Below are 57,671 nucleotides of genomic sequence, written 5' to 3'. Positions count from 1 at the left end.
GTTTCAGAAATGGAGAGCCCGCCTTCACGCACGATGGGCATGTCTGCCACTTCATGCATTCCTACGCCTTTCTTGAACAGGTTGGGAGCAATCTTGTAGTTGCGGTCACTGTCTGCCATGGAGAGTGCTGGGAGCAGCATCAAGAGCGGCAAACAGCGGGCGCACAGGTGTGAAAACTTCATATTTTCTCCTCTAATCAAAGCTCTTTTAGAGATGTTCTAAAACATCGCAATTTTATTACATAAAAATAACTTTTTTGTGTAAAATCATAAAATGAGAGCTCTAATTTCTATTCATTAATGCCCATTTCCAACAAATGTCCGCCTTCAGATCCGCCTACGGGGCCCAATTCCACCTTCCAGTCGGCCAGACGGATAATGTCGGGGTGGTGCTCGATGACGATTACCGTGTCGCCACGGGCAGAAAGTCTGCGTAGCAGGTTCCATAGAATCTGGATATCTTTTAGGTGGAGGCCGGTGGTGGGTTCGTCTAACAGGTACACCATTTCGGTGGCGGGACGTTTGGCCAGTTCCGCTGCCAGTTTTAGGCGTTGTGACTCGCCGCCGCTGAGGGTGGTTACGGGCTGTCCTAACTTGACGTAGGGTAAGCCCACATCACGGAGGCATTCCAGCTTGGGCAAAATCTTGGGTTGGTCCTTGAAGAATTCACAGGCTTCAACCACGCGCATGTCCAGGACGTCGGCGATGTTCTTCCCCTTGAAAGTGACGGTTAGGGTTTCCTGGTTGTAACGCTTGCCACCGCAAACTTCGCAGGGTTCCCAGATGTCTGAAAGGAAGTGCATTTCTACGGAGATGGCGCCTCGCCCTTCGCAGGCTTCGCAGCGGCCTCTGGCCAGGTTATAGCTGAATCGGCCATAGTCAAAGCCCTTGACCTTGGACTGTTCCAGCTTGGCGAACAGTTTGCGGATATCGTCGAATACGCCGGTAAAGCTGGCGGGGGTACTGCGGGGAGTGCCCGAAATGGGGCTCTGGTCTACCAGAAGTACTTCCCCAGTTTGCTTTTTCTTTCCGCGGGCCTGGAATTTTTTCTTGAGGGCGGGGTAAATCTCGTCCATGACCAGGGAACTCTTGCCGGAACCGGAAACTCCGCAGACTACGCTGACGGCGCTCTTGGGGAACTTTACGGAAAGGTTCTTGAGGTTGTTGTGGCAGAGACTGCTAAATGTATAGAATTCCGTGGAGTCGGTAATGCGGATGGGGGCCACTTCGTTGGCCACGGGGGTTTGGTGGGTTAGGAACTTTACGGTTTCACTGCGGGGGAATTGCTGCAGGGCGTAAGGCTTGGCCAGCAAGGTGGGGGAACCTTCGGCTACCACTTCGCCACCGAAGTCGCCTGCGCCAGGACCCATATCGATAATGTGGTCGGCGGCTTCCATCATCTTCTGGTCGTGTTCAACAACCACCAATGTGTTGCCCAGGTCGCGGAGTCGGTACAAGGTGTCTAGCAGTTTTGCGGTGTCACTTTCGTGAAGACCGACGGTGGGTTCGTCCAGAACGTATAGCACACCTTCTAGGCCGCTGCCGATCTGGCTTGCTAGGCGGATACGCTGGGATTCGCCACCGCTCAGGGTGTCGCCGGCGCGGTCCAGGCCGATGTATCCCAGACCCACAGATTTCAGGAAGTCCAGGCGGCCGATGATTTCGCGGAGCAAGGGCTCTGCTACGGTGCGCTTGCCTTCGGCGTTCTTGTCGTTGTCGAAGTTCACGTTGGCGAACCAGTCACGGGCATTGGCGATACTCATGTGATGAACGTCCATGATGTTCTTGCCGTTGATTCGTACGGCAAGATATTCCGGCTTTAGACGTTCTCCATGGCAGCTGGGGCATTCCTTGGGGGAGTCCTTCTTGCCGTCTTTTAGGTAACCAAGGCCAAGGCAGGTTTCGCAGGCACCCCAGTGGGTGTTGAAACTGAAGAACTTGGGATTCAGGGCGCTGTCCATGTACCAGCCGCATTCAGGGCAACCCGGTTTTTCGCTGGCGGAAAGACGTTCTTCCCCTTCGCAGTCCATGTACAGGATGCCGTTCCCGTCGCGGTAAGCCCTTTCAAAGGCTTCGACCAGTCGGGCTCGGTTATCTTCCTTGACGACAACCTGGTCCACAATGGCCAGCACCTGTTTTTCGCGGGTGGGAATCTTGGGCAGCGGCAATTCTACCAGCTGGTCGCCCATGTACACCTTGCGGTATCCCTTTTCTGTCAAAATTTTTGAAAGTTTCAGGATGTCCTTTACCTGGAAGGGGGCGAGGACGGTAACCATCTTGTTCAGGTCGCGGCTGAAGGCCAATTGGATCAAGTCGCCGGCGGCATAGGAATCCACGGGCTTGCCGCAATGGAGGCAGTGGGGCGTTCCTGCCCGGGACCAGAAAATACGGAAGTAATCGTAGATTTCGGTGAGGGTGGCCACGGTGCTGCGAGGGCTCTTGCTGGCGCTTTTCTGGTCGATGGCGATGGCGGGGGCGAGACCTGTAATGGAATCGATGCTTCCGCGGTCGGGGCGGCCCAGGAATCGTCGGGCGTAAGTGCTGAGGGTTTCCACAAAGCGACGCTGGCCTTCGTTGAACAAAGTATGGAATGCCAGGCTGGATTTTCCGGAGCCGCTAACGCCTGTTACCACCGTCAGTTTGTGGCGGGGAATGGTAACGTCAATGTTCTTGAGGTTGTGCTTGCGGGCGCCTCGAACTTCGATGTCAAGGGAAGGGCCGTCAACTCCCGCCTTCTTGGCGGCTGCGTTATAGATGGCGCGGTTTTCGGCAACGGCTCCCATCTGGCTGACAGGAACGTTCTCGCCGTGTTTTTTTGCCAGTACCGGAGCCAGGTAGCGGCCTGTTTCTGACTTCTTGCATTTGGCGATTTGTTCCGGTGTGCCGGTGGCGATAATCTTTCCGCCGTGAATGCCTGCATCGGGGCCCAGGTCGATAATCCAGTCGGCGCACTTGATTACGTCAAGATTGTGTTCGATAATGATGACGCTGTTGCCCAGGCTGCGCAAGCGGTTCAGACATTCCATGAGCTTGCGGATGTCTTCGAAATGGAGACCTGTGGTCGGTTCGTCTAACAGATAAAGGGTCTTGCCGGTACCGGGCCTGCGCAGTTCAGAAGCGATCTTGATACGTTGTGCTTCGCCGCCGCTCAAGGTTGTGGAGGGCTGTCCTAAGGTCAGGTAACCAAGGCCCACTTCGCAAAGCAGATTCAGCGGCTGGGCGATTTTGGAAATGTCCTTGAAAAATTCTGCGGCTTCGCTGATGCTCATGTCTAGAATTTCGGAAACATTCTTGCCCTTATAATAAACTTCGCGGGTGGCGTCATTAAAACGCTTGCCGTTACAGACTTCGCAGGTCACCTGGACAGAAGGCAGAATGTGCATGTCCACTACTTTTACGCCGGCACCTTCGCAGGCATCGCAGCGGCCGCCTTTCACGTTAAAGCTGAATCGGCTCTTGCTGTAACCGCGGATCTTGCTTTCTTCCATGCTGGCGAAAAGGTCGCGGATGTCGTCCCAGATTTTTGTGTAGGTGGCAGGATTGCTGCGGGGGGTGCGGCCAATGGGTGTCTGGTCGATTTCAATGACCTTGTCGATATTTTCGAGGCCTTCCATGTGGTCGAACTTTCCCACAGGTTCTTCGGAGTTGAAGAATACGCGGGCCAGTTCACGACGCAAAATCTGATTAACCAAGGTGCTCTTGCCGGAACCCGAAACGCCGGTTACCACCGTGAGGGCGCCGTCCAGCGGAAATTCCACATCGATGTTTTTCAGATTGTTCTCGGCGGCTCCGCACACCTTCAGTTTCGGGGTGTCCTTGGTAATTTTCTTCCGTTCTGCAGGAATCTCGATTGCCTTACGTCCGCTCAGGTATGCGCCTGTGAGAGAAGCTTTATTCTTTTCTAGTTCATCAACGGTTCCTGCGGCGATGATTCGTCCGCCTTCTACACCGGCGCCGGGGCCCACGTCAATGACGCAATCGGCGTGACGCATGGTGTCTTCGTCGTGTTCCACCACAATCAGGCTGTTGCCCTGGGCTCTCAAATGTTCCAGCATTCCCAGCAGCTTGTCGTTGTCGCGGGGGTGCAAACCGATACTGGGTTCGTCAAGAACGTACAGCACACCTTGAAGCCCGGCGCCCACAGCACTGGCCAGGCGAATTCGCTGTGCCTCGCCGCCGCTCAAGGTAGAGGCCTTGCGAGAAATGTTCAGGTAACCAAGACCCACCGCATTCAAGAAACTCAGACGGCCGCGAATCTCCTTCAGCACTTCCTTGCCGATTCGCAATTCCTTTTCGCTCAACTTCAAATTGTCGAAAAATTCTACAGACTTTTCTACAGACCAGTCGGTCAGTTCCGTAATGTTATGACCGTGAAAATCTACGGCGTTGGCGATGGGGTTAATGCGGGTGCCCTTGCATTCGGGGCAGACTCCAATTTCCATGAACTTGCGGAAGTGGAAAATATGCCACATGTCCCACAGTTCCTGCATGATGCTGATGACGCCTCGTTCGCTGCCGCTAGGAGTGCCGTACAGAATGGCATCCTGCTGTTCCTTTTTCAGCTTGTTCCAAGGCGTGTCAAACGTAAACTTCATTTCGTTGGCGATGGTTCGCAAGTTGCGCCAGCCGAAATCGCTAAAGATGATATTGCCATCGTCCTTCTTCTGGCAGGCTAGGGCTCCCTGCTTCAAGGACAATGTCTTGTCGGGAACTACCAGATTTACGTCGAACTTGCAGCTTTCTCCGAGACCGCGGCAAGCGGGGCATTGCCCCTTGGGATCGTTAAAACTGAAGAATCGCGGTTCCAGTTCCGGGATGGAGATGTTGCACTTGGGGCAAGCTAGCAGCGTACCCTGCAGGCGGTATTCCTCGGCGCCGTTCGCACCAGAAACTTCTGCAGAACCCGTTGCACCGGTAGCACCGAACAAGAAACTCACCAGTTTACCTTCGGTCAACTTTAACGCCCCTTCCAGGGCTTCGCGGAGGCGGCTCATGTTCTTGCGTTCTAGAACTAGGCGGTCAATCACCGCTTCGATGGTATGCTTCTCGTATCGCACCAATTGCGGCACTTCTTCAATTCTATAAATCACCCCGTCTACACGGGCGCGAACAAAGCCCTTCTCCTTAAGCTCTGCCAGCTCCTTGCGGTATTCGCCCTTACGTTCCTGTACAATGGGGGCCATGACTGTCAGCTGTTTTCCTTCGTCCCCGGCATAGAGATTATCAACAATCTGGTCTACCGTTTGCGCCTGGATTACGCGTCCACACTTAGGGCAATGAGGCACGCCAAGGCGTGCAAAAAGTAGGCGGTAATGGTCCAGGATTTCTACCACTGTTCCCACGGTACTACGTGGGTTTCGGTTCACCGTTTTCTGGTCGATGCTGATGGTGGGAGAAATGCCGCGGACACTTTCCACTTCGGGGCGCTTCATCCGTCCAATAAACTGGCGGGCATAAGCTGAAAGGGATTCCACGAAACGACGCTGCCCTTCCTGGAACACCGTATCGAAGGCCAGGCTGGATTTTCCCGAGCCCGAAACGCCGGTGACGACTACGATGGAGTCGCGGGGAATGGATAGACTTACATGTCGGAGGTTATGCTCGTGAGCGTCGCGGATGTCGATGGACTTTGTCATACCTCAAATATAGTGAACATTTGAATAGAAATCAATGACTTGTGGGCTAAATAAGCCATATTGGATAATGGAAATTGAAGACTTGATGGATCATTTTAATTGTTTGAATGTATCATTAGTATTATGGATAATGTAGAGCAGAACAACGAACGTGAAATGCTGGAGCTGGTCTTGCAGGCGACGGCGTCTTCTTACGTGTCGATGCATATCTTGAACATGCTGGACTTTACCTTTGAACCGGTTAAGACCACGCCGAATATTGATGCCATTATTCAAAAATTCGGTAATCAAGATATTCGAAGACTCCTTCCCTTTGTTCTGGGTATTTTGACAGACCCGATTTCTAGGAACGAGGTGTCACTGTTTAGTGATATTGAAACCTTAGATGAAAGGTTGAAGGACGTCAATCAGATTGCTCTTGAGTTTCTTAGCTGTACCATGGGTTGGTGCCGTTGTCGATTTATTGCGGTGACCAGGCAGGCTAACGGACTTCTGGAAAAGGTTCTGTGTGTTGTAGAAAATATCGACCAGACCCGAAGGGAAAGCTACCTGCAGGTAGGAATCATCAACGTTCTGGCTGAAAACTTTACCAATATCTTTACCGTAAATGCCAAAACCCGTGAGGCTCGAACCTTCCGATATTCTGAAAAGGCCGTGGGTGTTCAGCAGACCATACAGAATGCTCCCCTTTACGAAAACATTATGGGGGCTTACATCCAGAACAATGTCTATGAAGCAGATCGAGAAGACATGCTTAAGACATGCGAGTTCAGCAACCTGGTAAGAGTGATGCGTGAGGAGGGAACATTCTCCTATCATTATCGTATGGTGTTGAATGGGGAACCGCACTTCTACCTGTTCAAGGCGGTTCGACTTGGCAACGCCGAAAATTTTGAAGTGATTGTCATCGGTGTCGCTTGTGAAGACGAAGCAAAGAAGCAAGAGGCTTTGCTAGAAGAGTCCTTGAGAGTTGCAGAACAAGCCAACAAATCCAAGAGTACCTTCCTCTTCAACATGAGCCACGATATCCGAACGCCCATGAATGCCATTCTGGGTTTTGCAAACCTCTTGGAAAAACATAGCGACGATCCTGAATTGATCAAATCCTATGCCAATAAGATCAAGGGCGCTGGGTCCTATCTGCTGAACCTCATTAATGAAGTTCTTGAAATGGCGCGAATCGAAAGCGGAGCCACATCCGTGAACGAAAAACCGACAAATCTTTTCGACATTGCGTCGCAGATTAGAGCGGTCTTTGATGAAGAATATCGCAAGAAAAAGATTGTGGTGACAGATGAAATTTATCCCGATCATCCTTACGTTCTTTGCGATATGACCAAGATTCAGGGAATTCTGCTGAATGTGATCAGCAATGCCGTCAAGTATACTCCCGAAGGGGGCCGTATCAGGATTTCTGTCAGGGATTACCCCCATGAACAGGAAGGGATCCGCCTGTTTGAAACTATTGTGGAAGATTCAGGAATTGGAATTTCCGAGGATTTTATTCCTCATATTTTTGATAGTTTCTCTCGCGAAAAGAGCGTTACCGAAAACCGTATTTTGGGCACTGGCCTGGGAATGGGCATTACCAAGAAATTGGTTGACCTGATGAACGGATCCATCAACGTAGAAAGTCAATTAGGTAAGGGTACAAAAATATCGATCAAGGTACCTCTAAAGGTTATTGATAAATTTGAATGCTCGCAGAAAGAAAATGCAGACCTTGATGTATCTCGCCTAAAGGGAATGCGAATTCTTGTGGCTGAAGATAACGAACTGAACCGTGAAATTGCCGGTGAGCTGTTGCATGAAATGGGCTTCGAAGTTGATTTTGTAGAAGACGGAGTCAAGTGCGTTTCTGTTGTTCAGAACCTAGAGCCTTTTAATTACGATTTTATCTTGATGGATGTTCAGATGCCTCATATGGATGGCGTCGAGGCGACCCGACGTATCCGCAATATGACGAATCCTGCCAGGGCGAGCATCCCCATTATCGCTATGACCGCAAATGTCTTTGACGAAGACCGTAAAAAAGCCTATGATGCGGGTATGAACGGCTTTACCTCAAAACCCATTGAGTTGGATAAACTCTACAGAGAAATCGTAAGAGTTCTGGGCAAGTAAAAAATGAGGCTGGATTACCACCAGTCCTCATCATCGTCGTCATCTGAAGTTGTGTTGGCGGCAGTATTTACTGCTGGAATAGAACTTGCTGCAACGGGAGTGTGGGTTTCTGAGCTATCGGCTTCTTCGCTGTTGGTTGCGGTGTTGCCTGATTCCTCGTCGTTTTGCACTTCGTTATTCGTATCTTCGTCGTTGTCTTCTGTACTGGAAGTTTCTTGAGATTTCTCCGCTTCTCTTAGGGCACGGATTCTGGCAGCCTCGATTTTTTTACGGCGTCTTTCCCGGATTTTGGCCTTGACGAATTTCTTTGCCTTGTTGGCTTCTTCTATCTGGACTTCGCTGACGGTAGAGTCGGCCTTGGCTTGATCAACTTGTTCTATGGTGGACCTGGCGTTCTGACCAAAGTCTGGCTTGATGTTTCCTGAAATGGCGTGTACGCAGAAAATGATGAATAGGGTGGCTACCACGTAGAATACTAAGCTGTGTCTGTGGGGAATGTTTTCTGCATTCCTGCTTCTCTTGGTGGTAAAGATGTTCATGAATTCTGTAATCACGTCTAGGAACAGACTTTGGTGTTTGGCGTTGACTTCACGGCATCGCTTGTTCCAAACGAAACCGTCTAGGATGAGGGAGGCGAATACGGCGATGGGAATGACCCAGGTGGCTTTAGAATAATTGATGAATAGGGTGGTGAAGAGAACTGCCAAAGCGATCTTGATGCAGTTTAGGAACGCTACGAAATTTCGGTAGAAATCAGGAATGGAGGAGTCTGATTCTCGACGTAGAGCCCATTCTAATGTTGTGAGAGTGACTGTAAGAAATCCTAGAACCGCAATGACTCCTAAAATGGCGAAGTATAGGATTTCCATGGTGAAGCAGTAACCTACGGCGTTGGCGTCGCAGACGGCTCCAGTATTCTGGAAGATTAGTTTTCCCGTAGCATCGACAGTGTGCAGGAATACATAGGCCAGAACCATGAAGATGCTGAACAGAATGGCAAATAGCTTTAACAAAAGGGTGGAACCCTTTTCTTCTTTAATGAACACTCCGACTACCTCCAAACAGGTTTGTTTCAATGATAGCAAAAATACATATGAAATGTGATTTTTATCACTAGTTTATGCAAAACAAAAGTAATTTGTAAGAAATGGAGCCTAGGGGATGGATGTCAGATATAAGTTGCCAGATGTTAGATACAAGATGTGAGTTGTCATAATCGCGCCGGAGGCGCTAGAGATAGATATGAGTTATTAGATATGAGATATTGGATGTTTGGTATGAAACTGCTAACTATAAACGAATTGATGAATTCAATTAATTCATATTTCGTATTTCATAATTGAAAAAAGCCCGCAGTCGAGAAACTGCAGACTTCTTTAATCTTTCAGCTATGCGCTTTAAGCTAACTACACGTTGAAGCGGAACAGCATGATGTCGCCGTCTTGCACCACGTATTCCTTACCTTCGGTGCGGAGCACGCCTGCTTCCTTGGCGGCGTTCCAGCTGCCGTACTTTTCGAAGTCGGCGAAGGAGAGGGTTTCTGCACGGATGAAGCCGCGTTCGAAGTCGGAGTGGATGACTCCTGCGCACTGGGGAGCCTTGAAGCCAGCTTCAAAAGTCCATGCACGGCATTCCTTTTCGCCTGCGGTAAGGAAGGTACGGAGGCCGAGAATTTCGTAACCCTTACGGACAACGGCGTCCAAACCGGATTCCTGGAGACCCAGATCCTTCAGGAATTCCACCTTGTCGGCGGGATCCATCTGAGAAAGTTCTTCTTCGATCTTGCCGCTGATCATGATGACTTCGTGACCGTTCTTGGAGGCGTAATCCTTGAGGGCGTCCACGTAGGCGTTGCCGGTCAGGATGTCGTCTTCCTTCACGTTGGCACAATAGAACAGGGGCTTTGCTGTGAGGAGTGCCAGATCCTTGATGACCTGGTCCATTTCTTCGCTGTCGCCGATGAGACCGCGGGCGGCCTTACCTTCCTGGAAGGCGTCGCGGAGCTTTTCGCAAGCGGCCAGACGTGCCTTGGCTTCGGCACCGCCCATACGGGCGTTCTTGGCTTCGGTGGCCAGGCGTTTTTCAACGGATTCCAAATCCTTCAGGATCAGTTCGGTTTCGATGATTTCAACATCGCGGACCGGATCCACGGAACCATGGACGTGAACGATGTCGCCGTCGTCGAAGCAACGAATCACTTCCATGATAGCCTGGCATTCACGGATGTGGGTCAGGAACTGGTTGCCAAGGCCTTCACCCTGGGCGGCGCCCTTTACGAGACCTGCGATATCGACGAATTCGGTAACGGCGGGAACGATAGACTTGGGATTATAAACTTTTACCAGGGCGTCCAGACGTGCGTCGGGAACGTTCACCATACCTACGTTGGGATCGATGGTGCAGAAGGGGTAGTTGGCGGCTTCGGCGCCGGCGTTGGTGATTGCGTTAAAGATGGTGCTCTTGCCCACGTTGGGAAGACCTACGATACCACATTTAAAACCCATGATAATCTCCGTTTATAACTGCCGGAATGTTCCGGCTTAATTTTTTGCGATGTAAAGTTAGTAAAAAGGGGATGCCGAGAGGTGGTTAAAAAGCTAAATTTGCGGGCCGAAAAAGGTGATGTATGGCTACTGCTAAAAATATGGATTTGCTCTCGGGCTCGATTTGGGATAAGATCCTGAAGTTTGCCGTGCCCTTGGCTGCCAGTTCCATTTTCCAGCAACTTTTTAATTCTGCCGATGTGGCAGTTGTGGGTAAGTTCGCTGGCGATGCGGCCCTTGCCGCGGTGGGTGCCAATACCTTCGTCATCAACCTCATGGTGAACCTTTTCGTGGGCCTCTCTATCGGGGCCAACGTGGTGGTGGCCAACGCTCTTGGAGAACGCAGCTCCCGATCTGTTTCGCGAGGGGTTCACACCGCGGTGGCTGTTTCCGTGGTTTGCGGTATCCTGCTTGCCTTGATAGGGTTGTTCTTTGCCCGACCGATTCTTACGGCAATTTCTACTCCGTTAGACATCCTCGATGATGCCGTTTTGTATTTCCGGATTTATTTCGTGGGTATGCCCTTCATCATGCTGTACAATTTCTGTGCGGCGTTGCTCCGTAGCAAGGGGGATACCAAACGGCCCTTTTATGTGCTTCTGGTGGCCGGTGCCATTAACCTGCTTTTGAACATTGTGTTCGTGGTGGGGCTCCACATGGATGTGGATGGGGTGGCTATCGCAACGGTCATTTCCAACGTGATTAGTTCTGTTACGTTGTTGTATTTTTTGAAGACGGAAACGGGACCTTTCAGATTCCAATTCTGGAAACTTAGGGTGACTCCCTTTGTGCTCAGCCGCATGATCCGTATCGGGTTGCCGGCGGGTGTGCAGGGAGCGGTATTCTCCTTCAGCAATGTGTGTATCCAGTCGGCGATAAACACCTTGGGTTCTACGGCGGTGGCGGCTTCGGCGGTGGCCATGAATCCGGAGCTGATTGTGTATTTCTGGCTCAATTCCTTCGGCCATGCCTGCGTTACTTTCGTGGGACAGAATTACGGCGCCCGCAACTTGGATCGTATCCGCAAGACGGTTCGCTGGACCTTGTTGCTGTCGGGACTTTCCACTTTTACCCTTGGTGCCTTGGTTAGCATTTTTTATCACCCGATTCTTTCCATTTTTACCAATGACGAAAGTATTGTGGAAACGGGAGCCTTCCGCGTGTATATCGTAATTGGTCTGGAATTCATCAACGTGCTTATTGATGTGTGCTCCGGAGCCTTGCGTGGCATGGGCAAGTCCATGTTGCCTGCGCTAATTTGCGTGTTCGGTATTTGCGGTGTGCGTATTTTTTGGGTGTTCGCCATGTTCCCCAAGTTCGGTACTTTTGCCTCCCTTATGGTGTGCTATCCCTTGAGCTGGATCACTACGGGGACGATTTTAGTGCTTGTATACCTGCGTTTTATAAGGAAAACCAGACTAGAGTGGTCTAAGGATAAATAGGCAGTTTTATATATTTCTCCTTGATGAAGAAATTTATACTCACCGCATTTTCGGCCTTTATGGGCCTGACCGCCTGTGTATACGAGCCCGAACAATTTGACGGAGACTCGGGTAAGAAGTCGTCTACGGCAACTTCCGATATTGGAAATCTGTACCCTATTAACGAGGGAAAGCAAATCTGTAACGCCTCTGTTTCGCAGGATACCGTCAATTATCCAGGTTCCATGTTGTGGCTGAACTTTGGTGGCAAGCTGAACGTGATTGCGCCGGACTCCCAGTATACGACTTCAGGTGTGGTGCAGCACGACCGTCTTACGGTTTCCGATACGTCCAATACGGTTCGCTGGTACTTGATGCGTGATACCGCTGCAGGTGAATGCCAGTTTCAGGACCCCGAATGGAGTACCCATGCTAACTTTATCGTAGCTCTCCGCGCTTACGACAAGAGCGGTAGCAAGTCTTGCGAAAATCTAGATTACGGCATCTTTGCCGCCCGTATGCAAGACAAGAAAAAGTTCTGGTTCTACGAAAAGAATATCGGCGAATTTGCAACGCCCCATGTGTGGGTCTCTCCGGATGCCGTGGTAGATACTACTGCTGATGCATCTACGATAAAGGGATTCTTTGGCACCGACGATGTGCGTCTTGTCTATGTCAATGGCAACAACGAAATCGTATTTGTAGATCTGTCTTCTGGTGATTTGAAGAAGGCAGTTTCTAAGGCCAAGACCTTGAAGAAGCCCGCTGGTGTGGATGGCTGGATGATGGATAGCCCCCTGATTTCTCCGGATGGTCGCTTTGTCGTTTATAACGTAGTGAATTCTTCTATGAATGGTTGGAATTCCTATGTGCAGGAATTGTCTGAAGATTCTAAGCCTATCCAGATTCCTGTGACTGAAGGTATGATGGGTTCTCCCGCCCAACCTCATTGGTTCAAGTACGGAGAACGTGTTTTCGTGACTTGGGCAGAGTTCCCCCAGGGTGCTCAGTTTGTGAACAAGAATGACTTGACCGATGTTTCTGCCCAGGATGGTTCCGCAGGCCGTACAGCCATGCGCGAGGTTTCCTTGAATGCAGGCGCTCCTGCAGACTTGCAGATTTTGTGGGGTAATGACATTTACGAATTGACTTCGGTTCCCATGATTGGCGGTCGTTCTCCTGATGGCTACTTCCTGACTACAGGAACGAACCGTGCCTATGTCTTGCAGCTTCCGTAAGGGTTCCCTATGAAGATGAATTACAGAAACATTTGCGGAATGGCTTTTGCCGTGGTGGCGGGAATTGCCGCCTTTGGTCTTGGTTTTAGTGGACCTGTAGAAGTTGCTACCCCTTGGGAGTCCATTGGCGGTTGCGGTGCTGGCGGTTCTGGCGGCGGCTCCGGTGATGGTATCAAGTGGATTGGCCAGGGAGTATCTGGTGGCTATCTTGAAACGGAAGTTTTTACCAAATATAATGTGGGACAGAACTTCTCCGGCATGACTGTGTCCCCTCACTTTTCCATTAAACCCACCTGGTCAACTAAGTTGGGTGTGACGGTTCCCTGGATGAGCCATCAGGGTGAAGTCCAGTATCGTAGCAACCAGATTCCGACGGACCGTACCACGGGTGGTATGGGTGACGTTTCCTTTGACTTTAGCAAGACGATTGGTAGTGGTGGTGCCGCTTCCCTAAGTGCAAGTCTTACGATTCCTACGGGGCAGTACGACATCAAGCGCGGTACCGATGCTTCTGAGGAAATTCTGCCTAGCAGTTTCCAGAAGGGTTCTGGCCTATACAGTCTGACCCTGGGCTGGGATTATAGCCGTGATACCGACAAGGGCATCTGGCTTTATGGTTTGAGTTATACTCATCCTTTTGCCATGCATCCCTTCTCCGGCGAAAATGAATTTAACGATACCTATTGGAAGGATCTGGATCATAGCGGAAAACGTTTTGATTATCGATTCAAGTTCTACGGTGAAAACGATCTGGGCGCCTATACACCGCCCTCTGTTGGAGGCTCTGTTGCCTATGGTTATCGTGGTCGCCCGGGAATTGTGCAGTCCTTCGGTATGAGTTTCTCTGTGCCTCTGGGCGTTGCCTGGATTTCTTCTGAAAAGGCAGGAACTTATGATCCTCGTCCCGATCCGGATCATCAGGCGTGGTCTGTGGCTTTTGCTTACGGCATTGAATTTTCGAACTCGGATTTCCCGGTGTATATCGGATTCTCCCTGCCGCTCCATGACAAGAGCAATGCTGCCGATCCCAAGGATGAATACGACGAGAGCCCTATGAAAAAGTGGGACGCCCCTGACTGGGATGACTTTGGACAGCAATGGACTATTGCTGTAGGCATTAAAGGAAGTTTCTTCTAAAAGACGCAAGGCAAACTTGCAAAACACCGATTTACAAAAGTCCGCGCAAATGCTCGGGCTTTTTTTGTGTGAAAAAGTAAATTGCCTACCCAGAAATTTCTGAGTATTAAATGCCCCGATATTTTTGAATTACGCAAGGGGGGAGTGCCCCCCTTGCATCATCTTACGCGCGTGGGTGTGTTTTTTTGAAGGCTTCGCGGAGGCGTTCTGCGCTAACGTGGGTGTAAACCTGGGTTGTGCTGATGCTTTCGTGCCCCAGCATTTCCTTGACGCTCATGATTTCGGCTCCGTTTTCCAGAAGGTGGGTGGCGAAACTGTGTCGCAATACGTGCGGGCTGGCCTTGCCTTCCCATCCGATGTCACGGAGCAAATCGTGAATGTCCTTGCGTAAGATTACCACATGGATGGCGCCGCCGTTCTTGGACTGGAATACAAATCCCGTAGGGGTAGGGGACATCCCGTTTTCAATTTCGGCTTGTTTGAACATTCCGATGTATTTGAGCAGAGATTCTGTGATGGGGACGATTCGTTCCTTGCTACCCTTACCGATGACGCGTACCGTATGCTCTGTTTCTGAAATCTGGTTCCAGTGCAAACTTTGACATTCGGAAATTCGCAGGCCGGAACCGTAAATCAGTTCCAATAAAAAACGGGCGCGAACTTGTTTGTAAGTCGGATTTTCAAGTTCAGGAAACTTGGTTTCGTCTAGATCTTTCTGACTCAGAAAATTTACCAGGCGTTTGGGCTTCTTGGGCATGGGCACATTTCCGGCAGGATTGGTCTTGAGGACCATGGAACGTACTAAGTATTTGCCGAAGCTTTTTAGGGCTGCGAGGTGTTCGCAGATGCTGGCGGGGGCTAGCCCCTGCTTCTGTTTCATGTCCCAGACGAACCCCTTGACGTTTATTTCTGTAAAGTCTTCTAGGGTAAGGTTTGCGTTTTTACCATTGGCGTCCAGGAACGTGCGAAATTTTTCTAGGGAATGACCGTAGGTTTCGACGGTCATCTTGGCGAACTTGCGCTGGTTTTCCAGATAATCCAAGAATTTGACGAAGTAATCCGAGAGGTTCATGCCCTTGTTGTCCTAATGATCCCATTAAAGTGAGAAGTTCTTTGTCCGCGACACAAAAATAATCTATCTTGTGTGTCAAGTTATGGCAATGGCAAAAAAATATTCGTTCCGTGGTCTGGTTAGTGCTCTCCTGGTTGTATTGGGGGCGGTTTATTCCTATGCTGCGGATCGTGTCGTTGGGGCCAATGCCTCCCTGGATGTGGAGCCCGGAGCTCGTTCTGCGGCGTTGGGTTCTGCGACTATGGCTGTGGATGGCGACTACCTGGGTCTGCTTTCCAATCCGTACCAACTGGCCGACATGAATTATGCCTGGGGCAGTTTCTCCCATACGGAGTACTACGAAGATACCAAGTATGATTTCGCTTCTGCCACCATGCCCCTAGGGAATGGTCTTGGCCTGGGTGTGGCTTTTGCCCGCTATGGCGCAGATGACATTCCTTACATCAAGGATGGGGAACCGCTGCCTGAAGGTTCGGACTACAATACCCTTTCTATTGCCGACTACGTCTTTTCTGTTTCTGTGGGTAAGCGCCTGACGGATAGGCTTTCTCTTGGTGTAAGTTTCCATGGTCTGTACCGCGAACTGGACCAGACGGGCTACGGCTTCCGTGGTGACGCGGGACTCCGTTACCGGGTTGTAGACAACTTTGTTCTGTCTGGACTTTTAAAAGGATGGACTTCTTCGGCGGCCTCCTGGGAATCCGGAGAATTCGAATACAGTGCGCCTGAACTCTACCTGGCTGCCAGCTATGGCATTGACGTGCCTTACCTGTATGGCAAGCTGAACTTCTATTGGCAGGGGGCAGGACTTCTGCATCATGAAGCTCGCGAAATGGATTTTAACGAAGATAATGACGGCGATGGCCGTATCTGGGATGATCCTCTGGCTTGGCTCTCAGGTGGTCGCGGCGGTCTGGAATTTACCTTTGACTTCGGTCTTTCGTTGCGTGCAGGTCTTAGCAGCTTTACCACCTTCCAGAGTGTAACTGCTGGTGCAGGTCTTACAATTGCCAAGTTCCTTAAGGTGGACTACGCCTTTGAATCCCACCCGGTGCTTTCTCCTGTGCATCGAGTCAGCTTCAGCTTCAGCCCCTACCTGTTCTCTAGGAAGCCTAAGGACGGAACTCCCGAAGCCCAGATTCGCAAGCGCGCGGTCCTGACCGAGGAACCGGATGATTTTGTAGATGGTGCCGATGACGTGGAAGGTGCTGCCAGTGCTGAATCCTTGGCGGCGGAATCTGCGGGAACTGCAGTCGCTTCCGAGTCTCAGGGGGCGGGACTGACTGAAAAATCGTCGGAAGTATCTGGGCAAACTGCCGAGGAATCGTCTGCAGAAAAGCTTACAGAAAAAAGAGCTGGCGTTGAATCAAGGCCTGTTTTTGTAGAAACGGACGACGAAATTCTCGAATAGAGGGGTTCTAGGTATCATTTTTTTAGTGAGTTAGCTCACGGGCGTTTAAATTTTAGGTTATATTTTCTGTCATGCCTCAGTTAAAGAATTATCGCGAAGTTGGAATTTTTGATTTGATCTCGGCCCCCTTGAATCCTATAGGGGCTTTTGACGCCGAACAATTCAAGAAAGACGTTCGTGCTCTCCTGGACCAGAAGAAGGATGAGCGGTTCCTTGCTGTGGATTTGACTGGCCTTGATTTCGTCTACAGCGATGCCTACAACGCCTTTATCCAGTTCCAGCAGGAAATGGCTTCCAATGGCGGTATGTTTGCAGTCCTTACTAGCAACCAGGTTATTGTAGATGGTCTGAAGAAGGCCGGTCTCGACAAGACAATCCGCGTTTTCGCCTTCGAAGCCGACATGATGTCCTTCTCCTTGCATAAGGATGTTCCCGAGGCTGATGCTGAACCGGTGGAAATGCTGGCCAAGCCCGCCCCTGTGGCTTCCCAGAACAATATTTCTCATATCGAGGTGCCCAGGACCGCTCCCCTGGATCGTCACACTGGCCCTCACCGTCGCTTTACCAAGAGCTTCAATGCTATTGTCAAGGACGATAAGGATAAGCCCAAGAAAGGTCTCGATGTTCCTTTCGATGATGAACCGTCTTCCGCAAAGACTGTGGTGATTGTGGTTCTCCTTATGCTGGCTGCCATTGGCGGTACCCTGGCTTTCTTTACCTTCTAGTTGGCTCTAGTTTAAGATGGCCGCTGACTTTCAAGAGTACAAGGGCAAGCAAAAGCCTATAAACTCTACCCACAAGTTTCCTCTGTTGCGACTGCTGCTGATTGCCGTGGCCGCCTTCTTTGTGTACTGGTCTGGCCTGGTGACGAAAATTGCCGACACCCTTTCCCAGATCGGCAACGAGAGTGAACCGGCGGAGCTGAGTTGGGATGAGAAATGTTTGGCCTATGGCGGTACATCCTTCAATTTGGAACGCGGCCTGGGACAGTGCTCCTGGGTGATTGACGATTCTACTGAAGTCAGTCGTCTGCCCAATTCCTTCCTGCGCTATGTGTCGCAGCTCCGCCATTCTTCCAAATCAAAATTGCACTGGATCGCTTCCCGCAAGAATTTTAGTGATGCTTCTCTGGTTGTTCACGACGATAGTACTCAGTCGATTTTTTTGCGTTACATGAAACCCGATTCCAGTTTTGTCTGGATTAACAAGGCCACCGGCTGCCGTTATCCGGGGGTGTGCCCCCGTCAGCCCTTGAAGTGGTCTGCTCTCCCCATTACCGAGGACTTCGACTTCGAAGGTCAGGAATCTCTGCTGGGAATGGACGTGTTCCGTGGTATTGGCGAGGCTCCTGTTCACCCGGTGCTTTCGGGTAAGGTCTTGGGAACGGGCAAGGATTCCCTGGGCTATTTCGTGGATATCGACCATGGCTACAATGTGATGAGTAGGACGTCTGGTCTAGGATCCCTAAACGATGAGGTCAAGGTCGGGAGCGAGGTATTCTTTGAAACCCGGTTGGGCAGTCTTCCTCCCCAGGATAGTGCAACCTTCTTTTTGACGGTTCGTCAGAACGGTCTGTTTGTTCGTTGGACGGACTTTTATGAGGCAACCCATCCCGTCCAGGATGAACATATTCGTGCTTTCGTGAAGAGTTTGGGTTTTTAGTTTATGAAGTGGTTGCGTTCGACAAAAATGTTGTTTGTAACCCTGTGTGCCATTTGGGTGCTGGGGTTCTATGTGGGTTGTGAAAAGGATACGGATGGCCCCCTGTCTGCAACCTACAGTGACGATGTCTTTGCGGGCAAGGGCTATTTCCTTTCGGCGTCCCTGGATTCCGGTAAGGCGATTCATCTGGTGGGGGATACCCTTTATTTGCAACTTGGAAAAATGTGGACTTTTTCTAATTGTGCATTAAAGTCTATCAATCTTGGTTTTTCTCGTACTGATTCTGTGGGCTGGATTAAGCCTGATATCGACATCCTGGTTACAGACAAGGATTGTTCCGCCCCCTACTACAGACCCGATACGCTCATTAAGCAGATTGTTCGCGATGAGGATGTTCGCGGGGTCGGTATGCTCAAGGTGCAGAACGATGCTGACTCCGTTTTGGATTCCATTCTGGTTCGTCGCGGATCGCTTTCCAAGGATACGTTCTTTATTTACATGGATTCCAGTTTTGCCGACGCCCACAATTATCCGCTACGTACCAAGGGCAAGGATAAGCTGGGGCAGCCGACCATCATTCGTGTACTGGATTCCCTGACGCCTCGCGAATTTTATTGGCGTGCCATGAAATCGACTTGTACCTACCGCATCGACATGTGCAAGAACGTGGTGCCTGATACAATCTATCCCACCAGCTGGAATTTGTCTGATACTAACTTGGTGCCGGTGCATTACGCCTGTGCCGATACGGATTCCGTGTACTGCACCAAGAACAAGTGGGAAAACGATTCCACGGATCTTGGGGAACTTCAGGTACGCCCTGATACCATATGGCATTACAGCACTTACTATATGGAAAAGATCCCCAAGTGCGGAACCTTCGCCGCCTTTGCCACGGCCTACTATGGAGTGGGTCAGCGAGTCCGTTTTATTAGACAGTTGTTTAGCCCTGGGGAAGACGAAACGTTTTGCGGACCTTCTACCGGGAGTCAGTGGATGCTGTATAATTTGTCTGGAAACAAGATTGTGGTGGATTCCCTGGGTCGACTGGATAGTCTGATTAAGGTCTGGAAGAATGCCGATGTTGCTCCTGATACCCTGATCGTGGATTCCGCCGCTTCAAAAAAGTAGGCTTTAGATGATCGAATATTCTTTTGCGGCAGAGATTGCCGAATCTGACAAGGAAGTTGTTCTTAATTCGAGAATTTATACGGACTGGCTTGCGGCTTCCGAAAAGAAGTTCAAGGTGACCAAGGTCCATTTTGCTTCTGTGGATTTTCTGAGAAAGGGCCGTCAACCTTTATTTATAAAGCTGGAGGCTGCTGCTTTCTTGCCGGATGGACGTCCGGTTCACGGGATCGTACTGGTGCGCGGTAATGCAGTGGGCGTTCTGATTGTGCTCCGCTGCGAAGGTAAGCCTTACCTGCTGTTGGTTCGTCAGCCCCGTTTTGCAATTTCGGAACAGGATTCTCTTGAAATTCCTGCAGGCATTCTGGACTGGACTGGGGATTACCGCAAGGTGGCCCTGTCTGAACTGGAAGAAGAAGCCCAGATCAAGGCAGACGATTCTGAACTGATTGACTTGATGGACTTCTGGTATAAGGGCAAGAGCGAAGGCTTTGCGGCCAGTTGCGGACTTCTGGACGAACGTATCCGCCTGTATGCCATTGAACGCGAGGTCACTCCCGAACAGCTGAAGGCCATGGACGGAAAGGACCAGCAGTATACCGAAGAAATCGAATGGATCCGTACTGAAGTTCTGCCTTACGAAGAGGCTGCCCATCAATTTATCGACGGTAAGAACTTTATCGCCATGTTCCTGTACGAACGTTGGCTGAAATCTCAGGGCCGAGAGGTTTAGCGTATAGCGTAAAGCGGAAAGGTTAAAGAAATTTCCTTTAACCTTTAACCTTTAACCTTTAACCTTTAACCTTTAAACTATGTTATTGATCGTGAGGCCGACGAAGAAGATAATCAGGTATCCGTACCACAGGCCGGTGAGGACGTAGTTCATGCCGCGCTTGTAGGCCTTGGGTTCATTCTTATTCTTTTCCTTGATGACAATGATGTTCTTGCGGAGATAGAATGCGCAGGCTGCCAGGCCAATCAGGGATGCGAGAATAAGGAGTACGTACGTCATAGTGGCCCTAAAATAGCTTTTTTTACTGGATCATTCACAATTAGCGGTGTTTTACCCGCTTTTTTTATCTTGGGTGGTTGAAACACCTCTTTAAAATTTCTCTATTTGTGCTGGTTTTAGACTATCCGTGGAAAACGCCTCGCCTCGAACTGAGTTTCTGTGCAAGGAGTCTTCCGTAAGCGGATGGCAATTTTTATATAAGAGGTCTATTTGGCAGCCCCGAACTTAAAGTTGGATGCACTGATCGCCGAAGCTTGCGCTGCAGCTGGCGTTACATTGGTGGAACAGGATTTGTTCCGCGCCGGAAAGAGAAAGACTCTCCGCCTTTACATTGACAAGCCCGAAGGCGTATCTATCGATGACTGCACTGCTGTCAGCCACCACCTCTCTGACGCTTTTGACTTGGATCCCGAGATTATTGAAGGTGCTTTCACCCTGGAAGTGTCTTCTCCCGGGTTGGACCGCCCCCTGAAGTCGGTCGCCGATTTTACCCGCAACAAGGGTCGCAATATCCGCGTAACACGCAGCACAGGTAAGCCTGTCGTTGGCACTCTGGTTGATGCGGATGAAGAAAATTTGACGCTAACCGTAAAAGGCAATCCCGAGAATGTGGTCATTCCTCGGTCCGAAGTGCTGGTAGCGAAAGTAGATGTACAAATATAATAGGAAGGTCATGTTATGAAGAACGAACCGAAAGTTAATTTGCTCGAAGTGCTGAAGGGCGTTGTCGAAGCCAAGGATATGGAAGATTCCGTTGTCCTGAATGCTCTCAAGGAAGCCCTGGTCACTGCAGCTCGCAAGTACCTGCATATCGAGAAGAAAATCGATGTGGACTTCGATATGGAAACCAACGAAGTTCATGTGTTCCTTCGCGTGGCCGTTGTTGACGACTATCCGGATTACGATCCTGAAATGACCGCTGACGAAGTGGAAGAACTGGACAAGGGTTACATGCTGGTTGAAGAAGCTCGTGAATTCAACGAAGACGCTCAGCCCGGTGACTCCCTGGAAATGGAAATTCCTATTTCCACCTTCGGCCGTCAGGCTATCCAGACTGCTAAGCAGCTCCTGAACCAGCAGATCCGCGACGTCGAACGTCAGAAGATTATGGACACCTATCGTAGCCGTATCGGCTCCATGGTCAGCGGCGAAGTTCTCCGTCTCGAACAGAGCAACATCATCGTCAAGCTGGGCAAGCAGACCGAAGCTATGATCCCGTTCCGCGAACAGATCAAGCGTGAACGCTGGACCCAGGGCGCTTCCATCAAGGCTGTTATCGCTCGCGTCGAAGAATCCTCCAAGACTGGCGCACAGGTGATCCTGTCCCGCGCTAACGGTGACTTCCTCAAGGAACTGTTCCGTCAGGAAGTTCCCGAAATTTACGAAGGCACTGTCGAAATGAAGGGTGTCGCCCGCGAACCGGGTTTCCGTGCTAAGATTGCCGTTTACTCCCGCGACGAAAAGATCGACCCCGTTGGCGCTTGCGTCGGCATGAAGGGTGCTCGCGTTCAGACTATCGTCCGCGAACTGGGCAACGAACGTATCGACATCGTTCAGTGGAATCCGGATCTGGATGTGTTCATCCAGCGCGCTCTCGCTCCGGCAAACGTCATTAAGTTGATTCACGTTCCTGAAACTCGTCGCACTGTCGTTATCATCAGCGACGAAAACCTGGCTCTGGCAATCGGTAAGAACGGCCAGAACGTCAAGCTGGCTGCAGAACTCGTTCAGCGTAACCTGGATGTGTTTGGCGAAAAGGAATGGTCCGAAAAGGACGATGAGACCAAGGCTAAGATCACTTCTCCCTCTGTGGCCGATATGCACCAGGCTGCAGGCCGTAAGGGTCGCTAATCGAAGTTAGCGTAGATCGCTGAAGGTCAAAGGGGCCTGCACAAGGGGTGTAGGCTTGAAAGAATTGAAAAAAGGAATATGGAAAGCTAATTCATGGCAATTGAAGATCAAATTAAACCTACAGATTGGGCTGAATCCCACGGCGTCAAGGTTGACGTTGTTATGAAACTGCTTCGCGACGCGGGCGTAACTGTCCGTACTCACATGTCCAAGGTTGCCGCCGCAGACTATGAGAAGATCGAAGCCGCTGCCGAAGCTGAAAAGCAGAAGGCCGAAGCTCGTAACAAGAATTTGAAGAAGAATACGGCTGACCATGCTCCTAGCGCAAGCGCTGCCAAGAAGCCCGCTGCCCCCGCCGCTGGTGGTCGTACTCTGAAGGCAACTCTCATTAAGGGTGCCAAGGTCACCATCAAGAAGGGCGCTGCTACTCCTGCCGCTGCGGTTTCTAAGCCCGCTGCTGCCCCTGTTGCCGAAGCTCCCAAGGCTGAGGTTAAACCTGTGGCTCCTGCCGCACCTGCTGCAGTTAAGCCTGCTGCCCCTGCCGCTCCCGCAGCTCCCAAGGTCGAAGCCAAGCTGGTCGAAGCTCCCAAGGCCGAAGTTAAGCCTGCTGCTCCTGCCGCTTCCGCTGCTCCTAAGGTTGAAGCCAAGCCGGTCGAAGCTCCCAAGGCTGAAGTTAAGCCTGTGGCTCCTGCCGCTGTTAAGCCTGCTGCACCGGCTGCCGCTCCCAAGGCTGAGGCTCCCGCTGCCAAGCCGGCTCCTGTCGCTCCCGCAGCTGCCAAGCCTGCTGCAGAAGCTCCCGCCATGGTTACTCCGGGTATGGAACTGAAGCAGCCTCCTATGAAGGCTCAGGTCTTTAAACCCGATGCAGCAATTCTTGCTCGTATCGAAAAGTCTCGCCAGATGGCTCAGCAGAACCGCGGCGGACATCGTGGCCCCGGCGGTCCCCGTGGAAACGGCAATGCCCAGGGTTACACTGGAACTTTTGGCCGCCTGAACAACAATGGCGGTCAGGACAACCGCAATGGCGGTAACCGTCGTCCGGGCCAGGGTGGCCCCGGTGGTGATCGCAATAACAACAATGGCGGTCGTTCCTTTACTGGCCGCACCAGCGGCTTTACCGGCTCCTCTATGCAGGATGCCTTCAATGCAAGCAACAACCAGGCCTTTGGTGGCCAGGGTGGCTTTGGCGGTCAGAACCAGAATGGCAAGGGTGGAAAGCCCGGTCAGCAGAATGGTCGCCATGGTCAGAACGACAAGAACCGTCGTGGAAACAACGGTAAGGATCGCGACCAGCAGAAGGAACAGCAGCAGGAAGCCGTACGTCAGAACGTTTCTCGCGTGATGGCTGACCTTTCCAAGAAGCCTGTCAAGAAGGTTTACCGTAAGGAAAAGGCCGAAGGCGAAGTTTCTGAAGAAAAGAAGATTCTTAAGACTTCTGACTTCATCACTGTTGGCGAACTTGCCGGCCTGATGGAACAGATGCCTGCTCGCGTTATCGCAAAGTGCATGGAAATGGGCATGATGGTGACCATCAACGCTCGCCTTGACTTTGAAACCATCCAGCTCCTGGCCGACGAATTCGGTTTCGAAGCCCAGCTGATGGAAGAATACGAAGAAGAAGCACTGGGTGTTGAAGAAGAATCCACCGAAAATCTGCAGCCCCGCCATCCGGTGGTGACTGTGATGGGTCACGTTGACCACGGTAAGACTTCTCTCCTCGACTGGATCCGTAAGACTCACGTGGTCTCCGGCGAATCCGGCGGCATTACCCAGCATATCGGTGCTTACGAAGTTACCACCAGCCAGGGCAAGGTTACCTTCCTTGATACCCCGGGTCACGAAGCCTTCAGTGCTATGCGTGCTCGCGGTTCTCAGGTGACCGACGTTATCGTGCTGGTTGTGGCTGCTGACTCTATGGTCATGCCCCAGACTGTTGAATCTATCGAACTTGCAAAGCGCGAAAAGGTTCCCATGGTCGTGGCCATTACCAAGATCGACCTTCCCACTGCTAACCCCGACAAGATTCGTGCCCAGCTGGCCGAACGCGGCGTAGAAGTGGAACAGTGGGGTGGTACTACTAGCTGTATCGAAGTCTCTGCCCGTACCGGTCAGGGTATGGATCAGCTCCTCGAAACTCTGGCTCTTGAAGCCGAAGTTCTTGAACTTAAGGCTAACCCGGATGCTCACGCTCGCGGTGCTGTGGTTGAATCCAAGCTTGACGTGGGTAAGGGTTCCATGGCTACGATCCTCGTGCAGAACGGTACTCTCCATGTGGGTGACCCGTTTGTCTGCGGTATCTACGCTGGTCGTGTCCGTGCTATGTTCAACGAACGTGGCGAACAGCTCAAGGAAGTTCCGCCTTCTGCACCTTGCCAGGTGCTTGGCTTTGACGGTACCCCTCAGGCTGGTGATGACCTTATCGTTGTGGAAGACGAAAAGGCCGCACGAGAAATTGCTTCCAAGCGTCGTATGGCCGCCCGTGAACGCGACCTCCGCGCCCGTAAGACTGTTTCTCTTGAAAATACGTTTAACGAAAAGAAGGATGGTAAGCTCTCTGAACTCAACCTCATCGTCAAGGCTGACGTGGGTGGTTCTGCCGAAGCTCTTGCCGCATCCCTCGAAAAGCTTACCAATAAGGAAGTCCGCGTGAACATCATCCGTAAGGGTGTTGGTACTATCACGGAATCCGATATCTTGCTTGCTACTACCGCTCAGGCTATCATCGTTTCCTTCCACTTGATGCCGTCTCTCGCTGTCCGCGAAATGGCCCAGAAGGAAGGCATCGAAATCCGCAACTACCGCGTGATTTACGACTGTATCGAAGATATTACCAACGCTGTGGAAGGCTTGCTTAAGCCCACCATGCGCGAAGAACTCAGCGGCGAAGCCGAAATTCGCCAGGTCTTCAAGGTTCCCAAGGTCGGTCTCATCGCCGGCTGTATGGTTACCGATGGTTCCGTGGACCGCGAAAGCCATGTCCGCGTATACCGCAATGGTGTAGAACTGGGTACTACCGTGGTTCAGTCCCTCAAGCGTCTTAAGGACGATGTCAAGTCCGTTGCTCGTGGCTTCGAATGCGGTATCGGTCTTAAGGGTTACGACGATATTCGTGAAGGCGATAGCTTGATCTTCTTCAAGGAAGTCTCCGTTGCACGTACCTTGAAGGATGTGGCCCGCGAAGAAGCCGAAGAAAAAGCCAAGAAGCAGGCTGAATCTTCCGAAGCGTAAGCGATTACCATAAGGAATATAAATGAGTCGTAGAACCGACAGATTAGGCGAACAGTTCCGTGAGGAAATCTCCAAGCTCTTGCAGAAGGGCTTGAAGGATCCTCGCGTCAGTACGCTTTCTAGCATTACCCGTGTAACGATCACCGATGACCTGAGCTATGCAAAGATCATGGTATCTGTCATGGGTTCCGATAAGGAAAAGCGCGATTCCTTGATCGGCCTCAACAATTCCGCTGGCTTTATCCGCGGCGTTTTGGGCAAGGCCCTCAAGATTCGCAAGATTCCCGAATTGAACTTTGTGCTAGACGAGAACCTGGAACACGCCATGCATATCGAAAGCATTCTTGCCGACTTGAAGCAGAAAGGGGAACTCTAATTGTCCAATTCTGGCTTCGTCTTATTAGACAAGATTGCTGGTGAAACTTCTTTTAAGGCCCTTTTCCCTCTGAAAAGGGTCTTTTCTACGAAGCGTGTTGGTCATGCCGGTACGTTAGACCTACGTGCCTCCGGCCTGATTATTGCCGCTACGGGTCGCGTCACCCGTCTGCTGCCTTTTGTAGAGGCCAAGGACAAGTGTTACAGCTTTAGACTCCATCTGGGCTACCAGACCGATACCCTGGAATGGGACGGCGAAGTGGTTATGAGCGATGAGTGCCGAGCCGTGAGTAGTGAGTCAAATGCGGAAAGTTTAAAGGTTAAAGAGATTTCCGTTGCGGATCTTGAGGCGGTATTGCCCCGGTTTACCGGCGATATCGAACAGATTCCGCCTAAGTATTGTGCGGTAAAAATTAACGGTGTCCGCGCCAGCGACCTGATGGAACGTGGCCGAGATATCGAACTGAAGCCCCGCAAGATTAACATCAGCTCCCTGAAGGTGCTGGGTGCTGTTGCCAACGATGCCACTGAAGGATGCTCTGGCAAGGCTTTTGCCACTTTCGACTTGATTTGTGAATGCTCCAAGGGTACTTATATCCGTGCCCTGGGCCGTGATATTGCCCGTGCCCTTGGAACTTTTGGCTGCGTTTCCCATATCCGACGTCATCGTATTGGCGAGGTTACCTTGGATAAGGCTGTCCGTGGCGATGATCTGACCCGCGAACACTTGCTGCCTGTGGACCAGGTGCTTGATTTCCCCGTGGTCCGTCTTGACGACGCGCAGCTGGCGGTCATCCGTCAGGGAAATTATCTGCCCTGGAAAACTCCCATTGAAGGTGTGGATGCCGAAGGCAACGTCTTTGTAGCCAACATGCAAGGCGAAGTCCTCAGTTTCTGTCACTATGAACCTGGCCGCATCAGGCCCAAGATCTACCTAGCCGAAGATGAATAAGAAACGTGCTGTTACCATGGGGAATTTTGATGGTTGCCATCTTGGCCACCAGGCTTTGTTCCGTTCCCTTAAGGCTGTGGCTGAAGCTAACGGTTTACTTCCTACGGTTATCAGTTTTGAACCTCATTCCAACTACGTACTTCGCGGCCCGGGAAATCCGCTCCTGCTGACTACGACTGCTGAAAAACGTGATTTTATCAAGAGCCTGGGATTGGATTTTGTGGTGATCCCTTTTACCCGCGACCTGATGCACTTGCCCTTTGATGAGTTTATTCGTACAGAGCTGATTGAAAAACTGGACGTGTGCTCCATGTTCTTCGGTCATGACCACTGCTTTGGCGCTGGTGGCAAGGGCAATTACGAATCCATTACGGCCGCCTTCCCGGAACTTTCTACCCAGATGCTTTCCATCGTGCTCCACAAGGGGGAACGCGTCAGTTCTTCTGCCGTGCGAACCGCTCTGGAAATGGGGGATGTTGATCGTGCCCAGACCTACCTGGGACGTCCCTATCGACTTTCCGGTCATATTGTTAGCGGTAAACGCCTGGGACATACCATTGGGTTCCCTACGGCAAACCTGCAGGTGGAACAGTACAAGTTCCTGCCTAAGCGCGGGGTCTATGTGGCGACGGCCCGACTTCCTGAAGAGGACGGCTCTGAACGTGTTTTCCGTGCTGTGGTGAATATTGGTATTCAGCCTTCTACGGGGAATCAGCCTCTGGCCATCGAGGCCTATTTATTGGATTTCAGCGAAGATATTTACGGCAAACCCATGTATCTGGATCTGATGGGCTATCTTCGTCCTGAGCAGAAATTTGCCAGTTTAGACGATCTTGTACGTCAAATTGGTATGGATGCCGATACGGCCCGCAATTACAACGGCAACCACTGGGCTGAATAGTCTCTCGTTGTAATGTTATCGTAAGATTTAAGTATGTTTCAAAGCCATTATAAAACAACTTTTTTGTGCTTAGTCACATTGTGTTTATAGGTGGTTGATAAAAGTTGCTAAACGCAGAAATATAACGTATCTTTGTTAAAGAGGTGTGTGAAGATGCGTAAATTAAACTTTACTTGGATTGCCGTTCTGGTGGCTACCGTCATGGCAGCTGCACAGGATGCCGGTCTTTATTTGAATTTCTCAGACGATGGCGCTGGAAATGGCGTCGTTTCTCAGTCTGTAGAGATGTGCGATCTCTGTACGACCTCTCGTCAGATTACCAATGGTAGTGTTTCCCATGAATTGAATGATATTCTTTCCACTCTGTGGAGTGGTAAGACCGCAGGAAGTGGTACGCTGACCTTCAAGTCCGATATCGATTTCCAGGAAATTGGCGAAAACGGTGAATGTGTTACTCAGCATGAACCCATCAAGATTCGCAATAAGGTCTCGATTGAGGGCAACGGCTACACCTTCAAGAATGTTTGCTACAAGAAGACCATAGACTATACCGATAGGACTACTCTTATGAGTGGCCACGTTGGTGTTTTTGATACCCTTTTCAATGCTACTGTTTCTAATATCAGGATCGAAAACGTCGATATTGAAATCAGCGCAAATGATACTGACAACATTCCTAGCGACGCCTTGAAATATTACTATGGCGTTGGAGCCTTGGTTGGTCATGTTGATAGCTCCGATATTTCTGGCATCACTCTGAAGAACGTCCGCGTTTCTAGCCTTGTTGTTGGTGGTGTTGCGGGTATTGCCCAGAGGGTAAACTTTGATGGCATTACAAGCGAAGATATGCTGGACATTTCCAACACCATCCTGATGGAAAGGAACACTGGTGCCGTCAAGGGTACGAATAGGTCAGGTCGTTATTATGCCTGTGTTGGCGGTCTTGTGGGTTATGGTCTGAACCTGTCTGCCAAGGATGTGGATATCTCTGCAGAACTGAATAGTTCCAAGGGGGCTTTTGTTGCCATGGGCGGCCTTGTGGGCCAGATGTTCATGGACAGCCGGAGGAGCAGCAAGGTTCTAAATTTCCATAATGTGAATGTCGGGGCCGGATCTTCTATTAAGGGCGGCGCTGCCATGGGTGGCCTCTTTGGTGGTTTCTTCCCCAGTGAAACTAGTTATGGCCTGGAATCCTCTTTTGATAAGGTTTCCTTTGACGGTTCAATTTCGAACTCTAGCGCTATTTCTGACTCTGTATATATTGGCGGTCTGATTGCCCGCTCCTATCAGATTATTCGCCCCCTGAAGATTTCTGAAAGTTTCGTAAAACTTTCTGTTGATGATACCCGTTCCTCTAAGGCTATCTACTATAACGCTGGTGGTCTTGTTGGTGGTATGGGTGGTAATGAAAAGGCTGTTGATACTACCGGCTATCTGTCTATCTATAATACCAAGGTCGATGGAAAAATCAAAGTTGTAGACAAGAACGCAAATAGCAGTTCTAATAAGGGCTATGTGGCTATGGGTGGCGTGGCTGGTGTGGGTTACCTTGCAGCAACAGAAAAAGCTTTTGCGAATAACACCGTCAGAGTTTCTATGGATGCAGCCCTGAATCTTTCTGAAGCAGATTCCCTGGATATGGGGGGCTTCTTTGGGTATGTGGGCATGCGTGATGAATCTAATGCGGGACTGCGGTTAAAGTCTTCTGCTTATTATGGTTTTATCAAGGTTACCGGTGTAAATAACGGAAATTATGTTGGTGGAGCCGTAGGTGAGTTCCGTAAGGGTGAAAGTGGTAATCATATTGTTTTTGATCGTATAAAGCTTTCTGCAGAAAACGCAACGTCTCTGATTTCTATTAATGCGGATGATGATGCCTCTATGAAGCGCACTGGTTATGTGGGGGGCGTTTGCGGCTACTGCAGAAGTCCGTCTATGGATAGGGTTGCCGTTCATGGCGATATTGATGTACTTGGAAACGTTGATAATGTGGATGCCCTTTATGTGGGTGGTTTTTTGGCTTACATTTCTACTGGTGCTCCTGACCGTGATTTTTACATTACGAATTCCTATCTCAAGGGAACAATCCATGTGTCGACGCCTGCTACCACAGATCATCCGTTCTATGTTGGCTATATGGGCGGCATGCTGTCCTTGAATAATTCTACTGCAGCACATACTATCATGTCTAACTATCATTTGGGTAGTGATGCTTACGATGCCTTTGGATCTTTCGTTAGCGTCACTATGAAAAGTTGGCTCGCCTCTGTTAAGTCCTGCTCTGGTGTAGAAAAAGATTTTTGCTGGGATATTCAGTATAACGTTCGCAATGGTTCTAACAACCTGGACGAAAACGAAAACGGAACTCTTGCCGCTAGTGACATGAAGTCTTCCTTGCTCACCACATTGAATATGCCTTACCGTTTAGGTAAAGTGGATGAAAAGATCTGGACTATTGATGAAACCGGTGTAACCAACGAAGGTTATCCCTATTGGATTGGTGAACCCGAAGGTGACGTTCCCGTTGTACTTGAACCGGGAAGTTCCAGTTCTAAGGATCTTGAAAGCTCCAGCTCCGAAGAAGTTGTTGAATCTTCCAGCAGCGCTGAACCTGAGTCTTCCAGCGAAGCCGAACCAGAATCTTCTAGCGAAGTTGAACAGTCTTCCTCTTCCGAAGAACCTGAATCTTCTAGTTCCAAGGAACCGGAAAGTTCCAGCTCTGTAGAAATCGTTGAATCTTCTAGCAGTGTGGCCGAACCTGAGTCCTCTAGTGCAGTAGAACCCGAGTCTTCTAGTAGTGAAGTGGAAGAATCTTCTTCTTCTGTTATCGAGGTGGTTGAAGTGTCTTCTTCTAGCGAACCGCTGGTTTGGCGTGCTGGTGCCTGGAACATGGTTTCTCTGAAGGCTCTGAAGAAACATCAGATTATCCCCACGAAGGGCGATTACCTGTACTGGTGGGATGAAAGCGCTACCATTGGCGACTTCTGGCAATATCAGGCCTACGGATTCAAGGGTGATGAAAATGATGTTACTGGCTATTGGTATCAGAGCACCAAGGATATCGTAATCAATGGCAATGACCCGATTCCTGAAGGTGCAGAAATTGTTTGGGAAGTGGATAGCATCAATAGCGGTTGGAACATGGTTGCTAATCCCTATGGTCAGGCAATCGATCTTTCTTGCGATGAATTGAAGGATGTTGCTATCTGGCGTAGAAATGCTGAAGGCACAGACTATGATCCCGAGGTTAAGGTACTTGGCCCCTATGAAGGAGCTTGGATTAAGGTAAATTCTCCGAGAACGATTCGCTTTAGTGCAAAGCCGGTCGCTGCTAAAAAAGCACTGCAGAAGGCAAACTTTGCTGAAGCAGAAGGTTGGAGTCTGAAGGCAGTCCTGTCTGACGATTATGGTAGAGTTGATTCCTGGAATGTTATGGGTGTTGCCTCTCGTGAACAGAAGATGGAAGAACCTCCTGCCGGTATGGGTGGCTATGTTCGCCTGTCTATCGTTGAGGATAATGTCTTGCTGGCAAAGAGCCTCAAGTCTGAATCCGATGAAATGAGCTGGACTGTTCGACTGAGTGCATCCAATAACCATGAAGGAACTCTTCAGCTTGAAGGTGTCGAAAAGGTAAGAGCGCTGGGCAAGAAGGTCTTTGTATCTGTAGATGGTCGCACTACCGAAATGACGGAAGGTAAATCTATCAAGGTGGCTCTCAAGACCAGCTCCAAGACGGCTACGGTAACCGTAACTTCTGGCAATAAGCCTGTGGTTGCATCCAATGCCATTCGCAATATCCGCGGAATCCGTTCTGCTGAGGGTCTGAATGTGAACTTTGATGTGAACTCTGATCTGATGGGTCAGACGGCTCGAGTAGATGTGGTTAGCGTTTCTGGTAAGGTTGTGGCTACGGCTAAGTTTAACGCAAATGCCGGTGCCAACAGCGTAAACCTGAATGTCAAGGACCGTGGACTTTACATCGTCAGCGTCCGCGTGGGCAGCCAGAGTTCTGTGAAGAACATTGCCGTTAGGTAATTCAGTTTAATTAAAAATTAGACGTTATAAATCAGCGATTATACATCACTAGAATCGTCGGCGAACTTAGCAATTTGTTCGCCGATTTCGTCTGCAAGTCGGGGGTCTTCGTTATAGACCGCCACGATTTTTTTGCAACCCAATTCCAACAGTTTGCGGACCATGGCGTTGTCGCGCCTGGCTCGTAAATCGCGGATGGCCAGGTCTATCAGCTTGACGTCGGCCTGTACCGGGTAGCCCTTCATGAACTGGTAGAACTGCTTGATTTGCACTTCGTATTGTTCATCGGATTCCAGGGCTAGAAGGAACGGAATCACTCGGGTGTTTAGAAGTTTGCCCATGTCACCGACGAAGGTATTCAGGGTAACGCCCCTAGGGAACAGTTCCTCGGTGTCTTTCTGCAAATCGTCGGTATCCACAAATTCGCCAGTCTCGATCTGGGCCAGAGCTTCGTTCAGGAAATCCATTTCCTTGCGGCGGGCCTGTTCGCGGTAGACTGCCTGGTAATAGATGGGCAATGTGGTAAGGCAGTAATGAGCCTGACCTACTCCCATGAATTCGCCGATGTAGTAAATGTCGGCGTCCTCTTCCAGAATTTCGGATTCGCTAGTGAAATTTCCAATCCTTGCGGGAATGGGAATGACTTCCATGTTGGAAAGTTCGTGAAGGCGTTCGCGCATCTTATCTACGTCAACGTTTTCGGGAATCTCGATTCCTTCGGATTCCATACGTTCCAACATATTGTCAAACTTTTCGTCCATGGCGTCGGACAGGGCGCGGCGCTGGCTCTTGGTGGGCAGAGACTGTCTAAAGTCTCCTTCCAGAGTCAGGATGCCGTTCTTGATCATGTCATCAAAAGGCGAACCGCTAGTCTCGTTGTCGGGATTGGGTAAAATGCGGGCGTATGCGATCATGCGACCGCACAAGTTCTCATCATTGCCTTTTTTCTGTTCGATACCTAACATACAAGGCAAATATACAAAATGTCTTGTCTTGTAATGTCTAGGATGCATTTTGTCGCGTCATTCATAACTTGTTTTTCCAAGTCTTCCTGAACGTGTTCGCCATATCATCTTGAACGTACCCAACGTCATCCTGAACTTGTTTCAGGATCTCACTGCACACGGATAACTTGCAGTTTCTTATAACCGGGCGCTACAATGCGTACCAGATAATTGCCAGCCGGCATACCAGACACGAATTTAGAAAGTTCATGAATGTCGGAAACGTTCATATTGCGAATAAACTTTCCTTGAATGTTGTACAGCTGGACGTTAAACGTTCCGTTAACCAGATTCATCTGGTGGTTTGCTATGCCGAGGGTTGTATCCGCAGGTGTTTCGCCTCCGTTAGGATCCTCTGGATCTTCTTCCGTGATGGTTTCTACCTTCAGAGGCGTCAGCACAATCTGATCCAGGTTCGGGCCGTCATTGTTTCCTACTACAGCAAACTGGATGTAGCTTGCTCCGCGGGACAGTTCAATTTCGATTTCCTTGGATGGGTAGGTTTTCCAGTCTGCGGTCTTTTCGAAAGTGACCTGCTGGGCCTCGGCAGGATCTGCTGCCTTGATAATTAAATCACGGTCTGCGGAACTTCCGTTGGCGTAATACATCTCCATCTTGTAGGTTCCGGCAGCTTCCACATAAACAGGAACGTTCACGTAGGAATTGCCTGCGCCGAAGTTGACATAGCCTGTACCAGCAAAGCCTGCATTGGTGCTTTCGTTGACGCCATTTTCGATAACGCCACTTTCGGCCTGGAATGTGTCTACGCCCTTTGCTGCAAAAGTGGCGCCGAGTTCAATATCGCCGGTGGCGGTAATCTCGAGGGGGTTGCTGGCAGAAGTGGCGGAAGCTCCGGTCCAGCCTTCAAAAGTCCAACCTTCGATGGGCTTGGCGGTGAATGTTGCCTTTTTGCCTTCTGCAACCTTGTTACCGCTGAGGGAACTTTCGATGGTTCCACCGATGCTGTTATTCAGGGAGACCTTGTAGTAAGTGGCATTGCTTTCTACAACGGAAACTTCGTTGGAGGTGGCGCCGAGACCGCCCATGGAGTTGGCTGCACGAACGGTAACTTTTGATCCTACAGAAACTCCCTCAAGATCAAAACTGTTGGAGGCGACGCTAGTCTTGAATTGTCCGTTTACGAATATGGCCCAGCAGCGAGCGTTTTCGTTGTCGTCCCAGACAATTTCATTTCCTTCCTGGGAAATTTTTGGGGCAGCCATTTGAACGGTCAACTTGTTGGGTTCCCAATTATCGGAACCGCCCATGACGTTTTTCAAGCTGTAATTTGCGGCATCACTGGCAGACCAAACTGTTTTCAGGGACTTGGCAGAGGAGGCATCCTTGCCGCCGTTGAAGTAAGTCTTGCGGCGGCTCACGTCAATGGCTCCGCCGTTGCCGTTCTTGCTGTTGTATTCACCGAAAACGGTGGGGGCAGAATTCATGTCGGCACCCCAACCTTCTGCTGTAGGCTGGGCGTACATGGTGGTGTTCAGGAAGGCCACCTTGGCGTGGTTCCAGGAACGTCCCAGATAGAAGGTGCCGTTATAGCTGCCATTGGAAACGTTAATCTTTGCGTTGTTGAAAACGTAGCCCCATTCGGTAGAGGTCTGTGCGGCTGTAATGTACCCGCCATTGCGAGTCATTACAAGATTCGTTCCTTCGAAAAAGACGTCTCCATTACCGCAAATGAAGTCTACGGTACCCTGGATTTCACCATCTTCCCAGTAGGTTCGGCCCTTGTTGGTATAATAGGTGTCCTGCCCACTGACCAGCTTGACGTTCTTGAAAATATTCTTGTCGCCGGAATTCTGCTGGATAGTCACCTGGCGGCATGCAGAGGATCCGCAATAGGTGCTCTTGTTCTGGATGGTCAGATCCTGCAGGTACATGCCCTTGTTTCCGGAGAGGTACAAGGTGGCTGTGTGGCCGATGCTTTCGGTATCGGTCTTGTTGGCAATAATTGCCTTGTCGCGGGTCTGGCCAATCAGCGAAACGAATGAGGAGGAGAATGTGGTTTTTCCGTGACGGTCTGCCGTCACTTTGGTCAAGTCGTATTCACCATCAGGGAAGAATATGACAAAGCGTTTTGATTCGCTGGGGGAGGCGGCGCTGGCTGCGGCCATGGCGGCCTTGAAGTCTCCATCAACGCCCACAACGAAATCAAACTTTCTTTTTTCCACTGCCATGGCTGTAGAGGCAAGCCCCAGACACAACGGCGCGATAATAAAGGTGGAATTTCTTTTCATCTTTTATCCCTGTGTGAACTTGCAACTTTACTTGTTTACTCGTACCATGGAGTTCATCAGGACCTTTCCCTTTTGGGAAACTTTTACCAGGTAGGCTCCAGCCTTCATTCCCTGCATGTTCAGGTCGCGAGTTTCGCTAGTGTAGTTCTTGATAAGGTTGCCCTTAACATCGAGAATCTGGATGTTGTAAGAAGCAGATTTAACGTTCAGCAATAATGTGTTATTGATGGCCATTTCTTCCTCCTCATCGTTATCATCATCTTCGTCAGGTTCTTCTTCAGAAATTTGTACCATGCCGGGCTTTAGATCGTCGCTCATCCAGCCGATCACATCGATATTGGCCATGCCATCCTTGCCAAGGCTGGTGAACTTGATTTCACTGTAGCCCACGGGCAATTCCACTTCGATAGGAAAGGTCTTGTAGGTGGTCCATGCGCTGGTACTTTCCATGGATCCGCTTTCTACCAGAATATTGTCGCCGATGGAAAGTTGATAGTCTCTTGCAGCGGAGCCGCCGTTGGCGTAGCGGATGTATAGGGTGTATGTGCCTGCCTTGGTGGCGGTAACGCCGTAGGTCACGTAGCTTCCGATGGCGTTTGTAACGTTGGCGTATCCTTCTCCTACGAAACCTGCATTGGTTGTTTCCTTAACGCCATCGATGTCGATGAAGTTAACACCGTCAACAACAGTCTTGCAGGAATCGTCACCGCACATGGCTACGGGAGGGGGAGGCGGAACATAGGTGCCGTTCATCTTTTCGATGGCTTCCAGGTATGCCTTCTCGGTGCTGATTAATGCGGTGCCGTATTCGCCGGCCCATTGGTAACCCTTGCGGCGTTCTTCGCTAATTGCCATAAAGTTCTGGGTCTTGGTGCTGGCACCACCGCGGTCGCAGAAGAAGTAGTTGTCATTATTCACTTCGTAGAAACGATACCAAAGGACGTTGCCGGCTCGTTCTTCAAAAACGCCCTGCTTCTTGTTGAAGTAAAGTCCTGTGACCTTGGTTTTCTTGTACCAGTTAATGGCGCTGGTAATAGACTTCTGGATGGCTTCTGTCTGGTCGGGCCAGTTCATCAGGAACCATACAACGCCTGCAGATTCGCTGCCGGACTTGCTTTCCAGTTCGTAAGCGCGGGCGGGGCGAGGGGCGTAATTGGCGGTGTCATGCTGGGCGCACCAGACGGTGGGCGTGCCATTATTTATGATCTGGGCTTTCAGCAAGTAGTCGATGGCTTTTTCCAGAGCGCCTTGCATCTTGCTGCGGGTGGCGTCATCGATAATATCGGAATCGAAAGGAGCAACGCCGTTGGCGATGTCCATCATGGTCACCATGGCGCGAATCATGGCGTTGTCATTCAGGGTAATATGGTCGCTATAGTCGTTGCGCTTGGGCCAAACCTGAGGCAGACCACCGCTCTTGCGCTGCATAGTCAGCAGGAAGTTGACGGCTTTGTTAAAGCTGGACTTGAATGTGTTCTTGTAATTGCTGTTGGTGGTTTCCTTGTAACGTACAGCCAACAAGCGCATTTCCTGGACTGTAGCGTCGTTATCGATGGTGCCCACGTCGCCGCCGGTTGCAGAACGCCAACCGGATTTTTCACCGCCGGTGTAGGCACTCTTGTACTTGTCGGCCATAGCTTTGTAGAAACCGCCGTTGTCGATTTGCCAGGTGGTCATGTTATAGGCGTACTGGTCAATATCCATGCCCTTGGCGGCGGTGGTCAATTCAGAATAGCCACGGTAGCTATTCATCTTGCTCACGGCAGTTGACGGCGGCTCGTACGTGGCGCCAAATGCGCTGGTAACGCCTGCTGCAATGCCTGCAAATCCGATAAACTTCAAAACCCAATTCTTCATGCACACATCCTTTTTCTTTGTGGCAGCACCATCCTGCCGTCATGCTTAACCATTCCGCGTGGGCTGTATAACCCCAACCTACAATCTATACGTTTTTTGTAATGGTTAGCTTTTACACTCCGCGAAACCATTGTCTACAGACTACACTTCCACGAAAATAAAACTATACCGATTTTTCGGCTTTTTTCATTGAAAAAACAGATTTCTCTTGTCAATTTATCAATGGAACGTGCTAACTGTTTTTGGTTCATTTTTGGCATGAAATTTGCGTTATCAAATATGATTCTTCAGACTTTATAAAGAACCTTAAATTTTCTAGATTTTTCGTCGAAAAATTTAATGAGGGAAACCATGAATCCTAAGATCTATTACACCATTACCGACGAGTCTCCGTTTTTGGCAACTCAGTCCCTCCTGCCCATCGTAAGCGCTTTCGCAAAGACAGCCAATATCGATGTGGAAACCAAGAATATTTCTCTGGCTGGCCGTATTTTGGCTGCTTTCGGCAAGGTCGAAGACGACCTGGCTTTCCTGGGTAAGCTCTCCCTGGATGCAAGCGCCAATATCATCAAGCTCCCCAACATTTCCGCTTCCGTTCCTCAGTTGAAGGCCGCTATCGCCGAACTGAAGGCTAACGGCTACGACCTGCCGGATTATCCGGATGCTCCTGCTACCGAAGAAGAAAAGGAAATCCGCGCCAAGTACGACAAGGTGAAGGGCTCCGCAGTGAACCCGGTGCTCCGTCAGGGTAACTCTGACCGTCGCGCTCCCAAGGCTGTTAAGAACTACGCCAAGAAGAACCCCCACAAGATGGGTGCCTGGACTGCCGACAGCAAGACTCATGTTTCTTACATGACCGCTGACGATTTCTACGGTAACGAAAAGTCTGTCACCATCGCTGACGCCGACACCTTCAAGATTGAATTTGTGGCTGCTGATGGTTCTGTTACTGAACTCCGCGCTGCAAAGCCCACTCTGGCTGGCGAAATCCTGGATGCTACCGTGCTCCGCATGGCTGCTCTCGAAAAGTTCGTTGCCGACCAGATGGCTGATGCCAAGGCTAAGGGTGTGCTCTTTTCCGTGCATCTGAAGGCTACCATGATGAAGGTTTCCGACCCCGTCATGTTTGGCGCTTTCGTTCGCGTGTTCTTCAAGGACGTTTTCACCAAGTATGCCGACCTGTTCAAGGAACTGGGCATCGACGCCAACAACGGTCTGGGCGACCTCTACAAGCGTCTGGAAGGCAATGCCAAGGAAGCTGAAGTCAAGGCTGCAATCGATGCTGCTCTGGCCAACGGCCCGGCTCTCGCCATGGTGGATTCCGACAAGGGTATTACCAACCTCCACGTTCCCAGCGACGTGATCATCGACGCTTCTATGCCGGCCATGATCCGTAACTCCGGTATGATGTGGAACAAGGAAGGCAAGCTCCAGGAAGTGAAGGCTTGCATTCCGGACCGCTGCTATGCAGGTATCTACGAAGCTACCGTTGATTTCCACAAGAAGAACGGCGCATTCGATCCCACTACTATGGGCTCTACCTCCAACGTGGGCCTCATGGCTCAGGGTGCCGAAGAATACGGCTCTCACGATAAGACCTTCATTGCCAAGGGCAAGGGCGTTATCCGTGCTGTGAACAGCAAGGGTGAAGTTCTCCTTTCTCAGGACGTTGAAGCCGGCGACATCTTCCGTATGTGCCAGGCCAAGGACGCTCCCATCAAGGACTGGGTCAAGCTGGCTGTGAACCGCGCCCGCGTTTCCAACACTCCCGCTATTTTCTGGCTGGACCCCCAGCGTGCCCACGACCGCGAAATCCAGAAGAAGGTGGAAGTCTACCTGAAGGATTACGACCTCTCCGGTCTCGACATCAAGATTATGGACCCCAAGTCCGCAGTTACCGAATCCCTGACCCGCGCCAAGGCCGGTCTCGATACCATCAGCGTTACCGGTAACGTCATGCGAGACTACCTCACTGACCTGTTCCCGATTTTGGAACTTGGTACCTCCGCTAAGATGTACTCCATCGTGCCGCTCATGGCTGGTGGTGGCCTCTTCGAAACTGGTGCAGGTGGCTCCGCTCCTAAGCAGGTCCAGCAGTTCCTTGCTGAAAACTACCTGCGTTGGGACTCCCTGGGTGAATACTTCGCCCTGGTTCCTTCCTTCGAACAGATTGCCTCTACTACCGGCAATAAGAAGGCTAAGGTCCTGGCTGACACTCTGGATGAAGCTAACGGTCGCATTCTCGAAAACAACCGCACTCCGGCCCGTAAGCTGGGCGACCTGGATAACCGCGGTTCTCACTTCTACCTGGCTATGTACTGGGCCGAAGCCCTTGCCGCACAGACTGCCGATGCAGAACTGGCTGCAAAGTTCGCTCCCGTAGCCGCAGCCCTTACCGCTGGCGAAAAGGACATCGTTGCCGCTTACGCTGCAGAACAAGGTAAGCCCGCTGACATCGGCGGTTACTACCTGCCCAAGGCTGAACTCCTCAAGAAGTGGATGCGCCCTGTGGAACAGTTCAACAAGGTCATCGACGCTATCTAATTAGCGGACGGCGCGGCGAATCATTTCGCCGTCATCCTGAGAGGCGAAGCCGCGAAGGATCCAATGACGAAAAAAGAACCGGAATAGAATTCCGGTTCTTTTTTTACAAGGAGAGAGAGAATCTGCGTTTAAGTCCAACTTGAGCAATAGCCTTTGCCTTTCCAACTGTTATTACCGCATTCGCTGGCTCGACGCCATTGACTGCAACCGGCCTTGCCGGTGTTTTGACCGGCACAAAGGACATCCACGTATCCGAAGTATGCCTTGGCTTCTGCTTCAGAATTGGTATAGCAGATTTCCTTGGCAGCCGGTTCTTCAGAACTGTTGTAGGCCTCGGTGCTGATTTCTTCGCTGCTCTGGCTGATTACGTTTCCGTTGATGGTGACGTTCGTGCCGGACTTATTGACCTTGCAGTTGTTCTTGTTCTTGCAAGTCAGCAGTCCCTGGTCTGCGGCTTCCTGGATAAGGTCCTGTCTGGCGTTGTAGCATTCGTTCCACTTGTGGCCGGCTTTACTCCAGCCGCCATGGTTTGAACTGACGTTGCCGTTCAGCTTGCACCAGCTCGGCGGACACTTGTTTCCTCCGGTGGTATACATTACACCGCAAGAACCGTCATCTTCTTCAGTCCAGTTTTCATCGGCATCGTAGAAGGTATTGGCTGTCTGAGTGTTAGACGAACTTGACGGAGTATTCTCATTTCCGTTATTTCCACTATTGCCGTTGTTTCCGGTGTTTGTGGAGCTAGAGGAATTGCTGCCGGTATTGTTTGCCGGTGAGGACGGATTCGAGGAGGCGTCTGCTACGACCATATCGCTGGGCGGAGTGTCCATAGAAATGGTGCTCTGGAAAAAGGCCCAGTCGCCCGAAAGGGGGGGGCGCATTCGGCTGAAGTCTCCTTAGATTCGATATACGGCTTGAATTCAATTTCAGTGTCGCTGATTGCAATAGCCTTCAGTTTCCACTGGTTGCCTGCCTTGCATCCGCTCAGGCTTACAAAGTTTTCGGCCTGCCAGCTTACCTTGCCTGCACTCAGATCCTTAGAAATGTTGTCAGTTTTGATCGAGGAAATGACTTCGCCTCTGGTGTAGACGAAGGTGTCGGTCTTACCTCTTTTGCCCGGGGCTTCGTAACCGATCTTTTTCCAGGTGCCAAAGGACTTGTGTTCATACAGGTAGGCGGCCTGAAGCTTGGTGTAGGTTGCGGCGGCGGGAGTCAATTCGGTAGCCTTGGATTTGGAAATGGAGCTGGAAAGCTTAGGAACCGCCACGGCAGTAAGTAAGCCGGAGATGGAGATGGCTACCATCAATTCTGCGAGTGTGAAACCATGCTTTCTCATAAGAACCCCCAAAGCCTTATCAAAAGTCTTGTTGTAAGTTTTTTGTCATAATTCGAATGTAATATTGTATTCTTACAATTGTTCTTTTTTTTTACAATTTGACTTCCACTTTGGATTAGACTAAGTGATTATGGGCATGCCCAGTAAGAAAGTCTGATTTTAATGGGAATTTAGAGCTATATTGTAAGGTATGAACAATCCTACCGCACATAGAAATGTTTCTGGAGCCAAAGGTTTTACCCTTGTAGAAGTATTGGTGGTTGTGGCCATCATGGGCATTCTTTCTGCTATGGGTGTGGCGGGCCTTCAGGGTGCCGTAGAAAATAACCGCGTCAAGGATGCCGCTCTAAACACAGCTGCCTTCCTAGAACGTGTGGCCAGTGATGCTAACAGAAGATCCGAGACGCTGTGCCTTAAGAAATCCGGCGATCGAAGGATTGAAGTGTACATCGGTGATGATTGTTCTAAGCCTACTGGTGATCCTGTTGACCATATGGATCTGGATCCGCCTTTGACGTTTGTTACTGACAAGACCTTTGATTTTACCAACGCGTTTGAGTGTGCGAGTTGCGAAGAAAATTGGCTGGCTGGTGCTGGTGTTTTTACACCTAGGCTTGGCCTTTCTGCGGCTCCCATTGCAGGATTTGTTGCCGCTCAGTATGGATCCACTTCGCACTATGCCATTGCATTAAAGTCTCCCACAAAGAATAAGATTATGGCCATAGATGCAGATGATGATGGTGGATTTGATTATAATGAACTCTAGGGTTCAAATCTAACGGTCTAGAGTGCCATCGTCCAGGCTATGGCGAATAAACCGTAATAGACGGCCAGACCGACAATATCGACGAATGTAACCGGCGTTCCCCAGCGGAGCGCCTTTTTCGTTGGAATCAGTCCGCAGAATAGGCCTGCGATGAATCCGTAGCCGTGTCCTAGAATGTCTGCATTTTCTCCTAGACCGAGAAATACGGCCAGGGAAGTGGCTCCACAGAGGGGTGCAAAACGGCGCAGGAGTCCGTGAGATTCCCTAGGCATCAGGCGGAACTCCATGACGGCGAGACAGCCGATGGCGGCGAAAACGAAGGTGGAAAATCCCAGGGCGCTGAAGTTTGTCTTGACGGTCATGGAAACGCAGATGTTGGCGACGGCACTGGAGATTGCCAAAAAGGGAGCTAGGCGCAACAGGGGGATGCGGTAGGTAATCATGTTCATGACAATGTATCCGCACAGGATGTTGGAGGCCAGGTGTCGCGCGTCGCCGTGGAGGGTGAGTGCGGTAAGGCTTCTCCACCATTGTCCTTTTAGAACTTTGCTTGCGTCGGATACGCCGGGTAAATGCAAGTTGACTACGTCGGCAAAATCAAGTAGGGTGGCGATGAGTACCGGAATAAAAATCCAGAGAGGCTGTAGGCTGAAACTCAGTGGCTGTGGCAGATTCTCTTCCTTGGGCGGATTTTCCTTTTGGTACAGGGCGATCTGGTCGCGGGCGAATTCTTCAAATTCCGGCAATACGAAAATCTGGAAGGGGCCTTCCTCGCTGCGATCTAGACGATGCTCTACGCCCTGGGAAAGAAGGACTAGGCTGTAATCGCGAATTTGTCTGAAAGTGCCTTCGGCAATGCAACTGGATTCGGGGAAGGACTGCTCGGAGAGGGACTGCTCTTCGTTGGCGATTTGTTGTTCGTTGGAGTCCAGGGTGTTGTTGGCTGGGGGGTGTGCCGTGCTGGTTATGGACGTGATTTTTATATGGGGGTGAATTTCCGAGGAGTCCCGCAAGTATCTGGGGCGTAGTGGCGACATGAACCTTGACATTGAATCTCCTTGGAAAACCTCTGACATAATATACAAAGGTTTAGGTTTGATGCCTGAAGATTACGAATTGTTGCGGAAAGACTAGATGTTCTTTTTATGGATTGCCGCAGATGTTAACGCATACTTGTAACAAGAAGTAAGACATTCTGCACGGAGGTAAGCAAAGTCTTCGAAGGGGACCGTAATGTCTGTGGCGGGGCGGGCGGCCACCTGGCTTGCCAGGTGGAGCTCTTCCTTCGGAGCGAGCTTGCCGTTTAACAAACGGCGCCGCCCGTATATGCGGACATAGCGGAAGGCTTCACCTGTCTCGGGCGTGCTGCGGGCATGGAACGTCACAGCGGATTCGCCCCGGTCTGTCACGCGCTCCCACCAGAGGGCGGGTCCGTCAGTAATGTAACAGTTGTCGCCGCAGAAAGCTGCGTTCACGTCGTCAAGAGTCAAGGGCTGTTCCTTGTGGCATCCGTCTGCCTGGGGGATATTTTCTTCGGCGCTCGTCGGATTCTCGCAAGGCTTTTGCGCTAGGCGAACCACGGTTCTGACGTACCCGAATACGTGATGCCTGTTGTTCTTTAGTTCAATTAGCGGTAACCTGACTGCGGTCGTATCATTCATATCGCCGTGGGCATCGTTTCCGCCGATGGGCAACAGGTAGTTTTCCTTGCCCAGTTCCTGGATCCACCATTCTCGCCCCAGCTTGAATCCTTCGTCACGGATGCCGTTCCAGAATTGGATGCCGCGGATGGGGTGGGTGCTGCCGGTCTGCAAATCCACCGAGTGCCAGAAACCGCGCCGGAAGATGAACTTCTCCAGGCCGCTCATTTCCTGATAGGGGTGTGCCGCAAAGCAGTGGCTGCCTGTCATTTTCAGCAGGTCGGGAATCTTCAGGGTGGGGCGGTTCTGGAGCCAGTTTCGTCCGCAGTCCCCAAGGCCCGGCAAATAGCAGTCGGAGCCAAGGACGGTCATGTGGACATTCTCTCCCTTGGAATTGCCTGCGGAAACTTCTTCGCCGGCGATCATCAGGGGCTTGTCCTCGGCCCTGTTGCACAGGTCCACTTCCTTCTGCAAGGCTTCGAAGCGTGGCATGGGGGAGGGAGCTGCCTGGGTGTAGTCTTCGGTGAGGAAGGCGAAATCGTAGGCGTGGTCCGTTAGACTTACGAAATCCAGACCCACGGCCTTTGCTGCTTGCTGGAATACGGCGGGGGTTGCGCCATGTTCTACGTGGTCGGCGGAGTAGTGGGTGTGGCAATGCATTTCGCCGGCGATGTAGCCCTCGGGCTTGGGCAAGTCCTGTGCCAGCACCTGGATTTTTAGGGGGGCGGGCTTTAGCAGGGGGTGGTTCCAGCGGGAGAATTTTTTGACCTTGCCGTTTTGCTTACTGCGGACGGTGACCTTGCAATGGATGCTGTAGGTCCCAGGTGCAAGGTCTCCCAAGTCTACGGGGTAGAATCCGAACTGCTGGTTGGCCTCGATTTGAAGGTTCTGCTGTCGCGGGGCGGATTCGTCTTGGGCGGTGGCAGGCTGGCAGTCTATTTCAATGTTTTCGATAACGACGGGGAACCGGTGGGCGTCCCTGACCACGATCCACAAGGTGGGCCTGGAATCCGGTACAAACTGGAAGGGGGCGTCTACAAGAATCTCTGGCCAGGGCCTGTAAAGCAGGGACCAGGGGAGTTTAAACTTGAAGTGGGTTTCTGCGTATTGCAGGGGCTCGCCGGGAATCAGACTCATTTTGCCTCGGGGGCGGGCTCTTCGGCGGGTGTGGCTTCAGCGGGCTCTTCGGCGGGTGTGGCTTCAGCGCGCTCTATTTCTTTTTCTTTATCGTTTGCGGTCTCGTTTTCGACGTCCGTCCCTATCTTTGTGGATGCCTTGTTTTCGGTTTCCTCGACGGGTTCCGGTTCGTTCCACAAACCAAAGCTTACTCGTACCTGCATCATCAAGCCGCCGATGTTCCATTTAGCCTTTTCCTGGGGGCCGTCAGGTACGATGTCGGCGAAAGTCTTGTTGGATTCTACGGAGATACTGCTGAAGCCGATGTCTCCGTACACGTTAAAATTTTTCCAGCTGGCAATCAGGTAGCCGACTCCCACGCCGAATCCTGCACCGGTAACGGGTGTCTTGGCGTCTAGCTTGCCCCAGGTGGTGTAGATTTCCGTGCCGGGAAGTACCCAGTACCAACGGACCGAAATGCTGAAGAGGCTTTCGCCGGAAAGTGTCATCAGGTTTTTGGGGATGCCCAGACGGTATTCCAGGAACAGGGGCATGCCCTGGATGGTGTAGCTGTAGTTGTGGGTTCTGCCCTTGCGGTCGGTCAGCACCACGGATTCGTTATCGTAGATGAATCCGACACCTGCGCTAATGAACTGGTCCCTAAAAATCTGGAACTGCAGACCTGCGCTAACAGGGAAACAGAAGTTCACCTTCTGAAAATCCTGCTTGGCCACGTTCAGGGAATCGGTTTCGGTCTGGGCGTCTTCGCGGAAACTATAGTAGATGGTGTCGATGGCGTCCTGAAAGTATTTGCGCTGGTCAAAACTGAGGAACGATACGGAGGGCTGCAGGAACAGGGATAGCCTGGAACGGTCATGTTCCACCTTGTCTTCGTCTGCGAAGGCTGAGATTGCCATCAGCAAGATGGCCAGGGCTATATTCCGGTAGAACTTCATTATCAGTTCTGCATATCCTTTTCTTCTTTTTCGATTCGCTTACTTTCGGAATCCTTCTTCATGCGCTTGGCGAAGGCGACTTCGGCCTTGTCGATTTTACCTTCGATCTTTTCGATGTCCTTGCGGAAGTCCTTGTCGTCTTCCTTCAGTTCGTTGCGGGCGATGTTCAGGTAAAGTCTTGCGGTTTCAAACTGGTCCAGTTCGATATAGGACTTGGTCAGGAAAATCAAGGCTTCTTCGCGACGCTTGGCGGTGGGGTAGGTTTCCAGGAATTCCTTGAAGTAGATGACGGCGGCCTGGTACTTGTCCATGCGCCAGTAAAGACGGCCCTTCTGGAATTCCTTTTCTGCCAGACGGTCAATAAGCAGCTGGTAGTAATAGTTCACGGAATCGCGGAGGGGTGATTCCGGATAGTTGGAAAGGTAACGTTCGAAGTCCCTCATGGCCACGTTGGTGTTGGCTTCGTCGCGGTCCACACGGAATTCCATGTTGAAGGAGGAAATGGCCTTGCGGAATTCAGCGGTCTCGATGAAGGGGGAGCCGGGGAAGTTCAGGATAAAGCTACCATATTCTCCACGGGCTTCAATCCAGTCTTCCTGATTGAAGTAGCTTTCTGCCAACAGGAATTGGGCCTGTTCCATGAATCCGGTACCGGCGCAGGTAGAGAGGATCTCTTCCAGCTTTTCTGTGGTACGGCCATACTTGCCTGCCTTGAACAATTCTTCTGCCTTGTCGTAGCGAACCTTACACCATTCTGTGTGTTTCATCTTGGGACCGCTGGAGGAACATCCGGCGATCAGTGCTGCGGTAGAAAAAATGCAGAGGAACAGGGGAATCTTTTTGAACAGCATCATTTTTTTTCTTTGGTTAATTCTAACTTTACCGCCGTAAATTAGCAAAAATTGGCAGTCCAGAAAAATGATTTTAGTCCGCTATGTCTTGAAAGAGCTGATCGCCCCCTTCCTGGCGTCTCTTTTTGGCATTACGTTTCTATTTGTAGTGGATTTTTTGGTCAAAATTCTAGACAGTGTCTTGTCCAAGGGGCTTCCCACTTCTACGGTGGTTGAAATCTTTGTACTGAACCTGGCCTGGATGCTTTCCCTTTCTATTCCCATGGCCGTTCTTGTGGCGAGCCTTATGGCCTTTGGCCGACTGTCCGGAGACCAGGAAATTACGGCCTGCAAGGCCGCCGGTATTTCTCCCCTTTCCCTGATGAGGCCGGTGCTGATTGTTTCGCTCCTGGTGTCGGTGCTGATGGTGGTGTTCAACAACTGGGTCTTGCCCGAGGCCAACCACCGTTCCGTGGAACTGATGAGTGCTGTGTCCCGCAAGAAGCCCCATGCCTTTATTGATGCGGGTCGACTGATTACCCAGTTCCCGGGGGTCCAGCTTTGGGTAAACCATATCGATCCCACTACGGGTACCCTGTATGGCATTCAAATTTTTGAAATGGAAAAGAAGGGGGCGCCTCGTATTGTCTATGCCGACAGTGCCTCCATGGAATACGCTGACAATGGAGCAACTCTTATGCTCCGCCTGCGCAGTGGCGAAAACCATATGACAGACCCGGATAATCCGGAAAACTATTTCCGCATCCGATTCTTCAGTCAGGATCTGGCCATGAAGAATGTGGATGACCGTCTGGAACGCCGCAACCGCAGTTATCGCAGCGACCGCGAAATGCCCATTGAGATGATGCAGGATGTGGTGGATGACGCGCGAAAGAAGTACGTGGAGTTCCGTAAGGACGCCCTGGAAAAACGTCTGAGTACGTTGGTGGCTCTCCAAAAGAATGTGGTCGGTGACTCCGTTGTCCCTGACATCAAGGAAAGTAATATCGAGATTGATTCCGTCCAACGCCGCCGGTCCCTGCAGCGCCTGCGAGTACAGGAGGTGTCTTCCCTCCGCACCACGGAACGTGCTTTTGGCCGTGTAGAGGCGGAATTGAAACGAGAGGCTCAATATACGGTCGAAATCCAGAAGAAAATCAGTACCGGCGTGGCCTGCTTTATCTTTATTCTGATTGGGGCGCCTTTGGGAATCATGGCTCGCAAGGGTGGTATTGGTACAGGTATCCTTTACAGTCTATCGTTCTTTGTGATTTACTGGATTTGCCTTATTGGTGGCGAAAATCTGGCTGACCGTCTGGTCGTCAGTCCTTATCTGGCCATGTGGGCTTCCAATATCATTATCGGAATTTTTGGTATCTTCATTACGATCGCCATGGTCCGTGACCGCTTCTCGGGAGACTCCAAGTTCTTCAGGGGTGTTCGTGCGGTCAAGGGCTTCTTTGGTAGGGGCTTCAAGAAAGTCTTCGGGAGGTTCGGGTGAAGTTTACAAGGTACATGCTATGGAACTTCTTCAAGATGTTCCTTATTGTGCTTCTTGGTGCAGTCCTCATGTTCGTGGTTATCGACTTTGTGGGAAACATCAAGACCTGGTCTACCCGCGAGACCAAGGATGCAGTGGACTATTACGTCTGCTACTTGCCGTACATGGTGTATTTGATTACTCCCGTGGCCTGTTTTATTTCAATCCTGGCTTCCGTAGGCAATATGGCCCGCCACCTGGAAATGAGCGCCATGCAGAGCTCTGGACAGAGCCCGCTCAAGACATTGTTCCCCATTTTTGTTTTTGGAATTCTTGTGTCGGTGGGTTCTTATGAAATGAGTGAATATTGGCTTCCTGACGCTAACCATAAACGTCTGGAAATTATGGAAACTAACGCCCAGAAAAAGAAGAATCCCCGCATCAAGGAAAAACAGGAATTTACCTTTATCGACAGTGAGAAGGCTAGCTGGTTCTTTAGACATTATTCTGGCAAGAGCAAACTGGGACGAGACGTGCTCCTTTTACTGCGCGACGAGGGTCGCCTCCAGGAACGCTTTGATGCCAAGGTGGTCCGTTGGCTGGAGGATGAAGGATGCTGGCAGTTTGAACGGGGACATCGACGCGTCTTCCAGAAAGATGGCTCTGTGAAAGTCTACAAGTTCGTTCGCGAAAAGGCCTGTGACCAAGTTTCTACCCGTCCAGAAGACCTCATTAATGAACGTCAGGTTTCCGATGAAATGGATTCCAAAATGGTCAAGAAGAGGATCGAGGTATTGAAGCGCTCCGGTGAAGATACCCGTACCATGGAAACCGCACTGCACTTTAAGCGGTCTGCTCACTGGATGAACCTGATTGTGCTCCTGATTGGTGCCGCACTTTGCCATCGTTATAGCCGTTCTGGGGGGCTTTCCCAGAAATTTGGCATTGGTCTGTTGATTGTATTTAGCTATTATATTCTTGAACGAATAGGATTGAAAATGGGAGAAAATGGTGCGTTGTCGCCTTTCTGGGCGGCATGGATCAGCCACTTCGTCTATGGTGGCGTGGCGACAGTAATGTTGTACCGTTCCTTCCGATTATAGGGTGTCTATGTCTGTTGCCGAAATACTTTTTATCGTGGCAGGTCTTCTGCTTGGCTTGGCGTTCCATGGTGGAATGCTCCTGTTCCTGATTCCCTTTGCCATTGTGGCCTTTGTACTGGCCTGGTTGAATCGTCCTCGTCTGGCAGGTGGTCCTAACAGCCAGAATCCGACTAGCAATATTCCCATTATCTCTATCGGGCCCCGATCTACCAACACTAATCCTGTTGTGTCCCCCGATTTGATTTCCGAGTTCCGCAATGATCATGACAGGGCTAACGAACCTGAGGCCGCCTTCAAGGTGAGCCAGGTATGGGCCCGTGCCAATGCTGATATTAACCGTGCCATGACCGACATGCTTTGTGCGTTGAAGGTCATCGTTCCCGGAGTGAATACCGCCATTGTGTTTACCCAGCAGAATAACCCCAGGGAATGGGGTGTTCGCAATTATGTAAACGACAAGGAAATGTCCGTGAATCCCAGCACACGCCTTTCGGAAAGTGGAAGCCTGCTGAGTCAGATGTTCAGATCCGGTGTGAGCCGCATCCTCGAAGGCGATTTGCCTAGTAGCAAGGTTCTGTCGTTCTACCTGGACAATCCTCCGGTGAAGTCTGTGGTGGCTGTCCCTATGCTGGACCATAGCGGCAACCGCGTCGGTATCCTGGTTCTGGATTCCACTGCGCCTAACGCATTTACCGATAAGACGGCCCAGGCCCTGGTTTATATTGCCAAGGCGATTTCCATGCTTGATTACAAGGGCTTCTACTCTGCCCAGAAGCATATCGCCCTGCAGCAGTACGCTGGTCTTTACAACTACCAGCGCAAGTTCTTCCAGACCATGACTGTGAAGGACATCTATAAGCAGATTATCAACTACGTGAAGGCTAACGTGGCCTACGACCGTCTGACGATTCTTGCCATGAATAAGGTGAATGAAAGTGCTGGACGTGTGGTGTACTGCGATGGTATCGAATCCAGTCAGTTCTCCGAGAAGCGTTTTACCCTTTCTGACAAGGGTATCTTCGTGCTGGCCATGATGCGCAACCGTCCGGTGGAACGCAGCTTTACTCCGGGTTACAACGAATATGTGCCCCGCCTTAGCGATAACGAAAAGCGTAACTTGAATTTGCGTCAGCTGTTCGTGATGCCAGTGGCTACCGAAACAGATGCGGCTACTGCAGATATGGCCATCTGCCTTGAAAGCAGCAGCTCCAGACCGTATAGCGAACACGAAAAGGAACTGCTCAAGGCCTTCGCTGGCGTCGCAGGCTTCGCCTACGATCGCGCTCGAAAGTTCGAGCATGGCCGTGACCTGGCCATGCGCGACGGCCTCACCGGTCTTATCAACCACCGCACGCTCCACGAAAGTCTGCGCTCCGAAAAGGTTCGCGCCGACCGCAAGAAGTACAACATCGGCGTTCTCATGATGGACATCGACCACTTCAAGCGCGTCAACGACACTTACGGACATCCCATCGGTGACGTGGTTATCAAGAGCATCGCCGACACCGTCAGCTCCGAAATGCGAAAGGATATCGACGTGGTGGCCCGTTACGGTGGTGAAGAATTCGTGGTGGGCATGGTGGAAACCACGGCTGAAGGTATGATGGAAAAGGCTGAACGCATCCGCAAGGCTGTCGAAAAGCTGGCCATCGACGTCCATCAGACAAAGCCCCTCAAGGTTTCCGTCAGCATTGGCGCCTTCCTGGTCACTCCGGACTTCCACGACATGAAGAAGGCCGTGAACAACGCCGACCAGGCTCTGTATCGCGCCAAGGAAGGCGGCCGTAACCGCGTTGTCCGTTACGAACTTGACGAAGAATCCATGGCTCCCAAAGCATAAAGCCCTTCAGGAGGGAAGATGTTTACTTTAGTTGACTGGCTGGTCCTGGCCGCCTATTTGCTGTTTTCCCTCTTCATCGGCCTGTGGGTTTCCCGCGGCAACAAGAACTTGAAGGAGTACATGCTTGGCGGTGGATCCATGCCCTGGATTGCCGTTGGTATTAGTCTTATCGCCACCTCCGTCAGCGCCACCACATTCCTGGGGGCTCCTGCCGATGTGTATGGCGACAACATGACTTTCCTCATGTTCCAGATCGGCGCCTTCATCAGTATCTTCGTGGTGGGGAAGGTCTTCATTCCCCGATTCCAGAATTCCGGCATTAGTAGCGCCTACGAATTGTTTGAAGTTCGTTTCAGCAGGCCGGTCCGTCGTCTGGCGGCCATCTTCTACTGCATGCACTTGTTGCTCCGCACAGGAATTCTGCTGTACGCTCCGTCCCTGGTGCTCGCTCAAATTTTGCACATTGACCTGAAGGTGGCGATTATCGTTTCTGCGGCAGTGGCCATTTTCTACACCTGGTTCGGCGGTATCAAGGCTGTCATCTGGACCGACGTGATGCAGTTCATCGTCTTCTTTGGCGGTGGCGCCTTGGTGCTTCTCATCATTTCCAATTCTGTAGGTGGCCTTGGCGAAATGGCCCGCATGGCAGGGGAGGCCGGCAAGACAAAGTGGTTCGACGGTAGCCTGGATATCTCCAATGCCCGCACCCTGATTTCCGCAGGCTTTGCTTACGCCGTTCTTGAAATCGCCATCCGCGGTTGCGACCAGCAGTTTGTACAACGCTACCTCAGTTGCAAGGACGTGAAGGCGGCTAACCGTTCCAGCGTGCTGTCCATGGTGCTGGGTGTTGTGGTTTCTATCCTATTCTACTGGGTTGGTGCCGCCCTTTATGTTTACTACCAGACGGCCCACGCGGCTCCTCTTCCTACAGGTCTCGGACAGAATGACGTCTTTCCTTACTTTATCGTAAATGGTCTGCCCCAGGGTGTAACCGGCCTGATTGTTGCCGCTATCTGTGCAGCCGCCATGAGCTCTCTTTCAGGCGCCATCAATTCTCTCAGCAATACTTCTGAAAGAGATTTCTTTGGCTGGAAGGAAAATGAAGGCCTGGGCGGTCTCAAGCGCGCAAAGCTTTGGACGGTGCTGTGGGGTGTTCTGGGCGTGTTCGGCGCACTCTTTGCCGCTACCCAGCAGGGGAGCCTTTTGAAGAACGCCGTGTTCTTTACGGGCCTCTTTACAGGACCGCTGCTGGGCATGTTCCTGCTGGCCTTTTTCGCCAATAAACTGTTCGGTGGCGACGATAGTCCCAAGAAACTTCGTGGCTGGTGCGTCATCATTGCCGTCCTCTGCGGTATGGGTAGCCTGATTCTTGTTCAGGGAATCCCCGCTTTCGGTGTGCCTGCAGTTCTTGGCGGAATCTTTAGCTGGCCCTGGATGCCCTTGATCAGCATGACCACTACCATTGTGGTAGCCGTAGGGGTAAATTTCCTGGCTAATATGTTGAATCGCAGGTAAAAAAAGCAAACTTTAAAAAAAAGTTGAAAAAATGGCCCATATCCCTTTACAAGTGAAAAATAAATAGCTATATATGGGCCATCCTCGCGGGAATAGCTCAGTTGGTAGAGCACGACCTTGCCAAGGTCGGGGTCGAGGGTCCGAGTCCCTTTTCCCGCTCTAAAACAAGAGAACCACTCATTGAGTGGTTCTTTTTGTTTTATCGTAAGAATGGAGTCGGGCGCGAGACCCCTCGGAGACTGCGGACGAACAATCCCTTTTCCCGCCTACGGTGTCCGCGGCTGCGTTTCGTCATACGAAAAGAGGATTCCGTTGCCGGAATCCTCTTTCTATTCTTTAAAGTATGACTTTTTACTTCAGAAGGATCTTCTTGTTCATATTTACGGATTTGCCCGAAATACGAACCATGTAGATTCCTGCCTTGAGGCCTGCCAAGTTGATGGATGCTTCGACCTTGCCGCTCTTTACGACCTGGCCCTGGACGTTTGCAATTTCGTAAGAGGCGCTCTTGATTCCGCTAAAGGAAAGGATTCTGCCAGAAAGGCTTGCGTTTGCTGCAGAGACTGCCTTCTGAGAAATGGCGTCTGGGTCTGCGTGATGGTCACAGAAGTTTGCAGACTTTTCTTTCTGGGAAACAGCCTTTTCTCCCTTACAAGTTCCCTTGGGACCGACCTCGAAAATGCGCAATGCGCCCTGGACGTCGGAAGCCTGTCCGTCAATTTGGAATTTGACCGCGGTTGCCTTTGCAAAAGCTTCAGCACAACTGGAAACCTTCTGTGCTGCAGGTGTCCACGTGGGTTGGCTGAATTTGCTGAAGTCCAGATCGACCAAAGTCGGGGTGGCTGTTTTGGTTAGCTTGGCTGAACAGGAGGCGTTGCCTGTGCCGTCTGCGTCAATCGTCAATGTGACGTCATTATCTGATGTGTATGTGGCGCAGAGACCCTCGGCGGAGGTTATGTCGAGGGGGGCCTGTGCTGCACCTACAAGGTTGAAGCCCATTCCGACGAAATTGTATGGGTATTCTTCATTTTGACCTGTGGTAGTTGGGTCCACAAGTACATACTTTACAAAGATGTAACCCAAACTGTCGATCATTGGCTGGATGAAAGAGCCGTAATTGCCAGTAGAATCGTAGAGGTACTTAATGTAGGAACCGCCTTTATCGTTGGCACGGTCGTCGTAATCATACCAGTAAGAGGAATTCTCGTAATTGGGTTCCAGGCTTTCTTTTGTGGTGTTGGCGATTTGACTTGTTCCGTTGAACCAGATATCGTTGTTGACGGTTTCTGCCATGGAAACGGCGGATAATGCTGCGACTGCAGCGACAATGATTTTTTTATTCATTTTTGTATCTCCTTAACCATCCCTAAGGTTATACCCTGAGTATACTTTATTTTTGAGAAAAAGCAAGACTTTTGTAAAGAAAAAGTTTAATTTTAGTTTGTAGAAAACTTACGAAAATGCTACTTTAGTCTAACTACTTATGATATAAAGAGTTAGCGATTGATGCGTTAAAAATATGCTGTGTTTACAGATTGTTGATAGGCTTGCCGTTGAGGAAAACTCAGAAAATTTTTTGAAAATTTTAAGAAATAACATCCACAAGGGAGTTATGTTTTATTATCTTGTAGGCCACATCTTGTGGTTGGGTGTGGTGCTTGAACACAAGATGTAGTGAAATCGCGAAATAAAAAGTTTATTGTAAGAAATTGGCGTTTTGCTTGAGTATTCAGGAAAAAAGGCGGTTTTGGTAGACTGATTTCGGTGATTGACACGATAGGATTGAAGAGAATATTACGATTTTTGCGGGGCTAGATTCGATATTTTGTGTCGGCTGGCCGAAGGGATGACGATGATTGTTTCTGTTAAGAAGCGCGACGGCAGAGAAATGCCGTTTAATATCGAAAAGATTGCTGACGCCATTGTTAAGGCATTCCGTGCCTCCGGCGAACTTGATGATCAGATCAAGGCCGCGCAGAGCCAGATGAGCCTCCTCGGCAACGATGATATTCTTAACAGCACCGCTCTCAAGGTTTCCGCCGAAGCAGTTTCCCTTTTGGAAGCCAGCGGCAAGAGTTCCCCCGATATTGAAGAAATCCAGGATGCTGTAGAAAAGGCCCTTACTGAAGGCGGCTATGCCGATACCGTTAAGAGCTACATCCTATACCGTGCAGAACGTACCCGTGTTCGTGAAGTGAACACTCGCCTTATGCACACCCTCCGCGACATTACTTTCAGTTCTGCAAAGGAATCCGATCTCAAGCGCGAAAACGCAAATATCGATGGCGATACCGCCATGGGCACCATGCTCAAGTACGGTTCCGAATCTGCTAAGCATTTCTACACCATGATGATGCTGAAGCCGGAACACAGCCGTGCTCACTCCGAAGGCGATATCCATATCCACGATCTGGACTTCTACGCCCTCACCATGACTTGCTGCCAGATCGACCTGCTGAAGCTTTTCAAGAATGGCTTTAATACCGGTCATGGCCACCTCCGTGAACCCAAGGATATCCGTAGCTACGCCGCATTGGCCGCTATTGCCATTCAGTCTAACCAGAACGACCAGCATGGCGGTCAGGCTGTTCCTAACTTTGATTACGCCATGGCCGATGGCGTCCGCATTACTTATCGCAAGGCCTACCTGAACAACATGGTCAAGGCCCTTATGCTTCTGGCGGGCAAGAGCGAAGAAGAAGTTCGCCCCGTAGTCAAGAAGCTTCACGAAGAAATGGCTGAAATGGGAATGGTTGCAACTTTGGTTCCCAACGAACGCTTCGTTGAAACCGAAACACACGAACTTTCCAAGACCTACGGCGTTGAAACTACCATGCATGCCCAGAAGTTTGCCGAAAAGCAGGCTTACGAAGAAACGGACAAGGCTACCTTCCAGGCTATGGAAGCTTTCGTGCATAATTTGAACTCTATGCACAGCCGTGCCGGTGCCCAGACTCCGTTCTCCAGCATCAACTACGGTATGTGTACCGCTCCCGAAGCCCAGATGGTCATGCGCAACCTGCTCCTTACCACTGAAGAAGGTCTGGGTGGTGGCGAAACCGCAATCTTCCCCATTCAGATTTTCCGTGTCAAGGAAGGCGTCAGCATGAATCCAGGTGATCCCAACTATGACCTGTTCAAGTTGGCCTGCCGTGTTTCCGCAAAGAGACTTTTCCCCAACTTCAGCTTCCAGGATGCTCCGTACAATCTGCAGTACTACAAGCCGGGCCATCCCGAAACTGAAATTGCTTACATGGGGTGCCGTACCCGCGTTATCGGTAACTCTGCACGCCCCGATCACGAAATTACCTTCGGTCGTGGCAACCTGAGCTTTACTTCCATCAACCTTCCTCGCATCGCAATCAAGATGAAGAGCCTGGATCTGTTCTACAAGGAACTGGACCGTATGCTGGCTCTGGTCCGCGATCAGCTCCTGGAACGTATGGAAGTCCAGTGCCGCAAGCGCGTCAAGAACTTCCCCTTCCTCATGGGTCAGGGCATCTGGATTGGTTCCGATAAGCTTGGCTGGAACGACGAAGTTCGCGAAGTTCTTAAGGATGGCACGCTTTCTATCGGTTTTATCGGCCTTGCCGAAACTCTGGTGGCTCTCACCGGAAAGCACCACGGCGAATCTGAGGCTTCTCAGCGCCTGGGTCTCGAAATTGTACAGCACATGCGTGAATTCTGCGATAGCGAATCCAAGCGTCTGGGCGTGAACATCACCCTGTTCGCTACTCCCGCAGAAGGCCTCTCTGGCCGCTTCCTCCGTATGGACAAGAAGAAGTTTGGCGTTATTCCGGGCGTTACCGACCGCGATTACTATACCAACTCCTTCCATGTGCCGGTATACTACAAGATTAGCGCATTCAAGAAGATTGAACTTGAAGCTCCGTACCACGCCCTCACCAATGCGGGCCATATCAGCTACATCGAAATGGATGGCGATCCGACCCAGAATCTGGATGCTTTCGAAAAGATCGTTCGCTTTATGGCAAAGTCCGGCATTGGCTACGGCTCTATTAACCACCCGGTTGACCGTGACCCCGTTTGCGGTTACGTCGGCGTCATCAATGACTGCTGCCCCCGTTGCGGTCGCGCAGATGGTCACGCCATCGATCCTCAGAAGATCGAGGAACTTCGCAAGAAGTTCCCGGGCATGCCCGCATTCCTGGGAATTCGCTAGGGCGGTTTTTGGCACGGAATTGGCTATAATGGCCAAAGAGGTTTGAAGGGAACAAGATAAGAGGAAAACGAACTAGGCTTGAATTAGTCAAGGAGAAAAAAATGAGCGAAAAAGAAAAATCCATGTATGGCGAAGGCGTAAGCTTCGAACGTATCCGTCGCATTACTGGTTACCTGGTGGGTACCGTAGATCGTTTTAACAACGCAAAGCGCGCTGAAGTCGCTGACCGTGTCAAGCACGGCTGCTGCGGCGACGCCTAATTGAATAGCCTGCGGCATTTCTTGCGTTTTGTAAGGGAACCCGTGGGCTTTTTTTGTATCTTTGAGATAGGGAGCCGTAAATTGTAAAGGCTCCCTGTTGAATATTCGTCGGATGTAAAGGTGCAAAGATGGACTATCAGGAAGAAGATCGTGAAGATTTGGGCTTGCCCGTGCCCGAAGGTTTTGAGGGCAAGAATCTCCGAATTGCTGGCATCGAGGCGGAATCCTTTGTAGACGGTCCCGGCATTCGTTTTTCCATCTTTACCCAGGGCTGTAAGCACCATTGTCTGGAATGCCACAATCCCCAGACCCATGATTTCAATGGCGGCCATTTGATTTCCCTGGCGGAAATCCTTTCCATGATCGAAGAGAACCCTCTGCTGGATGGTGTTACCTTTAGCGGTGGCGATCCTATGGAACAGGCGGCCACTCTGGTTCCCCTGGCCCGCGAAATCAAGGAACGTGGGCTGAATCTGGTCGTCTTCACCGGCTATACTTATGAGTACATCGTCGCGCACCAGGAACAGCGTCCGGATTGCATGGAACTGCTGACCTTTGCGGATATCCTGGTGGATGGGCCCTTCGTTTTGGCCCAACGCAGCCTTAGTCTCAAGTTCCGTGGTTCCAGGAATCAGCGCCTTATCGATGTCCAGAGCAGCTTGACTCAGGGCCGTGCCGTCCTTCATCAGATTCAGCTGGACGAAATGCAGGAACACCCGGATTTATTTGAATAGAAAACCCAGGATTAAATCCTGGGCTTTTTTATTAAGGCTGTGAGTTTAGTTTTCTTTAGTTGAGCTAATCTTGTATGCAGCGGACGGGGCATCTGCTCAGGCGTCAATTTGCTGGGTGCGCTGTTCCAAATTGTTCGACATGGTCATGGATCCTAGACGGATTTCTCCTGTCACTTCCATGTAATTCGCTTCGGATTCCGGGAGTTCCACTGCATAGAACTTGCCGCAACTATCATCGAGAATGTCGTTGATAGAAAGCATTTGGCATCGGTCGTTCATGATGCCGATACGGTTAGCCTGCTCAATTAACTTGTTGAGTGCTTCGTTTTCTTCTCCAAGGCTTTCCTTTAGTTCAGAAAGGTCGGCTCTTAAGTTTTCAATTTCGGAAGCGTCCTTCACAAATATGGAAACTGTAGGATCGGCAAAAATCGAAATTGCAAAAAAGGCAAAAAGAACCACTCAATGAGTGGTTCTTTTGTTTTCGAGCGGGAAAAGGGACTCGGACCCTCGACCCCGACCTTGGCAAGGTCGTG

42 protein-coding genes and 1 tRNA gene (1 of these 43 running past the window's edge) are annotated in these 57,671 nt (G+C 50.7%); 26 read left to right on the top strand and 17 right to left on the bottom strand.

The genetic code is table 11. From position 1 onward, the window contains the following. Positions 1-182: the 5' portion of an SUMF1/EgtB/PvdO family nonheme iron enzyme gene (locus B7992_RS08955; protein WP_073233599.1), read on the bottom strand. The gene continues 2,146 nt to the left of window position 1, outside the view; only the first 182 of its 2,328 coding nucleotides appear in the window; its start codon is at positions 180-182; its stop codon lies off the left edge, out of view. Positions 183-289: 107 nt separating this feature from the next. Beyond that, a complete protein-coding gene (gene uvrA / locus B7992_RS08950) occupies positions 290-5,635 on the bottom strand; it encodes an excinuclease ABC subunit UvrA (protein WP_088666089.1) in 5,346 nt (1,781 codons plus the stop codon). A gap of 123 nt (positions 5,636-5,758) precedes the next feature. Between uvrA and B7992_RS08945 the strand changes: the two genes are divergently transcribed. After that, complete coding sequence (locus tag B7992_RS08945; RefSeq protein ID WP_139258144.1) at positions 5,759-7,759, top strand: response regulator; 2,001 nt, start codon at positions 5,759-5,761, stop codon at positions 7,757-7,759. A 14-nt stretch (positions 7,760-7,773) separates the two neighbouring features. Here B7992_RS08945 and B7992_RS08940 read toward each other — a convergent pair whose 3' ends face one another. Further along, on the bottom strand, positions 7,774-8,805 hold the full coding sequence (locus tag B7992_RS08940; RefSeq protein WP_088666088.1) for a hypothetical protein: 1,032 nt from the start codon (positions 8,803-8,805) through the stop codon (positions 7,774-7,776). Positions 8,806-9,165: 360 nt separating this feature from the next. Then, positions 9,166-10,263 (bottom strand): redox-regulated ATPase YchF, encoded by a 1,098-nt coding sequence (gene ychF, locus B7992_RS08935; RefSeq protein ID WP_073155757.1) that lies wholly within the window; start codon positions 10,261-10,263, stop codon positions 9,166-9,168. Between the two features lie 122 nt (positions 10,264-10,385). On the opposite strand from ychF, the gene B7992_RS08930 reads away from it, so the two are divergent. From B7992_RS08930 to B7992_RS08920, 3 genes are read left to right on the top strand one after another with little or no spacing between them, the layout of a single operon-like run. After that, positions 10,386-11,744, top strand: a complete 1,359-nt coding sequence (locus tag B7992_RS08930) for an MATE family efflux transporter (RefSeq protein ID WP_088666087.1) — start codon at positions 10,386-10,388, stop codon at positions 11,742-11,744. A gap of 23 nt (positions 11,745-11,767) precedes the next feature. Next, entirely contained in the window at positions 11,768-12,961 is a 1,194-nt protein-coding gene (locus tag B7992_RS08925; protein WP_073155763.1) for a hypothetical protein, read from the top strand. A 9-nt stretch (positions 12,962-12,970) separates the two neighbouring features. Next, positions 12,971-14,098, top strand: coding sequence for a hypothetical protein (locus B7992_RS08920; protein ID WP_073155766.1), 1,128 nt, complete (start codon positions 12,971-12,973; stop codon positions 14,096-14,098). Between the two features lie 163 nt (positions 14,099-14,261). Here B7992_RS08920 and B7992_RS08915 read toward each other — a convergent pair whose 3' ends face one another. Beyond that, positions 14,262-15,170, bottom strand: a complete 909-nt coding sequence (locus B7992_RS08915; protein WP_073155769.1) for a tyrosine-type recombinase/integrase — start codon at positions 15,168-15,170, stop codon at positions 14,262-14,264. An 82-nt stretch (positions 15,171-15,252) separates the two neighbouring features. Between B7992_RS08915 and B7992_RS08910 the strand changes: the two genes are divergently transcribed. The 5 genes from B7992_RS08910 (at position 15,253) to B7992_RS08890 (ending at position 20,104) form a co-directional block, all read left to right on the top strand. Further along, positions 15,253-16,581 carry a hypothetical protein gene (locus B7992_RS08910; protein WP_088666086.1) on the top strand — a complete coding sequence of 443 codons (1,329 nt, stop codon included), beginning with the start codon at positions 15,253-15,255 and terminating at the stop codon, positions 16,579-16,581. 71 nt (positions 16,582-16,652) lie between these two features. Then, positions 16,653-17,306, top strand: coding sequence for an STAS domain-containing protein (locus tag B7992_RS08905; protein ID WP_073155774.1), 654 nt, complete (start codon positions 16,653-16,655; stop codon positions 17,304-17,306). 16 nt (positions 17,307-17,322) lie between these two features. Further along, complete coding sequence (locus B7992_RS08900) at positions 17,323-18,243, top strand: M23 family metallopeptidase (RefSeq protein WP_073155777.1); 921 nt, start codon at positions 17,323-17,325, stop codon at positions 18,241-18,243. 3 nt (positions 18,244-18,246) lie between these two features. Then, complete coding sequence (locus B7992_RS08895; RefSeq protein ID WP_141100421.1) at positions 18,247-19,374, top strand: hypothetical protein; 1,128 nt, start codon at positions 18,247-18,249, stop codon at positions 19,372-19,374. A gap of 7 nt (positions 19,375-19,381) precedes the next feature. Continuing rightward, positions 19,382-20,104, top strand: a complete 723-nt coding sequence (locus B7992_RS08890) for an NUDIX domain-containing protein (protein WP_088666084.1) — start codon at positions 19,382-19,384, stop codon at positions 20,102-20,104. Positions 20,105-20,176: 72 nt separating this feature from the next. Here B7992_RS08890 and B7992_RS08885 read toward each other — a convergent pair whose 3' ends face one another. Then, entirely contained in the window at positions 20,177-20,383 is a 207-nt protein-coding gene (locus B7992_RS08885; protein ID WP_073155785.1) for a hypothetical protein, read from the bottom strand. 210 nt (positions 20,384-20,593) lie between these two features. On the opposite strand from B7992_RS08885, the gene rimP reads away from it, so the two are divergent. The 7 genes from rimP (at position 20,594) to B7992_RS08850 (ending at position 31,725) form a co-directional block, all read left to right on the top strand. Beyond that, the gene (gene rimP, locus B7992_RS08880; RefSeq protein ID WP_073155788.1) at positions 20,594-21,046 is read left to right on the top strand and encodes a ribosome maturation factor RimP; all 453 of its coding nucleotides are present in this window, start codon (positions 20,594-20,596) and stop codon (positions 21,044-21,046) included. 15 nt (positions 21,047-21,061) lie between these two features. Further along, complete coding sequence (nusA, locus tag B7992_RS08875) at positions 21,062-22,234, top strand: transcription termination factor NusA (RefSeq protein WP_088658797.1); 1,173 nt, start codon at positions 21,062-21,064, stop codon at positions 22,232-22,234. Positions 22,235-22,327: 93 nt separating this feature from the next. Further along, positions 22,328-25,462, top strand: a complete 3,135-nt coding sequence (gene infB, locus B7992_RS08870) for a translation initiation factor IF-2 (protein WP_088666083.1) — start codon at positions 22,328-22,330, stop codon at positions 25,460-25,462. Between the two features lie 22 nt (positions 25,463-25,484). Beyond that, the gene (rbfA, locus tag B7992_RS08865; protein WP_073155795.1) at positions 25,485-25,838 is read left to right on the top strand and encodes a 30S ribosome-binding factor RbfA; all 354 of its coding nucleotides are present in this window, start codon (positions 25,485-25,487) and stop codon (positions 25,836-25,838) included. Further along, positions 25,839-26,789: a tRNA pseudouridine(55) synthase TruB gene (gene truB / locus B7992_RS08860; protein WP_088666082.1), complete on the top strand. Its 951-nt coding sequence runs from the start codon at positions 25,839-25,841 to the stop codon at positions 26,787-26,789. Then, the gene (gene ribF, locus B7992_RS08855; protein WP_073155801.1) at positions 26,782-27,690 is read left to right on the top strand and encodes a riboflavin biosynthesis protein RibF; all 909 of its coding nucleotides are present in this window, start codon (positions 26,782-26,784) and stop codon (positions 27,688-27,690) included. Before truB ends, ribF begins: the two co-directional genes overlap by 8 nt. Positions 27,691-27,843: 153 nt before the next feature. Next, a complete protein-coding gene (locus B7992_RS08850) occupies positions 27,844-31,725 on the top strand; it encodes a T9SS type A sorting domain-containing protein (RefSeq protein ID WP_088666081.1) in 3,882 nt (1,293 codons plus the stop codon). Between the two features lie 38 nt (positions 31,726-31,763). Here B7992_RS08850 and B7992_RS08845 read toward each other — a convergent pair whose 3' ends face one another. The 3 genes from B7992_RS08845 to pelA all read right to left on the bottom strand — a co-directional run bounded on the left by B7992_RS08845 (position 31,764) and on the right by pelA (position 36,835). After that, on the bottom strand, positions 31,764-32,690 hold the full coding sequence (locus B7992_RS08845; protein ID WP_073233623.1) for a hypothetical protein: 927 nt from the start codon (positions 32,688-32,690) through the stop codon (positions 31,764-31,766). Between the two features lie 149 nt (positions 32,691-32,839). Next, positions 32,840-34,978 (bottom strand): pectinesterase family protein, encoded by a 2,139-nt coding sequence (locus tag B7992_RS08840; protein ID WP_088666080.1) that lies wholly within the window; start codon positions 34,976-34,978, stop codon positions 32,840-32,842. Between the two features lie 27 nt (positions 34,979-35,005). After that, complete coding sequence (pelA, locus tag B7992_RS08835) at positions 35,006-36,835, bottom strand: pectate lyase (RefSeq protein WP_088666079.1); 1,830 nt, start codon at positions 36,833-36,835, stop codon at positions 35,006-35,008. Between the two features lie 351 nt (positions 36,836-37,186). On the opposite strand from pelA, the gene B7992_RS08830 reads away from it, so the two are divergent. Next, positions 37,187-39,379 carry an NADP-dependent isocitrate dehydrogenase gene (locus tag B7992_RS08830; RefSeq protein WP_088666101.1) on the top strand — a complete coding sequence of 731 codons (2,193 nt, stop codon included), beginning with the start codon at positions 37,187-37,189 and terminating at the stop codon, positions 39,377-39,379. A 128-nt stretch (positions 39,380-39,507) separates the two neighbouring features. Here B7992_RS08830 and B7992_RS08825 read toward each other — a convergent pair whose 3' ends face one another. Further along, a complete protein-coding gene (locus B7992_RS08825; protein ID WP_176421896.1) occupies positions 39,508-40,209 on the bottom strand; it encodes a hypothetical protein in 702 nt (233 codons plus the stop codon). Next, a complete protein-coding gene (locus B7992_RS08820) occupies positions 40,179-40,715 on the bottom strand; it encodes a type II secretion system protein (protein ID WP_088666077.1) in 537 nt (178 codons plus the stop codon). Before B7992_RS08820 ends, B7992_RS08825 begins: the two co-directional genes overlap by 31 nt. A gap of 190 nt (positions 40,716-40,905) precedes the next feature. Here B7992_RS08820 and B7992_RS08815 point away from each other — a divergent pair, with 190 nt between their 5' ends. Beyond that, entirely contained in the window at positions 40,906-41,481 is a 576-nt protein-coding gene (locus tag B7992_RS08815) for a Tfp pilus assembly protein FimT/FimU (protein WP_073155818.1), read from the top strand. Positions 41,482-41,498: 17 nt separating this feature from the next. On the opposite strand, the gene B7992_RS08810 is transcribed toward B7992_RS08815, so the two are convergent. The 4 genes from B7992_RS08810 to B7992_RS08795 all read right to left on the bottom strand — a co-directional run bounded on the left by B7992_RS08810 (position 41,499) and on the right by B7992_RS08795 (position 46,047). Next, complete coding sequence (locus tag B7992_RS08810; protein WP_073155820.1) at positions 41,499-42,530, bottom strand: rhomboid family intramembrane serine protease; 1,032 nt, start codon at positions 42,528-42,530, stop codon at positions 41,499-41,501. Between the two features lie 81 nt (positions 42,531-42,611). After that, positions 42,612-44,258, bottom strand: coding sequence for a PHP domain-containing protein (locus B7992_RS08805; protein ID WP_088666076.1), 1,647 nt, complete (start codon positions 44,256-44,258; stop codon positions 42,612-42,614). Further along, the gene (locus tag B7992_RS08800; RefSeq protein WP_088666075.1) at positions 44,255-45,193 is read right to left on the bottom strand and encodes a hypothetical protein; all 939 of its coding nucleotides are present in this window, start codon (positions 45,191-45,193) and stop codon (positions 44,255-44,257) included. Before B7992_RS08800 ends, B7992_RS08805 begins: the two co-directional genes overlap by 4 nt. 2 nt (positions 45,194-45,195) lie before the next feature. After that, entirely contained in the window at positions 45,196-46,047 is an 852-nt protein-coding gene (locus B7992_RS08795; protein WP_073233637.1) for an outer membrane protein assembly factor BamD, read from the bottom strand. Positions 46,048-46,111: 64 nt separating this feature from the next. On the opposite strand from B7992_RS08795, the gene B7992_RS08790 reads away from it, so the two are divergent. The 5 genes from B7992_RS08790 to B7992_RS08770 all read left to right on the top strand — a co-directional run bounded on the left by B7992_RS08790 (position 46,112) and on the right by B7992_RS08770 (position 52,120). Next, complete coding sequence (locus tag B7992_RS08790) at positions 46,112-47,524, top strand: LptF/LptG family permease (RefSeq protein ID WP_088666074.1); 1,413 nt, start codon at positions 46,112-46,114, stop codon at positions 47,522-47,524. After that, positions 47,521-48,606 (top strand): LptF/LptG family permease, encoded by a 1,086-nt coding sequence (locus B7992_RS08785; RefSeq protein ID WP_073155833.1) that lies wholly within the window; start codon positions 47,521-47,523, stop codon positions 48,604-48,606. The genes B7992_RS08790 and B7992_RS08785 overlap by 4 nt, the downstream gene beginning before the upstream one ends. Positions 48,607-48,613: 7 nt before the next feature. Continuing rightward, complete coding sequence (locus tag B7992_RS08780; RefSeq protein WP_073155836.1) at positions 48,614-50,446, top strand: diguanylate cyclase; 1,833 nt, start codon at positions 48,614-48,616, stop codon at positions 50,444-50,446. Between the two features lie 18 nt (positions 50,447-50,464). Beyond that, entirely contained in the window at positions 50,465-51,961 is a 1,497-nt protein-coding gene (locus tag B7992_RS08775; RefSeq protein WP_073282852.1) for a sodium:solute symporter, read from the top strand. A gap of 86 nt (positions 51,962-52,047) precedes the next feature. After that, a tRNA-Gly gene (locus B7992_RS08770) sits at positions 52,048-52,120 on the top strand. A gap of 192 nt (positions 52,121-52,312) precedes the next feature. Here B7992_RS08770 and B7992_RS08765 read toward each other — a convergent pair. Continuing rightward, a complete protein-coding gene (locus B7992_RS08765) occupies positions 52,313-53,305 on the bottom strand; it encodes a T9SS type A sorting domain-containing protein (RefSeq protein ID WP_088666073.1) in 993 nt (330 codons plus the stop codon). Positions 53,306-53,813: 508 nt separating this feature from the next. Between B7992_RS08765 and B7992_RS08760 the strand changes: the two genes are divergently transcribed. From B7992_RS08760 to nrdG, 3 genes are all read left to right on the top strand, one after another. Then, the gene (locus tag B7992_RS08760; protein ID WP_073282858.1) at positions 53,814-56,144 is read left to right on the top strand and encodes an anaerobic ribonucleoside triphosphate reductase; all 2,331 of its coding nucleotides are present in this window, start codon (positions 53,814-53,816) and stop codon (positions 56,142-56,144) included. A gap of 101 nt (positions 56,145-56,245) precedes the next feature. Continuing rightward, complete coding sequence (gene nrdD / locus B7992_RS08755; RefSeq protein ID WP_073155847.1) at positions 56,246-56,404, top strand: anaerobic ribonucleoside-triphosphate reductase; 159 nt, start codon at positions 56,246-56,248, stop codon at positions 56,402-56,404. A 128-nt stretch (positions 56,405-56,532) separates the two neighbouring features. Beyond that, the gene (gene nrdG, locus B7992_RS08750) at positions 56,533-57,138 is read left to right on the top strand and encodes an anaerobic ribonucleoside-triphosphate reductase activating protein (RefSeq protein WP_083541819.1); all 606 of its coding nucleotides are present in this window, start codon (positions 56,533-56,535) and stop codon (positions 57,136-57,138) included. A 96-nt stretch (positions 57,139-57,234) separates the two neighbouring features. Here the strand turns inward: nrdG and B7992_RS08745 are convergent, their stop codons facing one another. Next, the gene (locus B7992_RS08745) at positions 57,235-57,537 is read right to left on the bottom strand and encodes a hypothetical protein (RefSeq protein WP_141099780.1); all 303 of its coding nucleotides are present in this window, start codon (positions 57,535-57,537) and stop codon (positions 57,235-57,237) included. Between the last annotated feature and the right edge of the window lie 134 nt (positions 57,538-57,671).

This window comes from Fibrobacter sp. UWH1 (genome assembly GCF_002210365.1).
Lineage (GTDB): Bacteria > Fibrobacterota > Fibrobacteria > Fibrobacterales > Fibrobacteraceae > Fibrobacter.
The sequence above is the reverse complement of the archived record's forward strand: the minus strand, read 5'-3'. Positions and strand labels throughout refer to the sequence as shown.

Excerpts from the sequence above, each read along its gene's own strand:
- rbfA (WP_073155795.1), top strand. The coding sequence starts at position 25,485 with ATGAGTCGTAGAACCGACAGATTAGGCGAACAGTTCCGTGAGGAAATC.
- nusA (WP_088658797.1), top strand. The coding sequence starts at position 21,062 with ATGAAGAACGAACCGAAAGTTAATTTGCTCGAAGTGCTGAAGGGCGTT.
- nrdG (WP_083541819.1), top strand. The coding sequence starts at position 56,533 with ATGGACTATCAGGAAGAAGATCGTGAAGATTTGGGCTTGCCCGTGCCC.
- B7992_RS08810 (WP_073155820.1), bottom strand. The coding sequence starts at position 42,530 with ATGTCAAGGTTCATGTCGCCACTACGCCCCAGATACTTGCGGGACTCC.
- B7992_RS08850 (WP_088666081.1), top strand. The coding sequence starts at position 27,844 with ATGCGTAAATTAAACTTTACTTGGATTGCCGTTCTGGTGGCTACCGTC.
- nrdD (WP_073155847.1), top strand. The coding sequence starts at position 56,246 with ATGAGCGAAAAAGAAAAATCCATGTATGGCGAAGGCGTAAGCTTCGAA.
- B7992_RS08820 (WP_088666077.1), bottom strand. The coding sequence starts at position 40,715 with ATGAGAAAGCATGGTTTCACACTCGCAGAATTGATGGTAGCCATCTCC.
- ychF (WP_073155757.1), bottom strand. The coding sequence starts at position 10,263 with ATGGGTTTTAAATGTGGTATCGTAGGTCTTCCCAACGTGGGCAAGAGC.
- B7992_RS08830 (WP_088666101.1), top strand. The coding sequence starts at position 37,187 with ATGAATCCTAAGATCTATTACACCATTACCGACGAGTCTCCGTTTTTG.
- uvrA (WP_088666089.1), bottom strand. The coding sequence starts at position 5,635 with ATGACAAAGTCCATCGACATCCGCGACGCTCACGAGCATAACCTCCGA.
- B7992_RS08800 (WP_088666075.1), bottom strand. The coding sequence starts at position 45,193 with ATGAAGTTCTACCGGAATATAGCCCTGGCCATCTTGCTGATGGCAATC.
- B7992_RS08825 (WP_176421896.1), bottom strand. The coding sequence starts at position 40,209 with ATGGACACTCCGCCCAGCGATATGGTCGTAGCAGACGCCTCCTCGAAT.
- B7992_RS08905 (WP_073155774.1), top strand. The coding sequence starts at position 16,653 with ATGCCTCAGTTAAAGAATTATCGCGAAGTTGGAATTTTTGATTTGATC.
- infB (WP_088666083.1), top strand. The coding sequence starts at position 22,328 with ATGGCAATTGAAGATCAAATTAAACCTACAGATTGGGCTGAATCCCAC.
- B7992_RS08910 (WP_088666086.1), top strand. The coding sequence starts at position 15,253 with ATGGCAATGGCAAAAAAATATTCGTTCCGTGGTCTGGTTAGTGCTCTC.
- pelA (WP_088666079.1), bottom strand. The coding sequence starts at position 36,835 with ATGAAGAATTGGGTTTTGAAGTTTATCGGATTTGCAGGCATTGCAGCA.
- B7992_RS08760 (WP_073282858.1), top strand. The coding sequence starts at position 53,814 with ATGATTGTTTCTGTTAAGAAGCGCGACGGCAGAGAAATGCCGTTTAAT.
- B7992_RS08775 (WP_073282852.1), top strand. The coding sequence starts at position 50,465 with ATGTTTACTTTAGTTGACTGGCTGGTCCTGGCCGCCTATTTGCTGTTT.
- B7992_RS08930 (WP_088666087.1), top strand. The coding sequence starts at position 10,386 with ATGGCTACTGCTAAAAATATGGATTTGCTCTCGGGCTCGATTTGGGAT.
- B7992_RS08840 (WP_088666080.1), bottom strand. The coding sequence starts at position 34,978 with ATGAAAAGAAATTCCACCTTTATTATCGCGCCGTTGTGTCTGGGGCTT.
- B7992_RS08795 (WP_073233637.1), bottom strand. The coding sequence starts at position 46,047 with ATGATGCTGTTCAAAAAGATTCCCCTGTTCCTCTGCATTTTTTCTACC.
- B7992_RS08765 (WP_088666073.1), bottom strand. The coding sequence starts at position 53,305 with ATGAATAAAAAAATCATTGTCGCTGCAGTCGCAGCATTATCCGCCGTT.
- B7992_RS08925 (WP_073155763.1), top strand. The coding sequence starts at position 11,768 with ATGAAGAAATTTATACTCACCGCATTTTCGGCCTTTATGGGCCTGACC.
- B7992_RS08945 (WP_139258144.1), top strand. The coding sequence starts at position 5,759 with ATGGATAATGTAGAGCAGAACAACGAACGTGAAATGCTGGAGCTGGTC.
- ribF (WP_073155801.1), top strand. The coding sequence starts at position 26,782 with ATGAATAAGAAACGTGCTGTTACCATGGGGAATTTTGATGGTTGCCAT.
- B7992_RS08845 (WP_073233623.1), bottom strand. The coding sequence starts at position 32,690 with ATGTTAGGTATCGAACAGAAAAAAGGCAATGATGAGAACTTGTGCGGT.
- B7992_RS08915 (WP_073155769.1), bottom strand. The coding sequence starts at position 15,170 with ATGAACCTCTCGGATTACTTCGTCAAATTCTTGGATTATCTGGAAAAC.
- B7992_RS08780 (WP_073155836.1), top strand. The coding sequence starts at position 48,614 with ATGTCTGTTGCCGAAATACTTTTTATCGTGGCAGGTCTTCTGCTTGGC.
- B7992_RS08790 (WP_088666074.1), top strand. The coding sequence starts at position 46,112 with ATGATTTTAGTCCGCTATGTCTTGAAAGAGCTGATCGCCCCCTTCCTG.
- B7992_RS08805 (WP_088666076.1), bottom strand. The coding sequence starts at position 44,258 with ATGAGTCTGATTCCCGGCGAGCCCCTGCAATACGCAGAAACCCACTTC.
- B7992_RS08890 (WP_088666084.1), top strand. The coding sequence starts at position 19,382 with ATGATCGAATATTCTTTTGCGGCAGAGATTGCCGAATCTGACAAGGAA.
- B7992_RS08900 (WP_073155777.1), top strand. The coding sequence starts at position 17,323 with ATGGCCGCTGACTTTCAAGAGTACAAGGGCAAGCAAAAGCCTATAAAC.
- B7992_RS08815 (WP_073155818.1), top strand. The coding sequence starts at position 40,906 with ATGAACAATCCTACCGCACATAGAAATGTTTCTGGAGCCAAAGGTTTT.
- B7992_RS08920 (WP_073155766.1), top strand. The coding sequence starts at position 12,971 with ATGAAGATGAATTACAGAAACATTTGCGGAATGGCTTTTGCCGTGGTG.
- B7992_RS08885 (WP_073155785.1), bottom strand. The coding sequence starts at position 20,383 with ATGACGTACGTACTCCTTATTCTCGCATCCCTGATTGGCCTGGCAGCC.
- B7992_RS08895 (WP_141100421.1), top strand. The coding sequence starts at position 18,247 with ATGAAGTGGTTGCGTTCGACAAAAATGTTGTTTGTAACCCTGTGTGCC.